Source organism: Nostoc sp. JL31, from assembly GCF_017114965.1.
Classification (GTDB): domain Bacteria; phylum Cyanobacteriota; class Cyanobacteriia; order Cyanobacteriales; family Nostocaceae; genus Nostoc; species Nostoc punctiforme_A.
Genome location: NZ_JABXKO010000033.1, coordinates 1 through 57671 on the forward strand (window position 1 = coordinate 1; position 57671 = coordinate 57671).

Consider the following 57671-nt stretch of genomic DNA (forward strand, 5'->3'; position numbering starts at 1 on the left):
AACTGTTTCAGGCTCAACTGTTTCAGGCTCAACTGTTTCAGGCTCAACTGTTTCACCAGGATTCCCGGTTCCATCCATACTTCCGCCCAGGAGGGGCTTTGCTTCTAGGATAAAAATATTTCCGCTAGGGAGTCTGCTGTCGCGAATCATGAAGGCGGCGGCTGCCAAAGAGCCGATACCACCACCTAACAGATAAGCATTAGATTCCTTAACCATGTCAATTAACTCCCTGACAAGTTTGCTTTAATCGTGTCTTACTTCTTTTGTCAGCCTAAATCTAAAGTTCTTGACGTGTTGGACGGATAAGGATTTCATTCACATCAACATCACTGGGCTGTTCAATAGTGTATGCGATCGCACGGGCAATGGCATCTGCATCAATAGCGATCGCTTGTCGATTTACACTTGTTTTCTAGAGTAATGTCTCCGACAGACTACGCCTACGCCAGCTTTCGGCTAATGATATACCAAAATAAATGCGTGAATTACTCAAATAAGTAAGCAAACTGGGGTTTGAGAAAGTAAAAGCTCCTTTTACTTGCGGAAAACACTAAAATGAGAAAGCAAACTCAGGTTTGAGAAAGCAAAAGCTTCTTTTGAGTAAGTCAAAGCTCATTTTGCTTGCGGAAAACACCAAAATGAGAAAGCAAACTGGGGTTTGAATAAGTAAAAGCTTATTTTGCTTGCGGAAAACACCGAAATGAGAAAGCAAACTGGGGTTTGAATAAGTAAAAGCTGCTTTTGAGAAAGTAAAAGCTCATTTTGAGTAAGTTGAATGACATTTTTACTTAGTTCAATATGAATTTTAGTTTAGGCGATACCTTTCCTTCGGAACGCTACGCGAACAGTAAGCTTCTCTTCGAGAGGCTTCGCGAACGCTAACGCCCTTTTCAGTTTTATCACGGTAAGTTTTGCACAAAACTAGCTTATTCTGGATTTGGGGGGAGGCGATCGCAAAAATATGCTAAATTTTCACGCACAGTAACAGTATTAGGATGATTTGCGCCTAACCGTCGCTGAAAAATATCTAATGCTTGCATGTACAACGGTTCGGCTTTGCTGTATCTGCCTTGGGAGTCGTACAGTAACGCTAGGTTGTTGAGGCTAGAGGCGACATCTGGATGTTCTTCTCCTAGCAGTTGACGCCCGAGTTCCAATGCTTGGATGTAAAGGGGTTCGGCTTCGTTATATTTTTCTTGATAGTAGTAGAGTACTGCTAGATTGTTGAGGCTAGTGGCGACATCTGGATGTTCTTCTCCTAGCAGCTTGCGCCTGAGCGCCAAAGCTTGGATGTAAAGGGGTTCGGCTTCGTTATATTTTTCTTGGGACTTGTAGAGTGCCGCTAGGTTGTCCTGGTTAGTGGCGACATCTGGATGTCCATCTCCGAGCAGTTGACGCCAGAGTGCCAAAGCTTGGATGTAAAGGGGTTCGGCTTCATTATATTTTTCTTGAGAGTAGTAGAGTAACGCTAGGTTGTTGAGGCTTTGTGCGAAATCTGGATGTTCATCTCCGAGCAGCTTGCGCGAGAGTGCTAAAGCTTGGATGTAAAGGGGTTCAGCTTCGCTGTATCTACCTTGGGAACGATAGAGTGACGCTAGATTGTTAAGGCTAGTGGCAACAGATGGATGTTCATCTCCAAGCAGCTTGCGCCAGAGTGCCAAAGCTTTGATGTAAAGGGGTTCGGCTTCGCTGTATCTGCCTTGGGAACAATAGAGTAACGCTAGGTTATTAAAACTTTGTGCGACATCTGGATGTTCATTTCCGAGCAGCTTGTGCCTGAGTGCTAAAGCTTGAATGTAAAGGGGTTCGGCTTCGCTGTATCTGCCTTGGGAACAATAGAGTAACGCTAGGTTATTAAAACTTTGTGCGACATCTGGATGTTCATTTCCGAGCAGCTTGTGCCTGAGTGCTAAAGCTTGAATGTAAAGGGGTTCGGCTTCGCTGTATCTGCCTTGGGAACAATAGAGTAACGCTAGGTTGTTGAGGCTAGTGGCAACAGATGGATGTTCATTTCCGAGCAGCTTGCGCCTGAGTGCTAAAGCTTGGATGCAAAGGGGTTCGGCTTCGCTGTATTTGCCTTGGGAGTAGTAGAGTAACGCTAGGTTATTAAAAATTTGTGCGACATCTGGATGGTAATCTCCGAACAGTTGACGCCAGAGTGCCAATGCTTGGATATAAAGGGGTTCGGCTTCGCTGTATCTGCCTTGAGAGTAGTAGAGATACGCTAGGTTGTTAAGGCTAGAGGCGACAGACGGATGTTCATCTCCGAGCAGCTTGTGCCAGAGTGCCAATGCTTGGATGTAAAGGGGTTCGGCTTCGCTGTATCTGCCTTGAGAGTAGTAGAGATACGCTAGGTTGTTAAGGCTAGAGGCGACAGACGGATGTTCATCTCCCAAGTGTTTTTTAGCGACTTCTAGACATTGTTTAAACCAGGGTAAAGCCTGGTTATATAAACCTTGAGCATTATAAAATGTAGCGTTGCCGTAGAAAGGCCAAAGTAAATCATCATCACTAACGTATTGAATAAGATGATTCGCTACTTCAGCTATATGAGGAATGGCGAGAGAAACGGCGGTGATTTGCTCAAGGGTGGACGAGTAAGGAATCTCCTTAGCGACTGCTACCATTACCCGGCAAAGCGATCGCTTTAATTCCTCTGCCTGTTCTAAATCTGTAAGCTTATATTGAAAAAACTCCCTTAGCAGTGGATGTAGTTGATAAATTCCCTCACCTTTGCGCTGAAGTAAATGCAGTTTCAGCAAGGTATCATCTCTAATTTCCTCTAACTCTTCCTCTGGTAGACACTGTTCCACCAACTTCCAAGATATAGGTGCGGCGGCAAATAAACTCAGCAAACAGCCAAGCTGCTTATCGCTGTCTTCTAATTCTTGCCAACTCAACTCAAAGGCTGCCAATACACCTCGTTGTGCTGTCATATCGGCTTCTGGTTTAACAAGGGCCAGTTGTTCTAGTCGCTTTTTCTCCAACCGCCGCAACATTTCTGTTAAAGATAAATCCTGTTTTCGCGCCAAATATCGCCCGACTAATTCCAAACCCAAAGGTAAATATCCCAACCACTCACACAACTGATATGCAACAGCCAATTCTTGCTCAATTCGCTCTGGTGTTTCTTTAAAAAATGACTTTAATAACTCCAGCGCTGCTTTTGGTTGCAAGACATCTAGAGATAATACCTTTATAGATGCCCCGAAGTGTTGACGCGTGGTAATCAATACTTTAAACCGAGAAGATGGCGCAGGTAAGTAAGGCTTAACTTGTTGATATTCTCCAACATCGTCTAATACTAGCAGCACATTACCCTCGCGCCAAAGCCGAAAGCAGTATTGCACTTGGGCGAGTAAATCAAAATCTTCTGGTGGGTTTAAGTCAAGTTGCATTCTGGCAAACTGTACAATTTGAATTCCCACATCTTGAGCCTTTGCCAGCAACCAGCAAATTCCACCTTTGTAAATTTCACGGTGAGCCATTGCATATTGTAAGGCCAGTTCTGTTTTACCCAGTCCACCCATGCCAGCGATCGCCGCAATTACCACCTGATTATTTTTTTGCAACATCTCATGCAGGTTTTGCAATTCAGTTTCACGTTCAACAAACTTCACCACGCCACTCAGGGGTAAATTTTGCGGTGTTTCAGTAGAGGGATTTAACTTTACCTGTTCCCCAACAGGCGGGTACAGTCAGAAGTTATTAGTACCAGTGAAAGTATTTCCCTGAAAGACGTTTTTAATAGAGTCAGCCAACTTTGTAGAATTAATAATACCTGCTGGTTGCGAGTTTAGGTCATTTGCTAACGCCTGGACTTTCGGCGCTTGGGGATCAGCATTTGCGGCTGCTTCCATTTCTCGCACAGATTGAGCAATTTCACTATCTGCATCTGCTGCTGCTTTTAACTCCAGCACTGCTTTGCCATAATCTAACGGCTGCTGTGTTGCATCCGCTAGCAAAGGTAACTTATTTTTATTATGTAGCTGTTCGATTAACTCACGACTTTTGTCTAATGCAGCTTCCCCAAGCTTTTCGCCAGTTTTTTCTAGAGCTTTAGTTAAAACTATAGTAGCGATCGCAGTTGCAACTGCTGTTAATGTTACAGGTTCCATAATTTAGTAATAAAATACGACATCCCGCGGGGAAATGCAAATGCAGTTCTGTCTATTTCGGAAATATATCACACATATTTAGCTAATAAGCACTGTAACAAACCCCTACCGCAGCCCTATTCCTTACAATGGAATGGGGTTTTATTCACTTTCCTTCTTGAGGGAATCTCAAAGTCAACATACCAACTGATGCATAATACCCAATTGTTACCACGCATTAATGCCACAGCCAAAAGAGAAAATGGTAAACAATATTATGTAGATGCCAAGGGAAATCGTTTACCCAGCGTTACTACAATACTTAATGCCACCAAATCACAAGCAGATAGAGACAGATTATTAAACTGGAAAGCGCGTGTTGGTACAGAAGAAGCTACCCGCATTACTACATCTGCTAGCCGTCGGGGAACCCAAACACACAAACAAATTGAGCGCTACCTTCTTGGACAAAACCCTGTTTGTCCCGAAGCGAGTCGCCCTTATTGGGAGAGTATCAAGCCAGTTTTAGAAAAAATCGACACAGTTAGACTTGTGGAAGGCTCAGTTTTTCATCATGATTTGAGTTATTCTGGCAAAGTTGATTGTATTGCCAGCTATCAAGGTATTCCCTGTATTTGCGAGTGGAAAACAGCAGACAAACCCAAAGGTTCAATTGAGCATTTATATGAACATCCACTACAACTTACGGCATACATAGGAGCAGCTAACGAATATTATCAAGATTACGGTATTCAGCTAAAGCACGCTCTGTTAGTAATAGCGATTCCAGAAATGCCAGCAGAGGTATTTTGGTTTGAATCAGCAGTTATCAAAGATTATTGGGAGCAGTGGGAAAAAAGAGTCGCCCAGTTTTGGGAACGCAGAAGTGTTTGGGGTTAGTCAGTAGGATTGCATAATTAACGAAATTGGAACCCTACTTCCATTCAATACGGTTCAGTTAAGGCTAAAATCGTTTGTCAAAGTCAATTTTTTTAACGAACCGCCAAGGACGCCAAGGACGCAAAGAGAAGGAAGAAATGCTTAACCCAAGCGTATTGCACTTCCATTCTTCTCCCCGAAAGGTCGAGAGACTTTGATTCTTGCTCCCCAACGCTAGTAGGGAACGGGTTGGGGGTTAGGTTTGAGATAAAGTCGCACACGGCGTTAACCTTGTAATGGCAAGAAAGTAATTAACCCAGAAAATCTTGCAAAATCGCCTATGTTGTGAGTGAGTAATTGAGGAATACCATAAATTAGCATTTTGGCGACGATATTTGCATCATGAACTTGCTTACCACCGCTAGGAATTTCCTCCATGAGTGTTAGTAACCTTTCTGTCACTAGCAAATTATCTTCAAGCAAGCGAAAATAACTAGCAAAATACCGTACATCTGTCACTAAAGATGTAATAGGAATATTCCCGGTTAAGTCGCCTCCTCTTGTCATTGCTGCCAAATATTCTCTTAAAGTTTGGCGACTAATCCATAAATCAATACCTTGTTCCGCAAGTGCTTGCAGTCGTTCTGTCGCTTGTACATGAAATGGCGACAAGGCTAGATTTGGATAAACTAAAATATTCGTATCGATGAATACAGAGTTATTAGTCGTTTGCATAAAGGTCTTCTCTGCGGAAAGTTAAACTTTCCGAGACTAATCCTACAGGATAGGCGGAAAATTTGAGAGGCGCTTTCTTTTCTTTCTTCTCCGTTTCCTCAGTCAAAAGCTTTTCATCAATTACTATTACCACCTGATGTTCACCTTCTGGAATATCCAATGGTAACTGCGCTGTAATTTTACCATCTTTTGTAACTGTAGTAATTGTTTCTATAGTTTTCATAGTATTTCTATTAGATTAATACATCACTACTTGGTAAAAGCGATATTCAGACACATTTGCATACACTAAGATGTTCGTGTCTAGAAAAACAGGATCACCGCCCCCAATCACCATACATATCCTCGCGTCTTAAAGAAAGATTCTCAGGCCAATAACCATAATTATCTACAGGGAAGTTTAGAGGAGGACGCTTTTGTTTGCTCTCTGGTTTCTCTACCACAGGCTTTTCATCAATTACTATCACCACCTGATGCTCACCCTCTGGAATATCCAATGGTAATTGGGCTGTAATCTTACCATCTTTTGTAACTGTGGCAATTGTTTCTATACTTTTCATCTTATTCCTCCTTAATCAATCCATTACAGCTAACACAGCTTTCGGCAATAACTTATCTTTAAACCAAACAATTCTGGCGGGGACATCATTTAATTTTACTCCCGCTTTTTCTAAATTAAGTCGCTCGGAAATTGCTAAAATTAAGTCATCACGTCCAGCCCGTCGCACCTGAGAAAACTTTTTTTGTAAATATTCTGGTCGCCAATAACCAACAATTTCTAATAAAAAGGTACGCCCATCAGCATGAACTAAGCGAAAATCGGGAATCATCACACTACCAGGAATCGGTATCAAATCAACTTCTCGCTCTAATGCCCAACCACTTTTCAACGCATCCCATTTATCTGCAAAGGATGCTTCTAGCATACTATCGTAGGGCTTTCCTGGTGGATAATGGGATACCAAACCACATTCAGAATTGAGAGTAAAACGTCCAGTTTTCCAAGTATTTGTATAAGCATCACGGGTTTGGAGAATCGACGAAAGACTCCATTTAGTAACGTGAAGTAAAGCCGGAATAAGTTTAGCGATCGCTAACCCATATCGCGTACTAGGATTAAATAAACTCGTCGGCCCATCAATGGTAATTGTAAACCCGTGGTCAGCATCACCTTCAATATAAGCCATCAATTGAAACAACTTTAAATAGCGAAATAACAGCTTATATTCACCCGGAACATTCCGATGAGCATTTAACACTAGTTGACTGGCCTTATAAAACACACCCTGCACCTGAGATAAGTTATATCGATTTAATAAATCTGGCGCTGTTGGTGCATCAAAAACAGTCAAAATCTTATTTTCAGATAAATCAGCGTATAATCCATTCCGAACCTGTTCTAATAAAACTTCTCGCTCAAGTTCTTGAGTTAATTCATCAGCAATTTTACCCAGAGTAACTTGTGTAGATTCTCGACTAGAAACAGACTTTGCAGCCAGAGAAAATACCCGTTCTCTTAACATCTGTGGTTCCAAAGGACTAACCACCTCAAAAGTGCAAAAACTACTTTTGAGAATATAAGCTAACCCCCGCTTCACCCGATAATCTGTAGAATCTCCTTCAAAATCAGTCAGTTGTCGCTCAAGCACACCTTGAGTCTTCCCCACTGCTGATTGAAAATAATTAATTAACTCAATCGCCAACTCCGAAGTTTTTTGATCAATCTTCAGTCTCTTCGGAATAATCTCCTCCCCGTTTTGGCGATGCATCAGTAAGTCTGTCGGTAACATCTGCTGAATTTTGGATTTTAGATTTTGGACTTCCGGTTGAATAATTAATTTCTAACTGTTCCGCCGCCTTCAAACTCCTTTCCTTCCCACTCCCATACACAACCTGTAACTTCCCTTTCCTCTCCTCTTCCTCTCTGCGTCCTCCGCGTCTTGGCGGTTCGTCTTTCCTCTCCCCTCTCCGCCTAGCCGAAGTCCCCTCCTCACTCGTATCCTCCGCCACCACCTCATATAAAATCGCCTGCTTATTCTCAATATTCCCCTTCCGTAAAATCCTCCCCAAGCGCTGAGTATACTCCCTAGCCGAACCCGTCCCCGATAAAATAATTGCAACAGTTGCCGCCGGCACATCAACCCCTTCATTCAACACATGAGAAGCAACCAAAGTATTATATTTACCCTCTCGAAACTTTGTTAATATCTCATGCCGTTCTTTCACAGGAGTTTGATGAGTAATTGCCGGAATTAGCAACTCTTGAGAAATGCGATAAACCGTTGTATTATCAGCAGTAAAAATCAAAATTCTCGCCGGATAATGTTCTGCCAATAAATCAATCAAAATTCGCAACTTTCCATCAGTACCCAAAGCGATATCTTTCGCTTCTCGATGCGCTAACATAGCCCTACGTCCAGATTGCGATCGCGCGCTCATTTGCACGAACATTTGCCAACCTTGCAAACTCCCCAAAGAAATTTTCGATTGTTTCAAAAAGTCATTGCGAGTTTGAATTAATTGGTTGTATCTTTCCCGTTCAAGTTGCGATAACTTTACCTTAATTTGGACAATTTCATGCTCTGCTAACGCCTTCCCCGCCAAATCTTCAGCGCGTTTGCGATATACTTCTTGACCAATGAGGATATTTAAATCAGCGTGTTTACCATCGGTGCGTTCCGGTGTCGCAGAGAGTCCCAGACGATAAGGTGCGATCGCATATTCGGCAATTACCCGATTAAAATCTGTGGGTAAATGATGACATTCATCAAAAACAATCAACGCATATTGATTTCCCAACGTTTCGGCGTGAATTGCGGCACTATCATAAGTTGCAACTAAAATTGCCGTTCTATCCCGCGAACCACCTCCCAGCAATCCCACTTCAGCATCGGGGAAAGCCGCGACTAAATGTGCATACCACTGATGCATTAAATCCAAAGTTGGGACTACAATCAGCGTCGTCCGTGGCGTTGATTGCATCGCCATTTGAGCTAAATAAGTCTTTCCCGCCGCCGTGGGAAGCACAACAACTCCTTGTCTACCCGCCTGTTTCCAAGCCGCTAACGCCTCAGTTTGATGGGGATAGGGTTCCATTTCCAAAGTGGGAACCAAATCTACAGGATAAAATTGCTTGGCCTCATCGATAAAATTCACATCTTCCGCTTGTAGTGCTTCTACTAGCGATCGATATCTAATTGCGGGAATGCGGAATTTTTCAACTCTATCATCCCACGTAGCATAATCCATCCAACCTTTGCCGCGTGGTGGTGGATGCAAAATTAATGTGCCACGATCAAAATTTAATGTAGGGGTACGAGCCATGAGTATTGGGCATTGGGCATTGGGCATTGGGCATGGGGGATTGGGCATTGGTAATTTTTCCATTCGCCATGCCCCATTCCCTAGTCTATTGATTACTAATAACGCAAAAAGTGCATGATTCATCAAACTAATTCCGACAAAACCCAATTAGATGCGCTCATTAGTCACTGAATGTCCCATCGGCAAACCAACAATAACCTGTCCGAATCCTACAAAGAATAGCGACAGAGCTTTTTGCTGAAACGGTTGCAATTGCAGGTGTAGATTATATTAATAGCTGGCTTAACTTTAATTGCTTTTTTTCTTTGGGTAAATTCACATCTAGAAGATAAGAATATACGCATTCAAAATTTTGATTGTAGTAGAATTATTTACTCTTATTTGTTGGGGCTTATGCAAAACTCCTATCAAGGATTATATTTTTTTTGGACTTGCATAATCCGACTACTGAGTTCTGAATTCGTCTTAATAAATCTCTACTGTTTGATAGAGACTCAAAAATAAAACATATATAATTAGAGCGGTAATTATCAGAGTCTTGAACTTTTTTAAATCTAAGATTTACTACTTTAGATAGATTAGCAGCAAGTAACTTCTTGGGTATGTATTTTTCCGATGCATAATTAAGTGTTGAGCGATTGCTACGACGGGCTGTGACGCTCGATGACTCGCTAACGCCCTTGGCGTCTCCCTTGGGAGAAGACTCGCTAAGGCTTCACATTTTCTGGCTAATTTTGGGAATAATCCTTTAGCTAGCTGCATAAAAGGAGAAGCCACATTGAGAGGAACACGTTCCCTTCTAGCACCTTATGCTGTGGCACTATTGGCTGTTGGTAGCGTATTGCTATTAACACTATTGCTACAGCCACTACTGAAACCAAGTATTTTCCTGCTGTTTTTTGCTGCCGTGGCGGTTAGTGCCTGGTATGGCGGCATGGAAGCAGGGTTACTGGCTACTGCTTTGTCTACTTTAGCCGTCAGCTACTTTTTCTTAGAACCAGTATTTTCGCTCTTGGTTGCCAGTCTAGACAATATACTGCGTTTAGGCTTGTTTGTGCTGGTGACAACAATTATTAACTTGCTGAACTTAGAATTACGCACTGCCAAACAACATCTTCAAATGAGTTTGCAGAAACTACAGTTGAGCGAGACAAAATTTAGAAGGTTGGTAGAGTCCAACATTATTGGGGTAGTTGTAGCCAAAATGGACGGGGCGATGCCTACGGCGGGCTACGCCTACGCAGAGGCTAATGATGCTTTTTTAGGAATGGTAGATTATTCGCAGGAGGATTTGCTAGCAGGGCGAGTCAGATGGCGCGAGATGATCCCACCAGAATATATTGAAACTAACAACAGTGCGATTGCAGAACTCACAACTAAAGGCGTGTGTCAGTCTTTTGAGAACGAATACATCCGCAAAGATGGTAGTCGCGTTCCCATCCTGTTAGGTTCTGCTTTGTTAGAAAATAACCAAAATGATATTATTTCTTTTGTGATTGATTTAAGCAAACGCAAACAAGTAGAACTCGCCCTTGCCAAAAGCGAAGAACGCTACCGCACTTTTTTAGAGCAGAGTTCAGAAGGTATTTGGTGCATCGAACTAGAAGTACCAATTTCAGCAGATTGTCCAGAAGATGAACAAATTCAACATTTTTACCAATATGTTTACCTGGCAGAATGCAACAATGTTATGGCACAGATGTATGGCTGTTATCGTGCCGAAGAAATTATCGGTGTCAGATTAGGAGACTTTCTTGTTGCCTCCGATCCACATAATATTGCATACCTGCGTAACTTTATACGTTCTAACTACCGACTAATAGATGCCGAGTCCCATGAAATAGATAAGCAAGGTAATTCCAAATATTTTTTGAATAATCTGGTGGGAATTGTCGAAAATGGGCTTTTAGTTAGAGCGTGGGGAACTCAACGCGACATCACAGAACACAAGCAAGCAGAAGCAGCACTCCGTCAACGAGAAGATGAACTGCGTCTAATTACCAATGCTGTGCCCGCCAAGATTTCTTATGTTGATAGTCAGCAGCGTTATCGCTTTAATAATAAAGAATATGAAGACTGGTTTGGGCTTCCTACTTCCGAAATTTATGGTAAACACATTAGAGAAATTGTCGGAGAATCTGTTTATCAGTCAATTCTTCCTTATATAAAAGCGGTACTTTCAGGAGAAAAAGTAACTTACGAAACCCAAGTACCCGATAAAGATGGCACAAACCATTACCTAAATATTACTTACGTTCCCCAGTTCAGTCACCAGGGAAAAGTTGAAGGATTTGTTGCCCTAATCACAGATATTACACTTCATAAGTTAGCAGAAGCATCTCTCAAACAAAGCGAGAAACGTTTAAAGACACTCACGGAAAAAGTCCGTGTGATTCCTTGGGAGGTAAATGCCACTACTGGGAATTTTACTTATGTAGGGCCACAAACTGTTGAGATTCTTGGCTATCCATTGTCAGACTGGTACACCGATAATTTCTGGGCAAAAAATATGCATCCAGAAGATCGGGAGTGGGCTATTCAGTATTGCCAAGAATCTTCTCTATCACTAAATAATTATGAATTTGAATACAGAATGTTGGCTGCTGATGGCAGAGTTGTTTGGCTGTATGACATTGTAAATGTGGTGCGGGATGAAAATGGGCCACAGCTACTGCATGGATTCATGATTGATATTAGCGATCGCAAGCAAGCAGAGCAAGAACGCGAAGAACTGCTTAAACGCGAACAAGCAGCACGCGCCGATGCCGAAACTGCAAACCGCATGAAGGATGAGTTTCTCGCCACACTCTCCCACGAACTCCGTACACCGCTCAACGCTATACTAGGCTGGACACAGCTACTTAGAACGCGCAAATTCGATCAAGCTACTACTGGTCGCGCACTAGAGACAATTGAACGTAATACTAGATCCCTGACACAACTAATTGAAGATGTTCTTGATGTGTCACGTATTATTAGAGGCACACTTCATTTAAGTACGGATCGGGTAGAAATTGTACCACTTGTAGAAGCGGCAATCGATACTGTGTACCCAGCAGCCCAGGCTAAAGAGATTAGTATTAAGTGTAGATTCGACCCAAAAGTAGAGGTAGTTGTGGGCGATGCCAACCGTTTGCAACAGGTTGTGTGGAATTTGCTCTCCAATGCCGTCAAGTTTACACCCAAGGGCGGCAGAGTTGATGTGCAATTAGAGTGCATTGAATCTTGCGTGCAAATTCGGGTGAGTGATACGGGAGCAGGAATTGCTGCGGAATTTCTACCCCATGTATTTGAACGTTTTCGTCAAGCTGACAGTTCCAGCACGCGATCGCATGGAGGATTAGGATTAGGGTTAGCGATCGTCCGCCACTTGGTAGAATTACACGGTGGCACAGTCTCGGCCGAAAGTCCAGGAATTGGACAGGGGGCGACATTCGTTGTCAGTCTGCCAATGAAAGCTATTTAGGGGGCAGAGGGGCAGAGGGGCAGGGGGGATTCGACCCCGATGATTTTGAGCTACTGAACTTCTGTACTCTGCGGGAAGCTGACACAACAGTGAACAGTGAGGCTCTCATCTCATCTTCAGATTATTCGTCGGCGGTGACGATCGCGATCGCAAAGCCGTCGTATCCTTTGCTACCTACGGTCTGGATTGCTGTGGCACTGACGCGTGGCTCAGAAGCAAGCAGTTCGTTGAAGCGGCGCACTCCCTGAACGCTAGGATCGTTGCTGGCAGTATCAATCACTGCTCCGTTACGCACAACATTATCAGCGACGATTAGGCTACCGCGACGGGAAAGCTGGAGCGCCCACGCGAAGTATTCGGGATTGCTTGGCTTGTCAGCATCAATGAAGATCAGGTCAAATGGGCCGTGACCCTCGGCGGCAATCTGTGGCAGTGTAGAAAGCGCCTGTCCAAGCCGGAGATCAACAATATCGGACAAACCAGCGTGGGCGATATTGGTACGAGCAATTTCGGCGTGCTTTGGGTTTGCCTCCAGCGTGATTAGACGGCCATCGCTGGGTAACGCCCGCGCTAGCCAGATTGTGCTGTAGCCGCCCAGTGTGCCAATTTCCAGGATGCTTCGCGCTCCTTGGATTTGCGCCAACAGCAACAGCAGCTTGCCCTGATTCGGCGAAACATTGTGCGGCGGTAATCCGGCGGCGGCGCTAGTCTGGAGCGCTCTATCCAGTGCGGGGTCTGGCGGCACTAGCAGATCGGTAAAGTAACGATCGACCGCAGTCCATTGTTCTTGAGTCATAGATTCTCGCTTTTTACCCCATCTATAAAAAATACTCAAGATTAGGTGTCGGAAATTGCTTCATTGGAGAGGATTGTAATGATTTCATCCAAGGGGCGATCGCGATTAGACTCTTCTGGTGTTTCTTTACCCAAGGAGGTGTCTTTCACCAAACGGTAAACGTCTGCTGCTCCGTCAAAAATGCGCTCAGTTAGACCCAACTCTTTAAAGGTTTCTGCAATCTCTTCCATTTCTCCTACCCAACGATGGGCTTTCGGTGTCATCGCTGGAATGGAACGGGTTAAAATGCTAGCAAGTTCTTTTTGACTACTAGACACTTCATCCCATAATTCTTTATCCAAACCTAAACGATGGGCTGCAATTAGTAATTCTGTGCCGATTGCTGTAAGTCCTTTTGTCAGGGCTGCGTAAGACATTTTCAACCCGGAAGCCTGACCAATTTCCTCACCAATCACCCGCACATCTAAGCCATAATCTCGCAGTTGTAGGAGTTGATTTGCTTGTTTTCCGGAAGTGTAAATGCGGGTGCGATTGGGAACTCGCGGCGGTGGGCCAATAATTGATGCATCTATAAATGTTCCCCCAACTGATTCAATGAGTTGACCGATATTTATAACTTTTTGCGGTGCGATCGCATTACAGTCAACGTAGAGAATGGATTTACCCACATTGCCTATCGCCTCAGCTACTTGCTTCGCTGCTTGGGTAGCCGCTGCGGGGACTAGAACTGACAGCACCACATCAGATTCAATTACTAGTTGTGTGAGGGAACCCACATCTTGGATGTTGGCTGCGGCTGCTAATTGCCGAGTTCGTTCGCTGCGATCGTCTAGGGCGGCAATAGTTTTCAATCCATGTTGATTGAGAACAGCTGCGATCGCTTGTCCCATATCACCCGGACTTAAAATACCAATAGTTTGGATAGGCATGGAAAGTCTTATATTTACTTTGTGGCTGACAAGTTAATTCAGGTAATTGAGTCGTCAACAAAATACTTTAACCTGATAGAGCTACCGTACTATATCAAACCACGGATAAGCTTAACAAGCAAGTTATTAGGACTTACGCAGACTCTACGAATTCTTCTGTACGAGATAATTACTCTTAGTGGGAGTTTGACCAATTTGCAATACACAAACTGCGGCAATCAGACAGAGAACGCCTGATAAAATAAATGCTTGTAAATAACTACCCGTCCAAGTTCTCAACACTCCGGCTCCGAATGCTGCTGTGGCTGCACCAAGCTGGTGTCCTGCGACAATCCAACCGAACATCACGCCGACATTTTCTTTACCGAAGATGTTGGCAACAAGACGGACTGTCGGTGGTACGGTAGCAATCCAATCAAGTCCATAGAAGACGGCGAAAATGGAAAGTCCATAGAAGGAAAAGTTAAAACTGAAGGGCAAGAAAATCAAAGATAAACCCCGCAGCCCGTAGTACCAGCACAATAAGTAACGATTGTTCCAACGGTCAGATAGCCAACCGGACATAGTAGTTCCAAAAAAATCGAATAGTCCCATGATTGCCAAAAGCCCAGCAGCCTTGACTTCCGGGATACCGTGGTCAATACAAGCAGGAATTAGATGAGTTCCAATTAACCCATTTGTGCTTGCGCCACAGATAAAAAAGCTACCAAATAACAGCCAGAAGTCTCGATTACGCATTCCTAGCCAGAGGGCGTTAAGAGTGGAGGCGATGGAATTGACTTTGGGCTGTAACACTTCCACAGTTTCGCTGTTGTCGCCAAAGGCTCGCAAACCGACATCCGCCGGACGATCGCGCATAAAGGCTGCGATCGCTGGAATAATTAGGAGTGCTGCACCAGTAAGAGCCAGAGCCGCAGTTCGCCACCCAAAGCGATCGGCCATTGAGGCTAGTATCGGCAGAAACACTAGTTGTCCCGTGGCTGTACTAGCGGTTAAGATGCCCAGAACTAGACCCCGCTTTTCCAAAAACCAGCGATTGACGACAATAGCACCCAAAACCAGGGCGATAACTCCGCTACCACTACCGACAACTACACCCCACAGCAAGACTAGTTGCCAGGAAGCAGACATTAAAGTGGTTAAACCGACACCCAGCGCAATGATGGCAAATGAGAATACCATCATCCGACGAATGCCGATTCGCTCCATAACTGTGGCAGCAAAAGGGCCAATCAATCCGTAGAGTACTAAGTTAATGGAGATTGCCAAAGATATAGTTGCTCTACTCCAGCCAAACTCTTGTTCGAGAGGCACTATAAAAACTCCAGGAGCAGAGCGGATTCCGGCTGCCACCAGCAAGGCTAGGAATGTTAAACCAGCTACGATCCAGCCATAGTGGAACGAACGACGTGCTAGGAAGGAGGGTAAGGACATGGTGTGGAGGGGAGCGGGGGAGCAGGGGAGCGGGGAGCAGGGGGGCAGGGGAGAAGTTGCAGTAGGTTTTTCCCCTCTGCCTCTTCTAATGCGTCATTCCCAATTTAGGGAAAGCTACCCTGCATAAGGATTACCGATTCTGTCTACAGAGACGTTGGAGGAAAATGGCAAACGACCGGGATTTAAGCGTGGTTCAGCTGCATAGCCAACAGGAACTAAAACAGCGATCGCTAAATCTGGATTATCTCCTGCACCAATCACTTGTTTTACCTGATTCTCAATCCAACCGTTCATAAAACAAGTGGATAATCCCAGACTTTCTGCTGCTAACACCAAATGGGTAGCAGCAATGATGGCATCTTTGATGGCATATTCGCGTCGCTTCTCGCCCAGCGATGCTTGAAATTGCGGAACGGCGGTTTTAAAGTAGTTTACCGTACCTTCATTCCATGCCCCAGTTTCGATTCCCTGCTCTAGAATTGGGGCCAAGTTTTGTTCGCCTGCGTTAGGGTCGGCAGCAAAAACAAAGGTTACAGGTGCTTGAACAATTTGCTGTTGATTAAAAGATGCCGCTGACAATGCTGCCTTTTGCGCTTCATCTTGCACAAGAATAATTTGCCAGTCCTGGATATTATAGCTGCTGGGTGCAGCCACGGTTAACTCTACTAGTTGCTTAAGCAGTTCTGGGGTGATGGGGTCTGTTTTAAAAGTTTTGATAGAACGACGTTGAGCGATCGCACTGGGTACATCTAAAGGTTGGGTTTGGATGATAGAACTCATGAGATTCTCCTGATAGTTGGATTATGACCAAATAATTCGTAATTAGCATACAAGCGAATTTATTTATTCATGAAACAAAAACAAAAATTATTCGCAAGGGACAATTACGAATTACAAATTACGAATTACGCATTAGCTACTGCTTCACTAGCAGGCGACCAAAATGGATAGTCTGTATATCCTTTTTCATCGCCGCCATAAAAGCTTGCTTGATTTGGTTCATTTAGTGGTGCATTCAAAGCCAAGCGTCGGGGTAAATCGGGATTTGATATAAATAATGTGCCAAAGGCAACTAAATCTGCGCCTTTATTTGCCAGCACTGCATCGCCTTTTTCACGAGTATAACCACCATTGACGATGAGAGTACCTGTAAAGTGATCGCGTATATGACTAGTGGCTACTATTGTCCCGCCATGTCTAATATCTGCCTCTGTTGCCTCATAAATATGCAGATATGCCAAATTAAACTGGTTCAACGCTTGAGCGGCATAACCGAATGTCTCCAGAGGATTAGAGTCACCTATATCGTTAAAAGTCCCACTGGGAGAAAAACGTACCCCAACTCGGTTAGAATCCCACACACTAGTTACCGCCTCTGTCACCTCCAACAGGAATCGGGCACGATTCTCAATAGAACCTCCATATTTGTCTGTACGTTGATTCGTACCATCCCGGAGAAACTGATCTATTAAATAACCATTAGCCGCGTGAATTTCCACGCCATCAAACCCAGCGGCTAGGGCATTTGCCGCTCCCTGACGGTACTGTTCGACGATCTGCGGTATTTCCGATGTTTCTAAAGCACGGGGAGTAACGAAAGGTTTTGGCCCTTCAAAAGTTGAGGCATCACCTTTAGGAGCAATGGCAGAAGGTGCTACAGGTAAAACTCCATTCGGTTGTAGATCGGGGTGAGAAATCCTGCCTACGTGCCATAGTTGCAGAAAAATTCTGCCGCCGTGCTGATGTACGGCATCTGTTACTAACTTCCATCCCTCCACCTGTTCTGGTGAATGAATTCCTGGTGTCGCGGGATAGCCTTGTCCTTCAGGAGTTACCTGTGTTGCTTCAGAAATAATCAGTCCGGCGGAAGCACGTTGGACGTAGTAAGTAGCATTCAGTTGGTGTGGTACGTTTCCCTCACCTGCCCGGTTTCGGGTTAAGGGTGCCATCACTATCCGGTTAGGTAGTTCCAGATTTCCTAATTGGTAAGGAGAGAATAAGTTGATCTCAGTAGTCATGTCGCTTCGCTCCAATTCAAAATTCAAAATTCAAAATTCAAAATTTGGAACCCCACATGTGCAAGTTCGGGAGAATAAGGAAAGAGTTTTCCCCATACCCAATTTTGCGTGCAGCGCATTACAGCTATTTCAAGTAAATAGACTATGCGGTTGTGGTTCAAATACTAAACAATCGACCGAATAACGCCACCATCTACCCGCAAAGCTGCACCATTTGTTGCTGATGCTACGGGGCTAGAAAGGTAAACTACGATCGCTGCTACTTCTTCATTAGTTGCAAAGCGTTTGATTAGGGAACTTGGACGCACATTTTGAAAAAACTCCGCTTCAACTCGATCGGGACTAATACCACGTTCCTGTGCCAGGTTGGTGATAAACTCTTCAACTCCTTCTGAACGAGTTGGCCCTGGGAGGACGGAGTTTACTGTAACTCCAGTTCCCACAGTCATTTCTGCTAGACCTCTGGCAATAGCTAGCTGCGCCGTCTTAGTTGTGCCGTAGTGAATCATTTCCACTGGGATCTGAATAGCAGATTCGCTGGAGATAAAAATTATCCGCCCCCAGTTTTGCTCTAGCTGCTTTTGCAGATATTGCCGACTCAAACGGACTCCACTGAGGACGTTAACCTCAAATATCTTTAACCAGTCTTCATCAGTAATATCAAAGAAGGTTTTTGGCTCATAAATACCCACATTGTTTATGAGTATATCAACGTGAGGAACCTCTTGAATGAGTTTCTCTACCCCCGATGCAGTGGCTGTGTCAGCAACAACACCAGAAACTTTTGCGTCGGGTGTAGAATGCTTAATTTTAGCGATCGCTTGAGCTACTCTTTCTTCAGACCGACCGTTGACAATCACTGATGCACCCTCTTGAGCTAGCCCAAGAGCGATCGCCAAACCAATACCTGCGGTTGAGCCACTGACCAGGGCGGATTTACCATGCAATTTCAAGTCCATTTCGCTCTTTCCCCATTAGTTGAAACAGAATTCAGAATTCAGGAGCAAAGCCGGAGACGCTCCGCCTCCGGTCAGAAGTTAGGAGTCAGGAGTCTTATGTATTTGGACTCCTGGCTCCCTCTAGAGAAGACTGCAAACTAAATACATCTCACAATAGTACCTAGATTAAAGATGCTGTGCTAAGGTCTTATTCAAGGTAGTTTTTGGAACCGCCCCTACGACAGTATCGACCTGGCGACCTCCTTTAAAAACCATCAATGTCGGAATGCTGCGAATTCCATAGTGGCTAGCGACAGTAGGATTTTGATCTGTGTTCAACTTCACAAATTTCACCTGTCCTTCGTATTCAGCAGCAACTTCATCGACGACTGGGCCAACCATCCGGCAAGGGCCGCACCACGGTGCCCAAAAGTCCACTAATACCGGAATTTCACTTTCCAAGACTTCTTGCTTAAATGTGGCTTCTGTGACGTTTGTAATGGATGACATAAATTGCCTTCCTACTTAATTCTATAATTCGATAATATCGAATAATAAAAATATATGCCACCTGATGAGATAATGCAACTATGAGATTCCTTTATCATCCAGATAGAAAAAATATTTCTTTACCGGGCGTGTTGTATGCATTGGGCGACCCCGTGCGACTAGAGATTGTGCGGCTGTTGGCGACTGAGGGGGAACAATGCTGTGCGAGGTTTGATTTTGCGATCGCTAAGTCTACGATGTCCAACCACTTTAAGATTTTGCGGGAGTCGGGGATAGTCTTTACACGCAAAGAAGGGACACACCATATTAACATCCTGCGGCGTGAAGATTTAGAGGTGCTGTTTCCAGGGTTATTGGATGTGGTATTGAAAGCCGCTCAACCATTGCCTGTTGAACCCGCCAGTGCTAAACAAACAGCTGCTTCAAGGATTTAGGGGCATTGGGCATAACCTGTTTAAGAATCTGCTCGTTTTTCAATTTGTGTTTCTAAATCAGCAAAGACATCATGTTGTTCTCGAAAAGTTCTTGGAGTGTGAGATAAACCTAAATCTGTAGAGAGCAAATCAATACCATCGATAATTTTAGGTATCTGAGATCGATCGACTTGCAGACCGAGAAAGCATTTTTCCCTGTAATCTGGTCTTTCCTGAAAGAGTGTGATCGCTCTTTTCAAAGGGCGCATAACTTGATAAGCTTTTTCAGCCTTCTCAATTGATACTTGAGGGATTGGCGATCGCAGCCTGAGAACTGCTAGATCGATTAAATCTCTTGCCTCAACGCTGTCATCGGCGTAACGGTCAGAATTTGACAGCAGCTTAGAAGTAAAACAGTCATTCAAGCTTAAGCAGGGAGCGAGTGACCACTTTAGATATCTTGGTGGGTCTAGTTGAAAACGAGTTTCGGCAATAATTTCCGTTTTAATCGGCACATCGTCTACAAAAACGAGCATCCGAATTCCATATTGGTCAGTTGTGCTACGTCCAACTTGGATTTTACTTAAATCTCGAAATAATGCTTCATGCCCACCCTCAAATACCACTTCCCGTAGGTATTTGTAGCCTTCTGTACCAACAGAAGCGATAAAATCAACGTCCTTACTCCAACGATATTCTTCAAACTCAAATGCAAGAAGGGTTCCGCCACCGAAGTAAGCAGAACCCTTCTTAAGTATGTCCGAATCTAAGGATTCAAGAACTGTGAGAATTTGATTATGGTGTTCTAACCTGAAGGTCATAAACAAACTTGCAACCAGGATTTATAGCGTCTGGCAAGTTCCTGAAGAAAATTGAGTTCTTCGCCTTCAAGATTGTTAAATAAATTGTGATACTGCCAGCCACGCTCATAGCGACTCAGCATTTGTTCTGAAGTAAACCGATACACATCGGCAGTCTGCCAACAAATCGACTCCAGAAAAGGCAGCTTTTTGGGGACAGTAACAGGATTAATTGTTGGTGTTGCCGTTGTCATAGTTCTTTTAATCAACCACTTTAGGCTTACTTTTACTTTAGATTAGCACTACCGAATTTTCTAATCTCTAATTTTATTCTAGCTATAAATTATCCGAACTGGGATAAACTCTTCCTTTCCAAGCGCCGCCGCGCCCTTGCCAGTGACGTAGTGCTGAGTCTAGAGTCATTAAAGTATAGAGAAAAGCGATCGCAGGTAAACTAAATGCTAACCAAGGAGAACATTTATAAAAGCGGATCGTCGGGTAATAAGCCAAGGACATTAACAACCATCCTAATAAACCTGTAAGTGCGATCGCCCAATTGCTCCAAACTGCACCCAGAATCACACATATAGGAGGAGCTAAATAAATCAGAGGCATTCCCACCAAAGTTCCTAATAGTAGTAATGGCGAATAATTCAGTTGGGTATAGGCAGTACGAGCAACCATATCCCAAATCGTCGCCAGCGAGTCATAAGGGCGCAAACTCCGAGTCAAGCTACTCAATCCTAGCCAGATACGACCTTGACTAAGCATTGGGTTATTCTCCCTGTCCCCTTGTCCCCCACTCTTCTTAACAGCTTTAGCAAGGGCGCAATCGTCAATTAAAGCTTGGCGAATGACTTGAATACCCCCGATTCGCTCTAAAGCTTCACGGGCGATCAGGATTGATCCTCCAGCTGCGGCGGCTGTGGGATTGTTGGGATTATTCACCCAGCGAAAAGGATAGAGTTTTTGGAAGAAAAAGACGAAAGCTGGAATCAAAAGTTTTTCCCAAAAGCTTTCACACCTGAGCCGCACCATTACCGAAACCATATCTAAATCTTCCTGCACAGCTTTAGCAACCAGCCGACGGAGATTACCAGGATCGTGTTCGATATCTGCGTCAGTTAGCAAAAAATAATCGGGTGCAAATTTACTAGCGCTCTTTATACCCTGTTCAACTGCCCAAAGTTTACCCGACCAACCGGGGGGCAGTGAAACGCCAGAGATAATATGCAATTGCTGAGGTTTACCTAAAGCGTGTGCAACCCCTTCGGCAAAATTTGCTGTCCGGTCTGTGCTGCGATCGTCTACTAAAAATACGTTGAAAGAACCGGGATAATCTTGGAGTAAGAGCGATCGCAAACTAGTTGGTATTAACTCAGCTTCGTTACGGGCTGGAACCACGGCACAAACTACAGGTAACGATTCTAGCTGAGTTTCTGTAACCTCTAATTGCTGGTCTGTCCGCCAAAACTGTCCCCAAAAACACAGTAATCCTAACCAAATTGTCAAGGATAAGAGCATCAATCCTAATACAATTACATCCATGACCTATTGCAAATTTTCAGTGACTCAGACACAATACTATGTCTACTGAATAGAGGAAAAAAATTTTTCACTGTAGTGCCGCGTTCATAACTAGGTTGGGTGTTGAGGTTAAATAGGATTTGATGCAAACACAAGACAGGGTAAAAGTCAATCAAGTCGCAGATGCGATCGCAGCTAGCCAAGAATATCTGCTTTCAATTCAAAATCCGGCAGGTTATTGGTGGGCAGAGTTAGAATCGAATGTCACCATCACTGCTGAAGTCGTCCTCCTCCATAAAATTTGGGGAACAGACCAAACAAGAGCTTTACACAAAGTTGAAGCATATTTGCGTCAAGAGCAACGACAGCATGGTGGTTGGGAACTTTTCTACGGTGATGGCGGAGAACTCAGCACCTCGGTGGAAGCTTACATGGCGCTGAGGCTGCTAGGTGTACCAGCAAACGATCCGGCGATGATTCGGGCGCAAGCTTTTATTCTTCAACGCGGTGGTATCAGCAAAACTCGGATTTTTACCAAGTTACACTTAGCTTTGATTGGCTGCTACAACTGGCGCGGTATTCCCTCGCTGCCACCTTGGATAATGCTGTTGCCAAAAGCTTTCCCTGTCAATATCTACGAGATGTCTAGTTGGGCGCGTTCCAGCACAGTGCCGTTGCTGATTGTATGCGATCGCAAACCTGTTTTTCTCACTGACTCAGCTATCAACCTAGATGAACTATACGCTGAAGGTGTTGATCAAGTCCAATGGGAATTACCCCAAACTGGCGATTGGACAGATTTATTCCTTACCCTCGATCGGGGGTTTAAGTTGGCAGAAAGCCTTAATTTAGTACCCTTCCGCCAAGAAGGCATCAAAGCCGCCGAAAAATGGATTTTAGAGCGCCAAGAAGCTACAGGTGACTGGGGCGGCATTATTCCGGCAATGCTGAATTCAATGCTAGCTTTGCGCTGTCTAGATTATGACCGAAACGATCCCATTGTGGAACGAGGTTTGCAAGCAATTGATAACTTTGCCATTGAAACCGAGGATAGCTATCGGGTACAGCCTTGTGTTTCACCCGTCTGGGATACGGCTTGGGCAATGCGTGCTTTAGTAGAATCTGGCTTTGCACCAGATCATCCGGCTGTCGTCAAGGCTGGAGAATGGTTGCTGCAAAAACAAATTTTAGATTACGGAGATTGGGCTGTAAAAAATCGCCAGGGAAAACCAGGAGCTTGGGCGTTTGAGTTTGAGAATCGCTTTTATCCCGATGTAGACGACTCGGCTGTGGTGGTGATGGCACTACATTTGGCGAAACTCCCGAATGAAAAAATCAAACAGGCTGCGATCGCTCGTGCCTTAAACTGGATTGCATCTATGCAATGTAAACCAGGTGGGTGGGCTGCTTTTGATTTGGACAACGATCAAGATTGGCTTAACTCAATTCCCTATGGCGACTTGAAAGCCATGATCGATCCAAACACCGCAGATGTTACCGCTAGAGTCCTAGAAATGCTGGGTGCTTGTGATTTGTCAATTGATAGTGATAATTTGGAGCGATCGCTAACTTATCTTTTGAGCGAACAAGAAACTGAAGGCTGTTGGTTTGGTCGTTGGGGTGTAAATTATATCTACGGTACTAGTGGCGTTTTATCAGCCTTGGCGTTAATAGATCCTCAAAGGCATAAACTCAGTATAGAACGAGGAGCGGCTTGGTTAGTTGGATGCCAAAACCCAGATGGTGGTTGGGGCGAGACTTGCCGCAGCTACGACGATCCCAGTCTCAAAGGAAAAGGAAATAGTACTGCATCTCAAACTGCTTGGGCTTTAATTGGCCTCTTGGCAGCAGGTGAAGCAACTGGTAAATTAGCTCTTGAGGTGATTGAGCGGGGAATTGACTATCTGGTGGCAACTCAAAAGCCCGATGGTACTTGGTTTGAGGCAGACTTTACAGGTACTGGATTCCCTTGCCATTTTTATCTTAAGTATCATTTATATCAACAATACTTTCCTTTAATTGCACTAGGTCGCTATCAAGCAGTGATTAAAGGAGGTTAATAATCGTTTTTAGTAAGGTAGCACACCTATGCTACCTTATGGTGATTTTCAATTTCTACGAAAACAGCTATTACATAAGCGATCGCATCAACTATATATACTCAAGTAAAGAAAGTTTATTCTCTTAATATCTAACACCCAAAATCAACGTATTTCTATTCTCTAGCAATGACAATATCGTTAGATTTAATAACTGCATAAGCTTCTTTTCCCTCAGATAATTCCAACTCTTCTGCGGAAGCTCTGGTGATAATCGAAGTTAATTCTACTTTATGAATAATCTCCAAAGTAACCTCACTATTAACTGCTCCATAAACAACTCGTTTAACCACACCTTTAAGAATATTGCGAGAACTAACTTTTAATGATTTCTTCTGAATACTACTTTCTATGTCAGGCTTTTGAGTGTAATAGATATCTTCCTGTTTTTCTTGCTGAGTTGCTGGTGATATTGGTGTTGAGGACTGCTGAGTGAGACTACGCACAAGTTCCCGCAGAATCTCAGTCTTAGTACGTTGAGACTGTTCGCAGAACTCCTCTAGAATCTTCCGCTCGTCCTCTGAAGTTTGAAATGTAACCCATCCTTGTTCTTTTCTTGGCATAATAATATTATTATCAATTTTGGTTATCTTGGTAAAATTTTACCAAGTGTCAATTCGATACGTCGTTTTAGTAATAACATTTTTTGTCGGTATTTTCGGCATTTTTATCGCAAGTTAATCAACTATTCTCATATAGTTAACTACATATATATTTATTTTTTTCTAGATGCGAAATATTTTGTTACTTGAAATCGTCTAAATCATCACTAAAATAATACCAACTAAGATGGTATAACATTGGTCTATGGTATTTGTTGGGATAGCTACGCTTACGCAAGGATAATCTAACAGAAAATTCCACTGGCGTAGGCGTAGCCCGTCGCAGACATCGCGTGAGTGCCGTAGGATTATTTAACGTGAGTTCACAGCCGGGGGATGAAACACTTAAAATCGCGTTCTCAAGACCTGCGGAGTTTATTTGAGAACAATATCACTATTGAATACGTGGCAGAACCCCTGAAAGCTATGCCAGCTGATGCGGAGGCGAAAGAAGTGCTGCATTGGATGCAAGCACAAAATTTTGATGTTATCGGTGTTGAGACTGGAGATATTATTAGCGGTTATGTAGAACGCTCTAGTTTGATCCCAGGCAAAAAAGGTAAATGTAGCGACTATCAACGGGTGTTTCATCCCAAAGAACTAATTGCCATTTCCACCCCACTGATAAAGTTGCTACCTATTTTGCAACAAACTCCGCGATTGTTTGTTTTGGATTGCAATCAGGTAAGTGGTATTGTTACCTGTGGTGATTTGCAGAAAGCACCCGTGCGAATGCTACTGTTTGGCTTAGTAACCCTGCTAGAAATGAATTTGCTGCGGCTGGTGCGGATTTACTATCCTCAAGATTCTTGGCAAAAAGTCCTTAAACCTGAGCGTTTAGAAGTTGCTCAACGACTATGGCGAGAGAGTCAGGAAAGAAACGAAGCCACCGATTTGTTAGATTATCTGCAATTCTGTGATAAGCGAGAGTTGATTTTAAATCAACCAGAACTTCTCCAGCAACTAGGACTAAAATCAAAACGGTTTGGCGAACGTTTCCTCAAGTCTGCTGAACAGTTGCGAAACCGATTAGCTCACGCCCAAAATTTAGTTAGTGGTTCCTCTTGGACAGAATTGATTTCTCTAGCAGAAGCGATGGAAAAGCTGTTAATTCATTGTGAGGAAGTTGAGTAAACTAGTCAGCTTTATTTAACACTATTGAACCAGCCGATCAAATCCGCTGCTGTCGAGAAATTTAATAGCGCCTCACTTACCTCGACTTTATCCATTTTTGTCGTAACGTGAACGCTTATGCTGAAACCTTTGTGAGACAGTAGTTTTACTTTTTTCACTTTATCGATAATCTATGACGTGAAAAAAGTATTTGCCAAAAGACCAGGGTTTTTGCCGTATCAATAAAACCGAGTTATTAATTTTCGATAAAGTCGAGCTTACAGGATGTTTGAAAAATTCTCTTGTTGATATCAAAAGTTTTAGCTCCCTCTCAATCCCCTTGAAAAAAAGAGACTTTGATTCTGGTTCGCCCATTTTTAAGGTAGGTTAGGGGGGATCTAAAAGTGGCTAAAGTCACAACGAAACACTTTTCAAATAACCTCTTAAATCCTCTAATTGAGTCAGAGACAATACTTCAATCTGTAATATCTAAAACGGCCTTCTCTACGAGACGCTACGCGAACGCCTACGCAATTTTGGAGCAACTGTTGCAAGCTTATTTTTGAGTGAACTTATAACTTTTTTCTATTAACTGTACGTTAGCAAGCACCGCTCTTATTTGACACAACTTTTAAAGTTTTCAAGATTAGACTAATATCATAAACGATAGACCACTTACGTTGGTAGTCTAAGTCCATGTGAACAATATCTTCAAAGTCTTTAATACTGGAGCGACCATGAGCCTGCCATTCACCAGTCATACCCGGCTTGACATTCAACCGTTCCCAGTGGTGCTTTGAGTAGTGTATCACTTCATTAGGAGTGGGAGGGCGGGTGCCGACTAAACTCATTTCCCCCAGCAGCACGTTCCAAAACTGAGGGAGTTCATCTAAGCTAGTGCGGCGGAGAAACCTTCCTACACTGGTAATGCGGGGATCATTCTCATTTTTGAATATTTGATCGCTTTCAGCTTCATTCTTAACTAGATGCTTAAGTTGGTCAGCTCCGGCTGACATCGAACGGAATTTCCAAATTCGGAAGTGACGCCCATTCAAACCACAGCGAATTTGACTGTAAAAGATAGAACCTTCGCTATCTAACTTAATGGCGCTCGCAACAGGAATTGCTACGACTATTGTAATCGATAGCCCGATAACAGCACCCAAGATATCAATCATTCGCTTGGCTTTACTAATTACAGAGGGATGAGTTGGAAGTTTAGATTTAGGAACAGTATGGGTATCATCTAGAACTTGCATATAAAAACGATCAGAAGTAGAGGTACACAGTAATTACAGTTTCAGTAAGTAAGTTTATAAACTCAATCGTCTGCACATTTGTTTATTTCGGTAACTTGTAAAAGCTGGAATGAGATTTTCTAATAGGTTAAGCAAGTAAATATGTAACCAACCAATTTGTTTTTTAAGATATTTGCAGTGACGGTAGCGGTCAATACTTCATGGTTAAGCATTGAACATGGTTACGACGGCATCATAAGTCTCATCAATTTCAAATACTTAATTCATCTGAGTCACTTCAAAGATAATCCGATAATACAAGACATTGTAGTTGCTGGTAAGTCAGCAATGCCTGCAACAAAACTGAAATTTCTAATTTGTCAGGCTTTTATGTTACTTAGACTCTTTTTTATATGTAAGTACCATAAAAGATTTGATAGCACTTGAAACTTTATTCACAAGTTTGAGTAAATAATTAGCTAATTGCACGTATACTTTCGTACACAAATAGCACTATAAAATACTATCTGATGGCTAATTAAGTTATTTTTTATGCAGTATCCTAATGAAGAATAAAATTATCCAGTTAACTATCCGCTTGGCTGTAGCGTACAGATAGTCTAAATTTCATAATATAGTGAGTAAGCTACAATAAAACCAATGTATGTTTAATTTGGTAAAAACTCTGAAATGACCAATTTATATACTATTCGCTGAATTTACATCTTTTTACATAGCTTGATTTTTTAACGCTGCTTACTAATTACACTAGATAAAAAACAAAAAAATCAGGAATTTTACAACTACGGAAATAAGATAATAAACAATTATTGTCATGCAAAATTAATCTTGAATACATGATATGCTAAGTCAAAATATTTCAAGTGCCGAGTGAGAGATTTTGTTTATCTCATCATCACTATAGTCAGGTAATAATGGCAGTCTGTGGACTTGTCAGATTGCGGCTTAATTGCTCATGCTTTTTATCTGCTAATACTTGAGTTTGTCTGGAAAAAAATAGATTTTTTTCTATCTTTATGCTCCTAACTGATGATTTAGCCCGACTTATTCGCCCAAAGCCTTATTGTTAAGTACATTAAGCGTTTACGATCAGCTACGCTGGGCGGTTACGCCATCGCACTTTCTTTATAATCGCTAAAACCAATGTATGGTAAGCATTTCGTATTTACGGATAAGTCTAAGTATATAAATTATATGAAAAGACACCGAATTATGATTATTGGTAGCAATGTCACTACCGTGCAGCGCGTCAGCGGTCATTGCCTAAAACAAAATGCAGAAGTTTTTCCATATTACAGTATTCCCACACTTGAAGAAATCGCTTTGTTTGCACCTGATGTATTGGTGCTATGTCTGCCCATACCTGGTAAATTCCATCACCAACTACTTCAACCTTGCATTTTGTGGTCAGAACAACTCATGAATAGCAACTCACCACTGGCTACCACTTTTACAGAATTATCTGCCTGTTTAAATAAATTCCTCTAAGCTTAAATCAACCCTTGGCGTACAGCTAAAGCTGCTGCTTGAACACGATCGTCAACGCTAAGTTTGTTAAGAACCATACGTACATAAGACTTGACTGTTCCAAGTGAGAGGTAAAGTTGGTTTGCAATCTGCTGGTTTGAGCGCCCTTGTGCAATCAGTTTCAGAATCTCGCGTTCACGATTACTGAGAATAGGCTGCGCTATTACCTGAGATACAGGAACATCGGGAGCGACAGCGGTTGACCTAAGCATCCGAGCGACTTTTTGAGCTATTAGAGGATCTAAATAAGCACCACCTTGAAGTATTAATTGAATGACAGCGATAAGTTGTTCCCATTCAATGGTTTTAAGGCAGTAACCATCAGCACCAGCTGCAAGCATCCCCATGACCTGGATATCGTCGTCGAAGGCACTTAAGGCTAGAACACAAGTTGTCAAGCAGCTACTTTTTATCTGCTGGGTGGCTGTAATCCCATCCATAACTGGTAGATCGATATCCATTAAGATTACATCTGGTTGGAGTTGGCTAGCTAATTCAACAGCCTGTTCACCGTCCAATGCCTCTCCAACTATACTAAAACCAGGTTCTAGGCTAAATTGCCCTTTCATTCCTCGGCGGATTAAAGCGTGATCGTCAACTAATAGAACCCGCACAATTTTCTCTTCGTCAATATTAGTAATCATTCTTGCTACATCTGGTTATATTCTGTTCATCGTTGCAATCAAGGTTATTTATGGCACTTGGGAGAGTAAACCAGAAAGTACTTCCCTCTCCAAGAGAACTTTCGACACCAATGTTTCCTCCGTGAGCCTCAATAATTTGACGACATAAGTACAAACCAAGCCCACTTCTTCCACGATGCCCTCGTCCTTGAATAAAACGGTGGAACAGCTTTTCCTGAGCTTGGGGTGTAATTCCTGAACCGTAATCACGCACCGAAATCTTCACTTGGCCTTCTTCATAAGGCGTTATCTCAAGAAGAATTTCCCCTTTGGGCTTACTTACCCGTACAGCGTTATCAAGTAAGTTTTGTAAAACCCGTTGAATTTCTAATTCATCACCGTAGACAGTTGGCAGCAATTGAGAAATTTTACAAACGAAGCCTAACTCACGTGTAGATGTTGCTTTTACCTGACCAATTACTTTAATTAAAATCTTTTCCCAATTCAGGCGATCGTAGGCTAAACAAGCGCTGCGTGCTTCATAACGAGAGATATCTAAGAGGAGTTCAACAAGCTTAAGCAGCTCCTCATTAGCTTCATGGTACTCTTCAAACACTTCCTTCCAGGTGTCATTTACTGAACCAAAAGCTCCTCTGCTCATACACTCTAAAGTGTTACGAGTGGCAAGTAAAGGAATACGTAGGTCATGGGAAAGTGCAGATATCATGTCTTCAAGCTGTTGGTTACGCCCCTCAATGCTTTCTTGACGGTGACGAGTCTTATCAGCGATCGCGTTAAGAACTCCAGCTAGTTGCCCGATCTCATCTATAGAAGAATGGCAGAGTTGCACTTCCATTTGTCCCGCTTGCCAAAGTTCACAAACTTGTGTCAATTTGTTTAATGGAAGCTTGACTCGCCTATACAACAACTGAAAATTTAAAACCGCTCCTAACAAAATAACTAATGTGCTGAAAATGTTTATCGCAGTATTAATATCATTCAAGTGCCGTACACGATTTTTGCGAACCCTCAAAAGCATCTCTTGGCCCTGAATCAGGTTCTCAATCTCGTTGCGCAAGGAATCAAATAAAGTGCTTTTTGCCAGAGCAGATTTGCTGACAGAACCAGAAAGCGCTTTTTGCTTCAATTCCCTTTGCCACTGGTTATAGATATATCTAATTTTATCGAGTTGCTTTATTTGAGCAGGGTTGTCTTGTACGAGATTGTACAGATGATTGAAGTTAGGCTTTTTATCACCATAATCTATAGAATTGGTTTGTCCTCGACTGGAATTTTCTAAAAAACCTTTTTCTTCATTATCTATCACAGCATTGAGTAGATTTTCTCCTTCTTGCTCTACCAATAAAGCATGGGTTACCTGGTCACATGCTTCATGATTTAGGTGTGCTATGAAAAGGTTGAAGACTTGCTGTCCAAATAAAAACAACACTAGTACCGAAATACTAGTATGGAGAGGAGTTAAAAAATTACCTTTTCTAGATGAATGAATTAGGAAAGGTATCAAGTTAATAGCTATCACTATCTAATATCTCCACCACCTTAATTACAGTTACCTAGCATACTAATTAAAATTCCAGACTCTCGAACTGCAACCGCTTCCCTGCTTGCTATCAAAGTTGTTATTTAAAAGTGTTAATTGTTCATATATTACATATAAAATCCTTCATTTTTTATAATTTTAGTATTAACAACTCAAAGTATTAAGTAAGTCGGCGTTAAAAAAGAAACATATGCAACTAACTGTAAAGTCAGCAAAGAGCTTATAAATGAATCGTTCCAGGGTTTTTACAAAACTCAACATATCTTGGTTTTATCGTGCCGACTTACCTAAATAACGGAGTAAATATACTTACATCTTTACGAAACTTAACATAATATACACAAATTAAAAGTCTTTTAGATAAAATTTCCTAGTTAACCCACTGTCAAATTTATTATTAGAGATTATTTATGAAGTTAAATCTAAAATAAACATATTTTTATGAATTGTCTTAGTATGTTTAGCTACCGTTAGTCCCCATAAAGACTAGTTCGAATTGCTGCCACCTAGCCTCCATCACATTAGGCTCATTGCTGATAGGCTGGTGTAAAAAGGCGATGTCTATCCATGTTTTTGCTCTGCTGAAAGAGCGAAAAAGTCCTTCGCCCATGCCAACGATTTCTCCATACAAATACAGTACAGGAATTTTACTTCCCGTCTGCGATCTACCAACAGTCTGATGTAGCAGTACAAACAGGTTTAAGGGGTGTAAATATGACGAAAATAGCCAGGGCAACTCTAGCAATACAAATTGTTTTCCCAAACAGCGTCCAGAAACGGCGCTCGCTCATCCCGATCGATAAAGTCCAAGATATGAATAGCACTAAGAAAAGATACAGCCCTTGCTCTGACTGGTTCCCTGCCTAGAGCCAGGGAACCCATTCTGGGAGGGCTGCCGCCTCCAGTAGCTTGACAAGAGGCAGAAGCCCACTTTAAATACATTCCCAGCCTCCAGGCTGGGAACAAGACGACACAAGCCTTTGGGCTTTTCTTAGCGCCATTCGTCCAAGCAAGATATAAAGTGTATTTGTATCTTTACACAAAATGTTACAAAAAATAATATTATATTTAAATCGCTCAGTATTTAAGCCAAAGCCTTTTATTTAGCGAGCAAAGCCAATAAAACTAATGTAGCTTTATCGCTTAAATTTTTAGAAAGTACATATTCATACGGAAAAGTGCAAAATATAACTATAATTATCAAAATAAAATCTTTACAACTGTCTATTATTAAATTGCTTGAAATCATTTATACATCTTTTCTCGATTTCAGTATCTAGCTTTTGAATAAGGTGACAGGCAAGGTAAACCAGAATGTAGTACCCTCACCGACAGTACTTTCCACGTTGATAGTGCCTTTGTGAGCTTCCACAATTTGAAGGCATAAGTAGAGACCTAACTTATCTATGTGATTCCGTCCACGTCCTTGAATAAAGCTGTTAAAAAGGTTTTTATTGTCTAAAGGTGTAATTCCCAAGCCATTGTATCGCACTGATATTTTTACTTTCTCAACTCCAAATAATGCTACCTCAAGGGTAATTTCTTGGTCTGGATTATTGACTTTTACAGCATTATCAAGTAATGTCTGCACAACTTGTTGAATCTCAAGAGCATCACCATACACAATCGGCAGAAAAGAAGCAATTTTATATCTAATTGGATACTTTTGTTTCCGAGTCGCATTGCTGCGGATAATGGTTTCGGCAAAAATGTTTTTCCAGTTAATAATTTCGGACTTCGAGCTTTTAGAAACTTCGGTTTTGTAGCGAGATACATTTAACAGAGCTTCGACAAACTTCAAGAGGTCTTCGTTAGCTTGGCGGCAATCTTCTAGCACATCTCTCCAAGTGTCGCTCACAGAACCAAAAGCTCCACCTAGCATCGCATACAGAGTGCCACGAGTAGCTAGCAAAGGAGTACGTAGATCGTGGGAAAGGGCAGAAATTAGGTATTCAATCTTTTTGTTTTCATCACTAGTTATACGTTCTAGTTTATATAAATTACGCTTTAACTCCATTTGAGTCATGACTTGGCGACTCAACGCTTGCAATGCTTCCAGTTGTTCTGAGTTCATCTGTCGTGGTACATGGTCTATCACACAGAGTGTTCCTAAAGCATATCCTTCCGGTGTTATTAGCGGCGCACCAGCATAAAACCGAATATAAGGGTCGGAAGTTACTAATGGGTTGGTAGCAAAACGCTGATCGAGTAGTGTATCTGAAATAATCAAGGTGTCATGGGGCTGCAAAATCGCGTGGGCACAGAATGCCAGATCGCGGGAGGTTGATTCACTGTCTAATCCGACTTTCGATTTGAACCACTGACGGGACTCATCAATTAAGCTGATTAAAGCTATGGGAGTACGACAAATTTGTGCCGCTAAACGGGTGAGATCATCGAAGGCAGTTTCACAAATAGTGTCTAAAATCTGATATTGGCGCAGGGCTTGGAGCCTGAGGGTTTCATTCTCAGTTAATATAATTTCATTCATTAGAAGAGTCTGAAGCATGATCTGCGTATAGAATAAAGATAAATCCTAAGATTTACTTTTGTCATCTTTCTATCGCAATAAATCTACTATTCTTAGCATATTGCCAAGGATTTATGCTGTAGGAAGTAAATATTAGAAATCACATACAACTAGGTGGATAGCTGAGTGGATAATTTTATTTCACCCTAGAGGATGCTGTTTGCATTGATGCAATCTTAACCACTGTTTGTGATAAACCCTCAGCACTCAGGTTTAATAGGGTTTTATCTTGTTCACGAGTCAGAAATACCCTTAAATGAGTGTCCATATCTCAGTTAGCTCGGTAGATGCATTCTCCCTATTTATTTATCTTTGCATGGTTTGGTTTTTTGGTGCTGACTTACTTAGTATAAAACTGAGAGTGTACTTGGGCGATCGCAAAAGCCTACCTAGACTTTGTAATTCTGCAACTAGTTCCCAACTTTAGAGGATTTTTAATGGCCAATTATATAGAAATCTCTGGATACTTTGGCAAATCAGTAGGAAAGCGACAAGCCTTGACAACTTTACTCATTTCTAGCTCTAGCTACTAATCTAGCTTTCTGGGTCTTAGCCTTAACAGTTCTTCAGTTATTAATTTACCAGGAGCGGCGTCAAACGCCAATGTTAAGCTTAATGTCACAAGTTGTATTAGCTCCAACTGATGATACCAAGCATTTACCCTTAGTAAGCCAAGCATTGTTACACAGGTAAGTCATAATACCCAAGCGGATAACTTGGTGGATAACTATATATTTGACTAGGACAGTATCTATAGATAGTGTTGCTCTTTGAGCTTTCAAGGGATGCTATAGGGGTAAAGATACTTAACTACTTAGTAAAACGCTCAGTATATTTTGGACGTAAAAATACAAGCTTAATTAGCCAAGATTTTTACATAGTAAAAGTTACAAAAACCGTGGGGAGATATACGGGGATTCATAGAAGTCATGCATAAACCTGTTTTGACTATTTTTTACCAGTTTAATCCTTGGCACTCTACCATTGGAGGAATACAGACACTCATAAATACATTTATTAAATACGCTCCCCGTGAATTTGAGGTGCGACTAGTAGGGACAGGAAGCGATCGCACTCAAACAATCGGTAAGTGGCAAGAAGCAGAATTAGCAGGTAGAGAAATTCGTTTTTTTCCGCTTTTTACCCTGGAAAATGATAACTTCCGAAGTCTGGTACCAACCACGGTTAAGTATGCAGCTGCGCTTGTCGGTCATCGCTTGGAATCAGACTTTATGCACTTTCATCGGCTAGAACCAAGTTTAGCAGCCTTGAAATGGCGAGGAGAGAAAACCCTTTTTATTCACAACGATATTCATACGCAGATCAAAGCCGTAGGTGATAAAAATGCGATTTTATGGCGGAAATTTCCCGCAGCATATTTTGCATTAGAAAGCTTACTAGTTCGGCAGTTTAGCCAGATTTTTTCATGTAATACTGATTCAGCACAATTGTATAAACAGCGGTATCCTCTAATCCAAGACCGTGTTGCATATATCAAAAATTCATTTGATAACGAGATTTTCTACCCCTTGAGTGAGGAACAGCGAGAAGCACAGAGACGGGATCTGGCAAAAAGGTTGAGTTTGAACGCAGAAACACGCTTTATTCTGTTTGCTGGGCGGCTACATCCTCAAAAAGATCCGATTTTGCTAGTACGTGCGATCGCAGCTTTAAATGAACCGCATACTCACTTACTGATAGCTGGGGATGGAGAATTGGCAGCAGATATACGTACAGAAATTGCTCAGTTAGGATTGTCTAGTCGGGTAACGATGCTGGGGGCAGTTCCCATAGAGGAACTGGCGCGGTTGCATCGTATCAGTAATATCTTTGTCCTTAGCAGTGCCTACGAAGGTCTACCTTTAGTAGTTCTAGAGGCACTTGCCAGTGGAACACCAGTAGTTACCACTAGGTGTGGTGAAACTCCAAAGTTACTAGCGACTGACAATGGAGTTATTTGTGAAGTGCGATCGCTAGAGTGTTTAGCAGATGCTTTGCAACAAGTAATTCTACATCCAGAAAATTATCCAAGTGCGTCCTGCGTGCGCGCTGCACAGCCTTATGCTGCTCGTACTGTTGTGAGGGATGTTTACAGCGACATGTTCACTCGCTGGGAAAAGCGAAATTTCTCAGTTGTTAGCTAATTATCAACTTGCGGTTAAATCCAATACAAAGATGCTGTTGTTGAAGAGAACCAGTAATACTGAATTTAGCTCTACAACACAAGCATACGCACATATTCATTATCGCTTTGTACATTTTTTTTGAGCATAACTTTTGACTATGAAAATTGCCGTGATTGGTGCAAAAGGTCTACCTCCCAAGCAGGGCGGAATTGAGCATTATTGTGCAGAAGTTTATCCCCGTATGGTTGCACAGGGACACTCTGTAGATTTATTCGCCCGTTCTTCCTATACTCATAGTTCTTGGCTTGAAAGTTATGACTTTCAGGGCGTTCGAGTTATATCTGTGCCCAGTGTAGATTTTAGAGGGATAGATGCTTTTGTCACCTCCGCACTGGCAGCGATCGCGTCTATTGCAAAAGACTATGATATTGTTCACTTCCATGCTTTAGGACCCTCTTTGTTTACTTTTTTACCTAGAATTGTTAACTCTGCAAAGATTGTCGTTACCTGTCATGGGTTAGACTGGCAACGTGCAAAGTGGGGCAATTTTTCTACCCGTTTAATTCAAATGGGAGAGAAGAGCGCAGTCCGTGACGCCGATAGAATAATTGCTGTATCAGAAGCATTGCAAACTTATTTTTGGAAAACATACGGTAGAGAAACAGTCTACATTCCCAATGCTCCTGCCAGCTACGGTGAATCAGACCCCCATTTTTCCTACGGCAAGCAATTAGGTTTACAGCAGGGACGCTATATTTTGTTTTTGGGTAGACTAGTACCAGAGAAGCGTCCTGATTTGCTCGTTGATGCCTTCTCATCTCTCAAATCATCTGGATGGAAACTTGTTTTAGTTGGAGGCGTTAGTGATACTAAATCTTTTGCCTCAAACCTATTAGAAAAAGTTGCTAATAATCGAGATATTATCTTTGCCGATGAACTCCGAGGATCTCGTCTTTGGGAGATTGTCCGAGGCGCAGGGTTATTTGTTTTGCCTTCAGATTTGGAAGGACTACCCCTGTCCATGTTAGAAGCTATGCAAGAAGGTATACCAATACTAGCGAGCGACATCCCACCTCACCAGCAATTGATTAATCAGGAACGGGGAATCCTTTTTGAAGCAGGAAATTTAGCATCTTGCATTAATTCTTTAGACTGGGCAATTCATCACCCCCAACAATTAGCAGCAATGGCTCGGAATTCACAAAAATATGTGCAGATGAATTATAACTGGGGATGGATTAGTGCTGAACATCTAAAACTGTATTCTACACTTTTGAAATTACCCGAGCAAGTAAGAATTATGGACTTGAGCAACAGTGGAGTTATTGGGTCTACTAGTCAAAAATAGGCACTGTTTGTCTAATTCCAGGAAAGAAAGGAGCAACTAGTTCATCAATAATTAAAAACTACAGTTGATATATTTATATAAAATATCATACATATCAGTTATTATGGCCGAGTGTAAAGCTTTCTCTAAGTATGCTTTAGTTATGTCCATACTAAGTTGACAAAGGCATTTGTGATGGAAAAAAGCATCTCATCCTTACTAGCAATCTCAAAGAGGCGAAGTTTACCTGCCTTGGCTACTTTTATTGCCACGCTCGGCACTTCAGTTGCCTACCTTGCGGTTGCTCCGCATTGGTATGAAACTTCAGCACGACTGATGCTTGATGAGAAACGGGTGAGCCTTTCCGAATTAGGTCGCGACTTGACACAAGTACCTTCAGGTACAGCTGGTGGCCCTAGCCCACTGGCTGACCAAGCAGAGTTTGTTAAGTCACAACCTGTTTTAGAAAAAGCAATAGTACAAGTCAAAAATGATTTACCTCAAAACCAACTCACAGTTTCAGAAATCAGGAGAGGGTTAAAGGTGAAAATTGTTCCTGCTACTAATATTCTAGAACTAACCTATCAAGGTAGAGACCCAAATTTCGCAGCTGAACTAGTGAATGCTATCTCCCAGACGATGGTTGAGGAAAATGCTAAAGCCATCAGTTCAGAAGCTACCAAAGTACGTGTATTTTTACAAAAAGAAGTACCATTAGCTCGCCAAATACTACAAAGAGCGGAAATTGCCGAAAACAGATATAGGCAAAAAAGTGGCATTATTTCTATTGATGACCAAACGAAAAGTTTGGTACTCAGTTTAGCCAATCTAGAAGACCAGGAACGCACTCTAGTTGCCCAACTGCAAGAGGCAAAGTCTCGTGACATATCCCTGCGGCAAATTACTGATGCTAAAACCATAAACAATGCTTATGCATCTGTACGCAGTGGTCAAGATGAACAGGTCAAGAATTTACGCACCAAGTTAGCAGATTTAGAGACACAAATCATCCAAACTCGTTTACGCTTTACAGAAAACAATCCTACTCTCATCAAGCTGATTGAGCAACGAGATGCTATTCGTGCTTTGTACACTCAAGAATTGGCTCGTGTGTCACCTGGGAATGCAACTATTCCCCCTAGTAAGGTCGCATCCGATTCACTTAGTCAAGAACTCAGATCCAAGCTGATAGTTAATGAGATTGAGCGCTTGGCAATTGAAAATAAGCTCAAATCTGTCCAATCTCTCCAAGCTAATCTCCAGACTCGCCTTGCACAACTACCAATTAAAGAGCTACCACTGAGCGCTCTTGCCCGTCAACGCCAACAGGCTGCGACCTCCTTAAATATGCTACAAAGCAAACTGGAAGAAGCACGTATTGCTGAAGCCCAAAAGGTTAGCAATATCCGAATTATAGAGGAAGCGCAACCGCCAACATCGCCTACTTCACCGAAAAAAGCAGCTGTGCTGGTGATTGCCACTTTCTTTGGGGCTATTTTAGCCATTGGGGTTGTGCTGTTGCTGGAACTCATGGATAACAGGCTACATGATGGCTCAGAAGTAGAAGAATTGCTCAAGCTACCAGTGCTTGGAGTCTTGCCGCGTTTGCCTGTGACGATGCTTAATCTTGAACCATCTGAACAATTCTTGGATGATGTTGCTTTGGTTGAGCCTTACCGTATGCTTTTGAAAACGTTAGAGTTTCGTAGTACTCATAAACCAAGGGTCATTGTTGTTAGCAGCAGCATCTCCGGAGAGGGGAAATCAGTGGTAGTTTCCCACTTAGCTGCCGTCTCAGCCATGTTATCTCGGCGGACATTAATTATTGATGCAGATTTGCATATACCTGTGCAGCACAGACTGTTTCATTTAGCTGCCAATCCTGGGATTACTGAGGTAATTAGCGGCAATAAAACCTTATTAGAAGCCGTACAGCGAACAGATATTAAAAACCTGTCGATATTGACTTGTGGGGAACTGCATACGCGTCCATCACAATTGTTAGAGTCAGCTGCTATCGAGTCTCTCATAGCAGAAGCCGCAACCAAATATGATTTAGTTATTATTGATACTGCTGCAATCAGCGATTTTGCTGATGCAGCTACACTAACGCAGCAAAGTGATGGAGTCATAATAGTTACACGCCCAAGTTTTACTCACAAGGGGGTATTACAAAAGTCTGTCTCAGAATTAACAGAAAATCGTATATCTATTCTAGGAGTAGTTGTCAATGGCATAAAAAATCAGACTAGAAAGTCTTACCACTATCCCCGACAAGATTACCAAGCTCAATTTAGACCCAAGAAGCATCTTACTTATCTCGAAAGTCCTCTGAATCATTCTGCAAGAAATCAGATATCTATGTCATCAAAGGGCTTAAAAAATGGTCAGTAATCACCACAAAAACCGCTTCTCTTATCTAGCGCTCTGGGTAGGAGTGTTAGGTGTTGGAATTGGTATTGTTGTAGGGTTACTCGCAGGCGTTCAACCCCTTTTACTAGCTGTCGCTTTGGTTGCAGTGGCAACGGTAGTCTCATTTTTTACGAGCTTTGAGCAAACTGTACTGGGTTTGTTGATCCTACGTAGCTCTCTTGATCCTTTCTCAGTTCAGCAAATACCAGCGGCGTTTGCCCTCGGACTTGACGCCCTGACTATATTATATGTAGTTGTGCTGTTGCTAACAGGACGGACTGTACAAACTGATAAGTTTTGGTGGTTCTTTGCAGGTTGGGTAGCCCTACAAAGCATGTGGATCATACTCATGCCATTGGGAGCACTGGCTTTAGATGGTTCATATTTACCATACGGTCTCCGCGAGTGGGTGCGACTGTTTTCATGGGTAATGGTTTATTTACTGGTGATGCAGCTCAAGGGCAGAATCCCTCCAAAAACGATTATTTCCATGCTGTTCCTCGCGCTGATCTTACCGACTACGATAGGTTTGATGCAGATGTTCGTGCCTTCACTTGTTCCTTCTTTCCTGTCGGGTGGTGGTGGGGAAATGGGACATCTGCCATCCGAAGGAGAATCTCGTGTCAGGGGAACTCTCGGTCTTGCCAATACCTTCGGAACCTTTCTATTGCTGTTTATTGGCCTGACTTGGTGGAAGCTAAACCAGTCACAGCAACGTTGGCCTTGGCTGCTTTTACTAGGGTTACTTGCATTTCTCTTCGTGGGAACAAAATCCCTGTTTACCTTGGTGATGCTGGCCGTCTTTATTCTGGTTTTGATTGCACCTAAATTAAACATTATTAATCTGTTAGGTGGATTGCTGTTGTTTGCGATAGTCATTGGGCTGTTCACCAGTTCAGATTTTGGACAAGAGCGCCTTGGCTCAATCTCTCAAACACCGCTACTGAATCCAGACATAGACAGATGGCGAGCAATTCTCTTATCACAAGGAGACAACAATAGTTTTAACTGGCGAATTGCTCAGTGGACTTTTCTACTACAGGCTTGGGAGAATTATCCCATCTTTGGTACGGGTATAGCGACATGTTCCTTCTTAACTGTCTTGCATAACATGGCTCATAACGATTATGTGCGAGCTTTAACAGAACAAGGGGTTGTAGGTCTTTGCCTGTTCCTCATCTTTCTAGGCACTCAGGTTATACGTCTTGTCCAATTACTCCGAAGTACCCGCCGTGGAAGCGCTCAAAACGATCTGATATTGGTTATGCTTGCCATTTTGCTAGCCGTTTCTGTAGGAATGATTACTGAGAATATTTGGAGTCACACAACTCTGTTTTTCTATTGGTGGACTTTATTTGCGATCGCAGGCTGGAACTGGTCTGAGCTAAAAGATCCTGAAAAATCTGCGTCTGTCAATAACTCTTTACTCGATTTTTCCTAATGTTCATGTTTTTCTAAAATAATAAACGGTAAAATTTTTAACTATGCCAAAAGTTTCTATTGTGATTCCTGCCTATAATTCTCTAAAATTTCTTCCGGAAACGATGGAAAGTGTTTTTAAGCAAACCTTTAAAGATTTTGAAGTTCTCGTTGTCAATGATGGGAGTTCTGATGATACTGAGCATTGGGTTTCTCAAATAGCAGATCCGCGAGTCAAACTGATTACTCAAGAAAATCAAGGATTATCTGGAGCCAGAAATACAGGTATTGCTCATGCGAGTGGAGAGTATATTGCCTTCCTAGATGCTGATGACCTTTGGGAACCAACAAAGTTAGAAAAACAAGTGCTTTGTCTAGAAGAAAATTCTGAAATTGGTTTGGTATACACTTGGGTATCATTAATCGATGAGAACGGTAATTTTACAGGAAGAGTGTTCAAAAACTATGCCGAAAACGATGTTTGGCATAAGCTTATTGAACACAATATAGTTGAGAGCGGAAGTGTAGCTATGGTTCGTCGCCAATGCTTTGATACTTGTGGCCTATTTGATCGGAATTTACGCTCATTTGTAGAAGATTGGGATATGTGGCTGAGGATAGCATCTCGTTATCCTTTTAAAGTAATGAAAGAACCTCTAGTTTATTATCGACAACACTCAACTAGCGCCTCTAAAAATTGGGAAGCGATGGCACGAAGTTTTGAGATCGTTATCGAAAAAGCTTTCTCTGCTGCACCACCCGAGTTGCAGTATTTGAAAAACCGAAGCTATGGTTTTGCTAATCTCTGTTTAGCTTGGAAACCTTTACAAAGCCGCGCTCAAGATTGGAAAATTGCAGCTAGTTTTCGTGCAAAAGCTTTGTCTCACTACCCTTGGATTTGCTTTTCACAAGAATTTGTGCGGTTGAGTATTGCGATTATTCTAATGCGGCTATTTGGGACTGATGGTTACCAAATATTTTTATCCTATGCTTATACATTGCGTCAGCGCATAGTAGCGATGGCACGTTGAACCATCATCTTAGCAGTAATTATTGATAGTCAGAATATGCCCAAAATTTCTGTGATTATTCCCGCTTACAATGCCGAAATAACTATAGCAGAAACAATCCAATCTGTTCAGCAACAAACTTTCACAGATTTTGAATTAATTGTAATTAATGACGGCTCAAAAGATAGGACTGTAGAATTAGTTAATAGTATCAAAGATGAGCGCTTGCAGATTTTTTCTTATGAAAATGGTGGGCTGCCAGTAGCTCGTAATCGCGGTATCTCTCATGCCACAGGCGAATTTATTGCCTTTCTTGATGCTGATGATCTGTGGACAGCCGATAAGCTGGAACTACAACTGATGGCCTTGGAACAGAGTCCAAAAGCAGGAGTTGCTTATAGCTGGACTTGTTTTATGGATGTGGATGAACAAGGAAAACCTTTATTCTTTCTGCCATCACCTAAATATTCTTTTGCAGGTAATGTTTATGAAAAGTTGTTAGTTAGCGATTTTATTCATAATGGCTCAAATACTCTGATACGTAGGCAAGCGCTGGAATCGACTGGAGGTTTTGATCCTGCTTGCCCTGGTTGTGCAGACTGGGACTACTGGCTGCGGCTATCAACTCGTTGGTATTTTGTTGTGATACCTAAGCACCAAATACTTTATCGTCGAACACCTGGAGCCATGTCATCTAACATTGAAAAGATGAAGGAAGATGCCCTCATCGCAATGAAAAAGGCATATCAAGCAGCTCCTCCAGAACTTCAATACCTCAAAAAGTATACAATAGTGAGTTTCCATATATATTTTGCTGGTCTGTATTTGCAACATCGTAGTCATAGCAGTGGCGTTAGCCAAGCTCTGCAACACATATGGTCAGCAATTCGCCTCAACCCTAAAGTTTTACTAGATAAAACAACTCAAAAATTAGTCATCAAGCTCCTTTTGAAACTAATTCTCCCAACTAAAGTTGCTAATTACTTCTTGCAGTTGATGAAAAAGCCTCTGACTCTAAGCGATCCGAGGTTAGAAGCATGAACAAGTACTCTGGTTTACAGCTGACTGTGCAACACGATAGGGAATCATTTTCTTTGAGTCAATCCTCTGAGCCAACGATCGCCTTACTGCACTGTTATGATTTAATCGATGATTTTTTAGATAGTATCAACATTTCTTTCGAGACTTTCTGTAAGGAGTTTGTCGGTAGCTGGATGTTTGGCTACATCAATGCTCTCAAACAAGTTGGTGTCCGGACGGTACTATTTTGCATTTCTGCTCGTGTCGAGCAACCATCGCGTTTTACTCATGTGCCGACTGGTGCTTCGATTTGCGTGCTGCCTCCTTCTGGAATTTATCATACCTATCGTGCTGTACGACGTAATTCACTGAATGTTTATGGAGCTAGAGAGGCACAATCTTTTAAAGACATTCAGGATAACAGTACAATCCGCCGTTCCCTGCTTACACCCGTTAAGGATTTGGCCAAGAGTCTGGGAACCTATCTCTCTACACCTCTAGGTTTGTTAGCTCGTGAACTGCGGCGTGAGAACTGTCAGGCAATTTTATGTCAAGAGTATGAGTATGCCCGCTTCGACAGTTGCGTGCTACTGGGAAAAATGATGCGTCTACCAGTATTTGCGACTTTCCAGGGAGGCGATCGCACCCAAAGCTTTCTGGAAGCTCTTCCTCGACAGTTGGCGTTTCGTGCTTGCACAGGTGCGATCGTGGCAACGCAAACTGAGATTGGGCGAATTCAATCTCGTTATGAGATAAAGTCTAGTAAAATAGCCCATATTTTCAATCCTGTAGACATAGTAGCTTGGCAAGCGAGCGATCGCACTGAGGCACGAGCCGTACTTGGTATTCCCCTCGATGCCAAAGTGATTGCGTGGCATGGACGAGTTGAGATAAAGCGTAAAGGATTAGATATTTTATTGAATGCTTGGCAGCAAATCTGTGGTGAACGTCCCGATCAAGACTTGCGTCTGCTACTAGTGGGAACGGGCAGCGATGCCGAGCAATTTCGCCAGCGCATTGCCACCATGCAGTTAAAGGGCGTGTCATGGCTCAACGAATTTGTGAGCGATCGCAATGTTATTCAGCAATACCTATCAGCAGCTAACGTTTATACTTTACCTTCCAGACAAGAAGGCTTTCCCGTAGCACCGATTGAAGCAATGGCCTGTGGACTGCCTGTCGTAGCTGCTGATGCTCCTGGTGTATCCGACATTCTTGACGGGGGCGAAGTTTCCGGTGGAATAGTTGTGCCACGGGAAGATTCGACAGCACTGGCGCTAGCCCTTGGTCGGATTTTGGATGATGAAGCTTGGGGGCGTGAGTTGGGCAAGCGTGCTAGATGTCGAGTAGAGAGTTGCTTTTCGCCTGAGACTGTTGGTAAGCAACTGCGTGATGTTCTGCTGACTTAGAGCTTGCAGAACAAAGATGTAATTGTAATTTAGCCGTATTCTGATGCTAATAAATAAGCTCAAACAGATATCATCCGATCACTTTATTCGCAATGTTGGCTGGCTGGCAGGAGCAGAGTTAGTAAATCGTATCTTCCGCTTAGGAACAACAGTTACTCTAGCTCGTATATTCAGCCCCCAAGACTACGGGCTGATGGCAATCATTTATACCATTTTTGACTTTGCAACCGTTCTCACTCTCAGAGGTGGAATTGGAGCAAAGATTGTTCAAGCTGATGAACAAGATGTCAAGACTCTATGCGATACATCCTATTGGTTGAACTGGATACTTTGTGGGTCAATTTTTATTATTCAGTGTTTTGCTGCCTTTCCAATTGCTCAATTTTACGGAAATAATCAGTTAATTCTTCCTATCTGTACCCAGGCTTTAGTCTACTTAATGTTTCCTATTTTTATGGTTCATTTGGCAATGATTGAACGAGAAAATCGGCTAAAAACAATAGCATTATGCAATGCTACACAGTCAATACTCAGCAATATCATTATTGTAATTCTAGTAATTTTAGGTTTGAGGGTATGGGCAATAGTTTGGTCTATGGTTCTGACAACTCCAGTCTGGATTTTCATCAGCTGGATAAATCATTCTTGGCGACCTCCAAAATCATTGAAGTTAGAGCGATGGCAGGAGATTCTCAATTTTGGCAAAAATCTACTCGGTGCTGAGTTTTTGGGTAAACTAAGGGGAAACTTAGATTACTTAATTATCGGCAGATTTCTGGGTGTCGATGCATTAGGAATATACTATTTTGCCTTCAATGCTGGATTAGGAATAACTATGAATGTTATCAATACATTTATGGTGGCTTTATTTCCCCATATTTGTGCTTTTCGTGCAGATTACATCCAGTTAAAAAAAAGCTATTTTAGCAGTCTGAAAAAAGTTTCATTAGTTGTAATACCTTTGATTCTTTTACAATCTCTTTTGGCTCCAGTTTATGTTCCAATCATATTTGGTCAAAAGTGGATAACAGCAGTCCCAATTTTAATCATGGTCTGTCTTTCGGTTTTACCTCGAACCTATAACTGGGCTTCTTCTATATTACTAAATGCTGTAAATAAAACTCATATTACGCTTTATCTAGACTTAATCTTTACCACAATATTTGCAGTTTCCATACTCATAGCAGTTAATTGGGGAATATTTTGGGTAGCCGCAGCAGTTTTGATTTCTCATTTACTAATATTACCTGCTTTTACGATCTGGACTCACCGATATGTATTTAATAAATACGGAACTTCTGCTACTTTTATGGAGAATTAATAGTTAAATACCAATTTAATAGACTGCGTAATCGGAAATTACGAGAGCCATATCCAAGTCTTTTTATTAACTTTCTCTTGTCTAATTCATGCAACAAAGCTATGGCGAACAATATTTTGGTTACTGGCACAGCGGGTTTTATCGGTCGCTATGTTGTGCGGCATTTTTCAGAATTAGGTTGGTCGGTGATTGGTATTGATAGTTCTCAGTCTGAGAACGCACCCCTGGCGAGTTTGGCAGCTTACTATACAGTAAAATTGCCCGATCCACTGTTGAGTGAGATTATGCAAAAGCACCGCCCTGATGTGTGTATTCACTGTGCGGGTCGTGCTGCACCAAGCTTATCCATGTCGGAACCAACGCCTGATTTCTATGCTAATACTGTTGTCACTTATGAAGTTTTGAATGCTCTCCGTTTAGCCGTGCCGGGTTGTCGGTTCATTTACCTTTCCAGTGCAGCAGTTTATGGGAATCCGGGGTTACTTCCAATCAGCGAAACTCAAATTCCAGCGCCGCTTTCTCCCTATGGCTTTCACAAGTTACAAGGTGAGATGCTATGCAAGGAATTTTCACAGATATATGGGTTGCCAACTGCTAGTGTGAGAATATTTTCAGCCTATGGCCCAGGGCTGCGTCGTCAGGTGTTATGGGATATTTGCCAGAAAATAATAAGTGCAAGAACATTGGTTCTTCAGGGTACAGGATATGAAAGCCGTGACTTTGTTCATGCTCTAGACATTGCTAAGGCCTTTAGAGTGATTGCTTGTGATGCGCCGATGCAAGGTGAGGTTTATAACCTAGCTAGCGGGCAAGAGGTAACAATTAGAGAACTTGTCACCTTAATTTCAAACTCTCTAGAGTCTAATTGCATACCTCAGTTTGATGGCGTAGTTCCCTCTGGAACACCATTGAATTGGAAGGCAGATATCTCAAAGCTAGAAGAATTGGGATTTACCACTTCTGTTGCATTGGAACGTGGTGTTAAAACGTTTGCAAATTGGTGTCTTGCAGAGTTAGTTGGTGTATGAAAGAGATTACTTATTTCCCCATAACTACAAATCCATAGATATAGCAGTTGACAGGCCAGTTAGGACATTGAGGATTCATGTAAGTCTTAATAGTTAAGCATTCTCTCTCTGAATTCTGACTTTGGCTATAGATTATTTCTGAACTAGGAACCTAGATTTTATGAACCAGGCAAGAAAGAAAATACTATTTCATCTACCAGTACCACTTACGCCTTTACATTATGGCTCTCAGCGCAGGGTGTTAGGTATACTGAAATATTTCAATAATCGAAAAGATTCTATTACTGTAGATGTTGTTGCAGCCAATCAGTTTAGAGACACATGGGTTAATCCAAGATGGAGCGCAGAACAAACACAAGAAGCTTTAAAATTTGTAGATAATGTATTCGTATACGAAGGCAGATACAATTTGTACGATCAGTTATCGAGTCGCAGCAAGTCTTTGTACTATAACAAATTACTACGTGAAGAAATACCTGTTGATTCAGATTACTATGCTCCTCCAGGCTATGTAAAATTTGTTAATAATCTAGTTACTCAGAACGCATATGATTTTATATGGATCAATACCTTAAATTTTGCTCATTTGGCAGCAGATATTAAATCACCTTCAACTACTCATACGATAATTGATACTCATGATATTTGCTGTAGACTACGTGCGATGATGAAAGACCATAATCCTTTTGATGGTTTGAAATTTGATTATGAATCGAATTTTCTGAAAGAAGTAATTTTACTGAACAAATTTAATACTATTATCTCTGACTCTAATTATGAATTCTCTGTTCTTGCGACACACTTGCCATCCCACAAACTGCAATCAATTCCCCATCCAGTTGATAGCCTGATATATAATTCAGAGCAGGTTTCATATCAAGATAGAACTTTCAAATATGACTTATTATTTGTTGGTCATTATAATCCACCTAATGAAGATGGAATTAAATTCTTTCTAGATTCTATTTTTCCACATGTTGTACACGCTAAACCAAACACTCAGCTAGCAATAGCAGGTAATATTTGTGAGCATATTCAAGTTGATGCACACTACAATAAAAATATTAAACTATTAGGATATGTTCCAGATCTTTCGGAACTTCATTTGCAGTCTAAGTTATTCATTTGCCCTTTGCTAACTGGAGCTGGAACAAAAGTCAAGCTTATAGAAGCAATGTCTTACTCATTACCTATTGTAACTACCCAGGTGTGTGCTTCTGCTCTATTTTTGCAGGATGGTATTAATGCTTTAATTAATGACAATCCAGTCCAATTTGCAAATCATATTCTAAGTTTACTAACAGATTTTCACTTCGCTACTAAACTTTCGCAGGAAGTAAAAACTACCTTTGAGCAGGAATACTCAAGGCCAGCGATTTATTTAAAGCTTGATAAAATGTTTGGCATTAAGAATTTTTTATAGTTTAAAAGCAAGACCTCATTTAATGATTTTAAGCACGGAAAGATTCTGAACAGAATGGAATTCGCTGAACTCATTTTTTCAGATTAACGCCTATCTCTCAAATTTAAATTCTACTCTTGAGTCTATGCCTAAAATACTCAAAAATAATGAAATAGTTAGTCAGGAATTGTCACTTACGGACGCTAAACCGCAGCCAACAATTGCCTTACTTCCCTGTTGTGACCTATTCGAGGACTTTTTCGACACGATCGGAATGTCGCTTGAGACATATTGCAATGAGTTGACTGGCGGCTGGCAGTTTAACTACATCGAGTCTCTTCAACTAGTTGGTGTGCGAACAGTTATCTTCTTCTTCTCAGCCCGTGTTTCTGAAACAACGCGCTTCTTGCACGTACCAACTGGCGCTACGATTTGTGTATTGCCTCCTTCGACGATTTATAGAGCCTACCGTACTGTTCGACGACAAGCAGGCAACATCTGGAAGAGGTGGAAAGGCAAGTCAAGTGAGGTCAACGCTGCTGGAAGTATTCAGGTTAATAGCGCTCCGAGTACCCGCCCTTCCCTGCTTCAAGTCCTAAAGGATGGAGTTATGAGCTTAGGCTCTTACCTATCTACACCATTAGGGTTACTCATTCGTGAATTACGGCATCAGGGCTGTGATACTATTTTATGTCAGGATTATGAATACGCCCGTTTCGACGTTTGCGTGCTTTTGGGAAAATTCATGCACTTGCCAGTGTTTGCCACCTTCCAGGGAGGTGACAAGCTACCCAGTCTATTTGAGTACCCTTTTCGTTGGTTGTCGTTGCGAGCTAGTTCAGGCTTAATTATTGCTTCGCAAATTGAAAGGCAGCGGGTACTAGCCTTTTATGGAGTTCCACCGACTAAACTAGTACCTATTTTCAACCCGATGGACGTGACGACATGGCGTGCTAGGGATCGTGACAAAGCACGAGCAGAACTAGGTATCCCAAGCGATGCTCAGCTAGTGGCGTATCATGGGCGCATCCAAATATGGCAGAAGGGACTGGATATCCTCCTAGAGGCTTGGGATCAGATATGCCGCGAACGTCCTGGTAAAGACTTGCGATTGCTACTGGTGGGGACGGGTAGCGATGCGGATGAATTGCATCGGCGCATTGCCGCCATGCAGCTCAAGGGTGTGGTATGGATAGATGAATATGTACGCGATCGCAGCGCTATTCAGCGATACCTTTCATCTGCCGATGTTTATACTTTGCCGTCCCGAAAAGAAGGCTTTCCAGTAGCACCCATCGAGGCAATGGCTTGTAATCTGCCTGTAGTGGCAGCAGATGTTGCAGGTATATCTGACATTCTCCAAAACGGTGAGGCATCAGGTGGGCTAATCGTACCTCGTGAGAACGCAAAAGCCCTGGCATTAGCGCTTGGGTGTGTTTTAGACGATGAAGCTTGGGGGCGCGAGTTGGGCAAACGTGCTCGGCTTCGAGCAGAAGAGTGCTTTTCATTTGAGGTTATTGGCAAGCAACTCCGTGACACGCTCTTAAACTAGAAGACGCTGAACCGGGAATATTCTGGATGGGTATAGTGGTTCTTAATTTCTCATCAGGTAGTTAGTGATAACCAATTTTACAGTTTGTGTGCAATTTATTGAAAAGCCAATTTATGCCAACCATATCTGTTATTATTCCTGCATATAATGCTGAACATACAATTTTTGAAACTATCAAATCCGTTCAAGAACAAACATTTGCGGATTTTGAAATAATTATCATAAATGATGGCTCGACAGACAATACTCTTGCCCTAGTTCAGAGTGTTCAAGATCAGCGTCTCAAAGTTTTTTCTTATGAAAATGGTGGACTTTCAGTCGCTCGTAATCGCGGTTTTTCTCATGCTATTGGGAAATTTATTGCATTTCTTGATGCTGATGATTTGTGGACTCCAGATAAGTTAGAGCTACAGCTAGCAGCCCTGAAACACCATCCAGATGCAGGAGTTGCTTATAGCTGGACTTATTTTATGGATGAGCAAGGAAAATCTTCAATTCCTGGTGTTTCCATATTCTTTGAGGGTGATGTCCAGCCTAATTTATTAGTTAATAACTTTCTGGCTAGCGGTTCCAACCCATTAATTCGCCGACAAGCAATTGAAACTGTGGGAGGCTTTGATCCTGTCTGTGCAGGTTGTGCCGACTGGGATTATTGGCTGCGGTTATCGGTTTCTTGGAATTTTGTTGTAGTCCCAAAACATCAAATTTTTTATCGTCAATCTTCAAATTCAATGTCATTTACCAAAGTCAAACATATGGAGGACGATGGTCTTCTGGTCATTAAAAAAACATTTCAAACACTTCCAGCAGAGCTTAAACATCTAAAAAAGCAAAGTTTAGCCTGGATCTATCAATATGTTACACAACAATATTTAAAGCAAAATAGTAATAGTATCGATACGGTCAATCAGGCTAGTCAAAAGCTATGGACAGCAATCCGCCTGTATCCGCAAATTATATTACAAGATTACGCTCAAAGTCTTATTAGGTGGTTGATCAAGAAGTGGATAATAACACTGCTACAACAGGTACGACTTGCAAAGAGTAAAATGCTACTGTTGAGTAGCAAGGAGTAGTGATATGCGTGTCAAAAAAATAGCCTTCTTGCTCTGCCTTATTTCTTGAAAGCAGTAGCACTTGCGGTGAACCCACTGCCAATTTAGTAGAAGCAAGTTTAGAAGCTAAATTTGCAACAGAAGCTTCAGTATATTCTCAGCGAGACGCTATACGTAGCTTGCTTAAGCAAAGGGGTACAAGGAATTCGCTCATTTAAAATTGAAGACCCCACAGATAAATCTGGGGGCTTGAATCTTGAATAATGTTGGTTTGCATTTTTGATTCTCCATAAATAAATTAAGTCGTGGCTCAATCCTTTTTTTTTGGTCGGATTTTTCTCTTGCCAATGTAAAATAGCGATTGAGGAAAGCGCTGAGTACGAAGCCTTTCAGTAGTACAAGAGTATTACATAATTATGCAGATATCTGATTTGCGTAATTACTATTCTAAATTGCCATTTAAAAAATGCCGTGTTATCAAAGTGACTGCAAGCTTACGAAACTTAGGGATTTAACCTTGAAAAAAACAGTATTTGTGCTTATGTTTGGTTTTTACAACTCTAAAGTCTTACTTTTTTTACTATGTATATTTACTGTAATAATTACTAGCGGTTTTCCCTACAAAGTAGATTCACTGCCGCCCAAACCAATTAACTCTATTGAAACCATCGTTTATGATATGCAACCACCTCATGAGGGCATACCCCGTGGGATTCCTTTGCACTGGAGTTGGGCTACCGAGCCACGTTTAGGTAATACTGATCCAGGTACTTTTACAGCCATGACAGCATGGGGACAATTATATGAAGCGTCTGAAGGTAATCCTGCAACTAACACCCGTGTGCAAATAAAAAATATTAAGGCTTACTATCTCAGTAAGAAAGATAAAAAGTGGCATATTCTCCAAAGTTCTGTGAGAGTTGAAGGTTCTGCCTATAGGGAAAATTTCGTAGGGGACATCAATAAACCAGCCAATATTAGATATGAGCCTGACGGAAGTATCTCTGTCAAAGCAGGTAATGGTTACAACTTCCACTTTTGGCCACCTGGTCGGGCATCTATTAATCCCATTGATGTAATGGGGATGTTTACCACAGTTGAAGCTCGACTTGTGGTAGATGATTTTAACAAACCTGACGATCGCTTTAAGGCTCGCTACGTTCTTAGTGAAGGGGGAGATTACTGGTTCAATTTAAATGCACGGTGGAAGAACTGGGCTACTAATAAAGACTTTGGTATTGGTAAATTTAAGTACGTTACAACCAAATGGCAAGCTTTCAATGTGATTACTCTGCCAAAAGACCAAATTCGTCGCAACCCACCACCAATCTGAATTTTCACGGGATATTTTTCTCTAATCCCAAAAGACATTTTCTACGTTGACTCAACTTGGGTTTAGCAAAAAATATCATTGAAACAGCTTGGCATTTTATTCCACATCGGGATACTGTTCTAAAAGATAGTAGCAAACGTTATCAATGGACATTGAGTTTAAGGCTATATAAAGTAATAACAATCACAGATGGCTACAAGCTCAATGAGCTTTAACGCGGCTTTTGGATCGAATCACTCACTTGAGTACCTGTATAATTTGGAATCCAACCTTCTGCGTTGGCGCAGCCCGCCGCAGGCATCGCAAAATAGCGTACTCCTTTGAAATTTAACGATGCAGTTGGGCTGCACCAATGCTCAACGCCGGCGGGGATATAAAGATAGTCTTGTGCCTGAACTAAAAGCTGTACTTGGCTGCCATCATGTCTCACGAAGCCATAAATCATTTCTCCTGACAACACATAGAGGGGTTCAGCCGCAGGATGAGTATGGTAACGGCCGTAGGTTGCGATCAGGTGGTGAAGATTGAAAGAACCTGGATGCACATTTAGTAAATCACACCAGAGAGCGCCATTTTCTTGCTGAAGAAATTCAAAGACGCTGTTATGGAGTTCTACACAATAACGTTTCTCGGACTCAGTTAAAACGTCCTGGTCTAGCAGATTAGGGAAGAGTAGCGATGTTCCTGGGTCGTAGTGTTTGAGTTGAATGCCAAGAGGCGCAAGTTCACGAGCTATTTCGCCTAAATCGCTCTCAATCGTACCGTCGTCAAGTAGTAGGTTAGCCATGACAAAAAGACTAATTAACTGTTAAGAAAAGTATACTCAATTTTGAGATGAAAAGCCACTATTCCCGATTGATAAACCGGGGTTTAGTTGACTATTGACATTCTGCGATCGCAATTTTCATTTGAATGCGTAAGGGTAACAGCTGTGCGCCCTTACACCACGCAATAGCAAACCGCTATAGTTAACTCCTCAATACCCATTAAAAGAATAAATTTATCGCCAGAATGATGCTTATTGGCACCACTAGCATCTAAGCTAGTACGGGTGAACTATATCCAGCATGGAATGTCTGACTTAATTCTGTTTTGGCATCGGCGCGATTTACGCATTTCTGATAATACGGGACTGGCTGCGGCAAAACAGCGGAGTCCGAAGGTGGTGGGCGTGTTTTGCCTAGATCCGAATATTCTGGAACGGGATGATGTTGCTCCTGTGAAAGTAACTTATATGATTGGCTGTTTGCAGAAACTCCAAGAGCGATATGCTCAAGTTGGTAGCCAGTTGTTAATACTCCACGCCGATCCTGTACAAGCAATACCAGCTTTAGCAGAGGCAATAAATGCCAAAGCTGTTTTTTGGAATTGGGATGTAGAGCCTTATTCACAAGAACGCGATCGCACTGTTATAAATGCCCTCAAAGAAAAAGGTATTGAGTTTCTTAACCAAAACTGGGATCAAATCCTCAACTCCCCAGAGGAGTTACGCACTGGTAGTAACAGTCCTTACACGGTTTACACCCCCTTCTGGAAAAATTGGATTACTAAACCGAAGGCTCAACCAGTAGAAACACTGCAAAATGTTGAGGGATTAACGGAAGCCGAACAGGAAATTGCCAAACTTGCAGGAGCCTTGGCACTACCTTCAGCAAAAGATTTAGGATTTATTTGGGATGAACAATTAATTATTTCACCAGGAGAAGCGGCGGCACAAGAACGATTAGAAGAATTTACTAATAAAGCCATTACTGAATACCAAGAACAGCGCAATTTCCCCGCAGTGGACGGAACATCACAACTGAGTGCAGCTTTAAAATTTGGCGTAATTGGCATTCGCACCGTTTGGCAAGCCACCATAGAAGCACTGGAAAATAGCCGCAGTGAGGAAACAGCAGTTAATATCCGCACATGGCAACAGGAATTAGCTTGGCGGGAGTTTTATCAACACGCAATGTATAACTTCCCAGAATTAGCTGATGGTGCTTTTCGCGACACCTTTAAGAACTTTCCTTGGGAAACTAACGAAGAACACTTCCAAGCTTGGTGTGAGGGGAGAACAGGCTACCCCATTGTGGATGCAGCAATGCGCCAAATGAATGAAAGCGGCTGGATGCATAACCGCTGCCGGATGATTGTTGCCAGTTTCCTCACTAAAGACTTGCTAATTAATCCCCAATTGGGAGAAAAATACTTTATGCAGAAGTTGATTGATGGTGATTTATCTGCTAATAATGGCGGTTGGCAATGGAGTGCTTCTAGCGGTATGGACCCCAAACCTGTGCGAATTTTCAACCCAGCCAGCCAAACACAAAAATTCGATCCAGATGGGGAATATATTCGGCAATGGGTGTCAGAATTGCGGTCTGTAGATACAGAATATTTAGTTACTGGTAAAATTCCACCTTTAGAGCGTCATGCTGTTGGCTATCCCGATCCAATTGTGGATCATAAAATACAACAACAGCAGTTTAAACAGCGTTATCAACAGCAAAAAATCCTTAGTAGTGGCCAGTAAAATTGCTAATTTTTTAATGTTTATTTATACTATGTTTGGCTAATCAAGCTTCCTTCAAAAATGTTTGTAGTCAGGACTTAAATCCTGATTTTGTTTGTATAGTGCTTCGGACAAAGGACTAAAGTCTTTACTACAAACGTATAGGCATTTTGACAAACATCATATTACGTCTTTACAGGTAAATGAGAAATTGTCCATAAGATGAGCAGGAAGATTAAGTAAATTGTGCCAACTAATCCAAACTCAATCAGAGGAATATAGGTTACTTCGTAAATTCTGCCCAAGCCGCGTTCAGTCAATCCATAAACGGCAAGTACACTCACTAAAAAGGCTCCGTAGATAGTGCGTTTAGTCAAGATACCCACAGGTAAACCGTGGAGTTGAGTAAGCACCAGAATGCCAAGAAAACCAAAGAGAAATGTGGGCCACTTGCTTTGTCCTAGCATCAATGAAACAATAACACTATGTAAAAAAACTGAAATTTCTAAAGTGAATGTCCACCAACGGTTTATATGGGTGCGGTTAAAAATCAACGAAGATTGGAGCAGAAGCAAGAACATATAAAGAAAACCGATTAAGTGCCCCAAAGTTGCTTCCATTGGATGGTACCAAAAGGTGTAGATAGCGGCGAAAGAGAAAAAATAGCCGTGGTACAGTTTGATAATTTGCAAAAACTGTTGATGAAATGGAACAGAATTGCCAAAAAACAAACCGCGTCGAGGTGTTTCTAAAATCAGTACAAACACTAGGAGAAGTACAACTGCACCTTGAGAAGCCCAAATTGAAGTATCTTGAGCTAGAGCATCATACCAAATATATGTTTGCAGAAAGTGTAAAGCAATGAATACACCATTAATGGCAAGCATGAGGTAATTTATCGGATGCAACGCTGATTTGTATTTAAACTGTGATCGCTGCGCCCACAAGATACACGCCCAGATGCTAAACTGATGCCCAAGATACATACCCCAAGCCGTCGCTCGACTCCAAAATGTTGGTTGGGGAAGCTTCCAGTAGTACCAGTTTAATCCTTGGTCAGGAAGTTTGATGATGCTTGCAGGAATGCTCCCACCGATCCAAATTGCATAGGTGAGGAGGATGCTTACAAAGATGCCTAAAAATAATGCTCGGCGACCTGTCATAATAATTCGTAATTCGTAATTCGTAATTCGTAATTCGTAATTCGTAATTTTTAATTTTTAATTCTTAATTCAGACCTAGATTTTCAAGCGACACGTTCTGTTTTTGGTTCAGATGCGCTTTTAGTTACTCGCAAACTAAGAGTCAAAGCTACTACCATTACTAAAGTTCCACTCAAAAAAGGTGCAGAACTCCCAAATTTCATAAAACTAACCCCTGCCCACGTTGGCCCAGCGATGCGTGCTAATGCAGAGCAAGAACTGGCAATTCCTAATATTTGTCCTTGTTCTTCTGGGGGTGTCATCTGGGAAATCAAGCTGTTCAATATTGGTTGGCTGACACTAATTCCCCATGCCACAAGTGTGGCGGCGACTAATAATAAAATTAAGCTTTGTGAGAATCCAATTAACAGTAATCCTAAACCTAGTCCTAATATTCCTAAGATAAGTAACTTGATTTCACCCAATTGTTTTTTGAGAAATCCGATTAATCCTCCTTGAATGATTGTGCTGACAATCCCCATGAAAGCAAAAAGATAACTAGCTTGCTGAGGACCCCAATTTAATTGCTGCTTAGACCATAAAGCCAACGTAGAGTCCATAGCTGCAACAGCAAAGGTGACTAAAAAGTAAATGCCAACAAGCACACAAAACTGTGGACGCTGTGACAGCTGTAGCAAGTTTAGCCAACGCTGACGGTGGCGATAAACTTGGATTTTGGCTTTAGTCTCAGAATTTAGAGATTCTGGAAGTAATATCAAAGCACAAAGAAATGCTAATAAAGATAATCCGGCTGCAAACAACGACGGTAGATGAAAGTTAGCGTTGTTCGGATCTGACCCGATTAGAAGACCTCCAATCGCTGGGCCGAGAATGAAGCCAAGACCAAAAGCTGCTCCGATTACACCCATGCCACGAGCTCGATTACTTGGCGTGGTAATATCTGCTATGTACGCCTGAGCAGTGGCAATATTCCCTGACATAATCCCGGCAAGACTACGAGCAATAAACAAAATCCATAGGGAGTTGGCAAAACCTAAGCCTGCGTATGCAATTACCGAACCGAATAAAGTCAGTAATAAAATCGGACGGCGACCGTAGCGATCGCTAAATCTGCCCCATAATGGTGCAAATAAGAACTGCATTAAAGAATAAATAGCTACAAGTAAAGTCGCTTCATTAGGTTTTGCACCAAATTGTTCAGCATACAAAGGTAGTATCGGCAGAATAATTCCGAAGCCGAGCAAGTCTATTAATACAGTCAAAAATAAGACGAATATAGCCCTGTTATTATTTTTACTCTCCATCTGTACAATTCCATTCTATAAAAAAGATGTCTAACTTGGATTAGTTTTAAGGACATCAGGGAACGCTTCATTGTCAAGAGCTATTGATTACAAACAGTAATCAGTACAAACAAAATGTTTGAATTTCAGTATGGTTGAGCAAAATAGCATGGAACAAACCCATGATAAAAATCAAGCCAATAATACTACTAATGAAAGCAACTATAATTTCGTGCTTCCGTATGGCTTTTTGGATCTTAGCGTCTATGATGTTTTCTAATTCTTTGTATAACATTGACTTGAATTTGGTTAAAGACAAGAATTATCTGGAACTTACGTTACGTACTGACATAAGTTTGAGTATGTCCGAAATCTCTAACTTATTAAATGAAAGCTATTTCGATGCTGTGGGAGTATCAAGTATGTTTGCGTCGTTTCAAAACAGCACTTGAAACTCCAAAAGCTAATATCGCTAAGGTATAAGTTGGTTCGGGAACTGCAAGAATGCTTACCTGATTAATAGCCAAGCCATATTGTGGAGCAGAACTGCTAAAAACAAGTCGTGAGATGTTTGGAGTATCACTACGAATCCCCAAGAATACTGCCGAATTATCTAATGCTAAGGACGAAAAATTTGGAACGGAGAAAGTACCCAATAGGTTATTGGCGTTATCAAAAGCGGCGATCGAATTTTCAATTTTCAATTTACCAGTGTCTACAGCTATCTGAGTTCCAGCGCCAAAAACTGGCTGGGCAAAACTAATCGAAAAAGGCTCGCCGTTCCCCTTAGTTCCAGGATCGGGAGTACCAGGAGGAAGAGGGATAAAACCTGTTGGATCTATACCTCCGAAGAGAATAAAATCACCTAGACCAAAGTTACTCCGAATGCCAGGTGAAGGTAAAGTTTGAAAGACAAATGGTGGAGTAATTTGAGGTTTATTAGTTGGAGTTATATTTATATCCAAGCCTAAACCACGTTGCGATGTCGCTGAAAAAGAGTTAGGTAGAAAAGCAGAAAAATCAGGGGCAGAGGGATTAAAGACTTTACCTAAACTTTCCCAATTAACTTGATCATTGCCTCCTAAAGCAGCGCGCTCAGTTACTAAAAATGTAGCGGCTTTAACTGGTAATGGG

The 57671-nt window shown here is 42.0% G+C and carries 49 protein-coding genes and 1 pseudogene (1 of these 50 running past the window's edge); 20 read left to right on the forward strand and 30 right to left on the reverse strand.

Going from position 1 to position 57671, the window contains the following annotated elements; all coding sequences use genetic code 11:
* From HWQ43_RS05935 to HWQ43_RS05950, 4 genes and pseudogenes are all read right to left on the reverse strand, one after another.
* A partial coding sequence (locus HWQ43_RS05935) for an oleate hydratase (protein ID WP_292731211.1) occupies positions 1-216 on the reverse strand: 216 nt, incomplete at its 3' end.
* 61 nt (positions 217-277) lie between these two features.
* Positions 278-397: pseudogene (locus tag HWQ43_RS33720) on the reverse strand (oxidoreductase); the annotation flags it as partial.
* Positions 398-926: 529 nt separating this feature from the next.
* The gene (locus tag HWQ43_RS05945; RefSeq protein WP_292731215.1) at positions 927-3623 is read right to left on the reverse strand and encodes a tetratricopeptide repeat protein; all 2697 of its coding nucleotides are present in this window, start codon (positions 3621-3623) and stop codon (positions 927-929) included.
* Between the two features lie 75 nt (positions 3624-3698).
* Positions 3699-4118 carry a hypothetical protein gene (locus HWQ43_RS05950; RefSeq protein WP_292731217.1) on the reverse strand — a complete coding sequence of 140 codons (420 nt, stop codon included), beginning with the start codon at positions 4116-4118 and terminating at the stop codon, positions 3699-3701.
* A 189-nt stretch (positions 4119-4307) separates the two neighbouring features.
* Between HWQ43_RS05950 and HWQ43_RS05955 the strand changes: the two genes are divergently transcribed.
* A complete protein-coding gene (locus tag HWQ43_RS05955; protein ID WP_292731219.1) occupies positions 4308-4997 on the forward strand; it encodes a PD-(D/E)XK nuclease family protein in 690 nt (229 codons plus the stop codon).
* 264 nt (positions 4998-5261) lie between these two features.
* On the opposite strand, the gene HWQ43_RS05960 is transcribed toward HWQ43_RS05955, so the two are convergent.
* The 5 genes from HWQ43_RS05960 to HWQ43_RS05980 all read right to left on the reverse strand — a co-directional run bounded on the left by HWQ43_RS05960 (position 5262) and on the right by HWQ43_RS05980 (position 9035).
* Positions 5262-5711 carry a type II toxin-antitoxin system VapC family toxin gene (locus HWQ43_RS05960; protein ID WP_292731221.1) on the reverse strand — a complete coding sequence of 150 codons (450 nt, stop codon included), beginning with the start codon at positions 5709-5711 and terminating at the stop codon, positions 5262-5264.
* Complete coding sequence (locus HWQ43_RS05965; RefSeq protein ID WP_292731223.1) at positions 5698-5934, reverse strand: hypothetical protein; 237 nt, start codon at positions 5932-5934, stop codon at positions 5698-5700. The genes HWQ43_RS05960 and HWQ43_RS05965 overlap by 14 nt, the downstream gene beginning before the upstream one ends.
* 94 nt (positions 5935-6028) lie before the next feature.
* Positions 6029-6271: a hypothetical protein gene (locus tag HWQ43_RS05970; protein ID WP_292731225.1), complete on the reverse strand. Its 243-nt coding sequence runs from the start codon at positions 6269-6271 to the stop codon at positions 6029-6031.
* Between the two features lie 15 nt (positions 6272-6286).
* Positions 6287-7501: a DUF790 family protein gene (locus tag HWQ43_RS05975; protein WP_292731227.1), complete on the reverse strand. Its 1215-nt coding sequence runs from the start codon at positions 7499-7501 to the stop codon at positions 6287-6289.
* Positions 7431-9035 (reverse strand): DEAD/DEAH box helicase family protein, encoded by a 1605-nt coding sequence (locus HWQ43_RS05980; protein ID WP_292731349.1) that lies wholly within the window; start codon positions 9033-9035, stop codon positions 7431-7433. Before HWQ43_RS05980 ends, HWQ43_RS05975 begins: the two co-directional genes overlap by 71 nt.
* Before the next feature lie 778 nt (positions 9036-9813).
* On the opposite strand from HWQ43_RS05980, the gene HWQ43_RS05985 reads away from it, so the two are divergent.
* Entirely contained in the window at positions 9814-12501 is a 2688-nt protein-coding gene (locus HWQ43_RS05985; protein WP_292731229.1) for a PAS domain S-box protein, read from the forward strand.
* Between the two features lie 121 nt (positions 12502-12622).
* Here the strand turns inward: HWQ43_RS05985 and HWQ43_RS05990 are convergent, their stop codons facing one another.
* The 7 genes from HWQ43_RS05990 to trxA all read right to left on the reverse strand — a co-directional run bounded on the left by HWQ43_RS05990 (position 12623) and on the right by trxA (position 19126).
* Positions 12623-13336 carry an O-methyltransferase gene (locus HWQ43_RS05990; protein ID WP_292731231.1) on the reverse strand — a complete coding sequence of 238 codons (714 nt, stop codon included), beginning with the start codon at positions 13334-13336 and terminating at the stop codon, positions 12623-12625.
* 2 nt (positions 13337-13338) lie between these two features.
* Positions 13339-14226 carry an NAD(P)-dependent oxidoreductase gene (locus tag HWQ43_RS05995; protein ID WP_292731233.1) on the reverse strand — a complete coding sequence of 296 codons (888 nt, stop codon included), beginning with the start codon at positions 14224-14226 and terminating at the stop codon, positions 13339-13341.
* Positions 14227-14370: 144 nt separating this feature from the next.
* Positions 14371-15660, reverse strand: coding sequence for an MFS transporter (locus HWQ43_RS06000; protein WP_292731235.1), 1290 nt, complete (start codon positions 15658-15660; stop codon positions 14371-14373).
* A gap of 114 nt (positions 15661-15774) precedes the next feature.
* Positions 15775-16440, reverse strand: a complete 666-nt coding sequence (locus tag HWQ43_RS06005; RefSeq protein WP_292731237.1) for a nitroreductase family protein — start codon at positions 16438-16440, stop codon at positions 15775-15777.
* A gap of 125 nt (positions 16441-16565) precedes the next feature.
* On the reverse strand, positions 16566-17678 hold the full coding sequence (locus HWQ43_RS06010; protein ID WP_292731239.1) for an alkene reductase: 1113 nt from the start codon (positions 17676-17678) through the stop codon (positions 16566-16568).
* 164 nt (positions 17679-17842) lie between these two features.
* On the reverse strand, positions 17843-18637 hold the full coding sequence (locus HWQ43_RS06015; protein WP_292731241.1) for an SDR family NAD(P)-dependent oxidoreductase: 795 nt from the start codon (positions 18635-18637) through the stop codon (positions 17843-17845).
* Between the two features lie 165 nt (positions 18638-18802).
* On the reverse strand, positions 18803-19126 hold the full coding sequence (gene trxA / locus HWQ43_RS06020; RefSeq protein WP_012412473.1) for a thioredoxin: 324 nt from the start codon (positions 19124-19126) through the stop codon (positions 18803-18805).
* Positions 19127-19206: 80 nt separating this feature from the next.
* Between trxA and HWQ43_RS06025 the strand changes: the two genes are divergently transcribed.
* The gene (locus HWQ43_RS06025) at positions 19207-19560 is read left to right on the forward strand and encodes a helix-turn-helix transcriptional regulator (protein ID WP_292731244.1); all 354 of its coding nucleotides are present in this window, start codon (positions 19207-19209) and stop codon (positions 19558-19560) included.
* Between the two features lie 20 nt (positions 19561-19580).
* Here the strand turns inward: HWQ43_RS06025 and HWQ43_RS06030 are convergent, their stop codons facing one another.
* From HWQ43_RS06030 to HWQ43_RS06040, 3 genes are all read right to left on the reverse strand, one after another.
* The gene (locus tag HWQ43_RS06030) at positions 19581-20360 is read right to left on the reverse strand and encodes a nucleotidyl transferase AbiEii/AbiGii toxin family protein (protein ID WP_292731246.1); all 780 of its coding nucleotides are present in this window, start codon (positions 20358-20360) and stop codon (positions 19581-19583) included.
* Positions 20357-20593: a hypothetical protein gene (locus tag HWQ43_RS06035; protein WP_292731248.1), complete on the reverse strand. Its 237-nt coding sequence runs from the start codon at positions 20591-20593 to the stop codon at positions 20357-20359. The genes HWQ43_RS06030 and HWQ43_RS06035 overlap by 4 nt, the downstream gene beginning before the upstream one ends.
* Positions 20594-20675: 82 nt before the next feature.
* Positions 20676-21887 (reverse strand): glycosyltransferase, encoded by a 1212-nt coding sequence (locus HWQ43_RS06040; protein WP_292731250.1) that lies wholly within the window; start codon positions 21885-21887, stop codon positions 20676-20678.
* A 122-nt stretch (positions 21888-22009) separates the two neighbouring features.
* On the opposite strand from HWQ43_RS06040, the gene shc reads away from it, so the two are divergent.
* The gene (shc, locus tag HWQ43_RS06045) at positions 22010-23926 is read left to right on the forward strand and encodes a squalene--hopene cyclase (RefSeq protein WP_292731252.1); all 1917 of its coding nucleotides are present in this window, start codon (positions 22010-22012) and stop codon (positions 23924-23926) included.
* A gap of 155 nt (positions 23927-24081) precedes the next feature.
* Here the strand turns inward: shc and HWQ43_RS06050 are convergent, their stop codons facing one another.
* A complete protein-coding gene (locus tag HWQ43_RS06050; protein ID WP_292731254.1) occupies positions 24082-24528 on the reverse strand; it encodes a molybdopterin-binding protein in 447 nt (148 codons plus the stop codon).
* Between the two features lie 375 nt (positions 24529-24903).
* Between HWQ43_RS06050 and HWQ43_RS06055 the strand changes: the two genes are divergently transcribed.
* Complete coding sequence (locus HWQ43_RS06055; RefSeq protein ID WP_292731256.1) at positions 24904-25701, forward strand: hypothetical protein; 798 nt, start codon at positions 24904-24906, stop codon at positions 25699-25701.
* Positions 25702-26279: 578 nt separating this feature from the next.
* Here HWQ43_RS06055 and HWQ43_RS06060 read toward each other — a convergent pair.
* A complete protein-coding gene (locus tag HWQ43_RS06060; protein ID WP_292731258.1) occupies positions 26280-26939 on the reverse strand; it encodes a sugar transferase in 660 nt (219 codons plus the stop codon).
* A 1194-nt stretch (positions 26940-28133) separates the two neighbouring features.
* Between HWQ43_RS06060 and HWQ43_RS06065 the strand changes: the two genes are divergently transcribed.
* A complete protein-coding gene (locus HWQ43_RS06065) occupies positions 28134-28427 on the forward strand; it encodes a hypothetical protein (RefSeq protein ID WP_292731260.1) in 294 nt (97 codons plus the stop codon).
* A 2-nt stretch (positions 28428-28429) separates the two neighbouring features.
* Here the strand turns inward: HWQ43_RS06065 and HWQ43_RS06070 are convergent, their stop codons facing one another.
* From HWQ43_RS06070 to HWQ43_RS06090, 5 genes are all read right to left on the reverse strand, one after another.
* The gene (locus HWQ43_RS06070; RefSeq protein WP_292731262.1) at positions 28430-29110 is read right to left on the reverse strand and encodes a response regulator transcription factor; all 681 of its coding nucleotides are present in this window, start codon (positions 29108-29110) and stop codon (positions 28430-28432) included.
* Positions 29100-30539 (reverse strand): ATP-binding protein, encoded by a 1440-nt coding sequence (locus tag HWQ43_RS06075; RefSeq protein ID WP_292731264.1) that lies wholly within the window; start codon positions 30537-30539, stop codon positions 29100-29102. The genes HWQ43_RS06070 and HWQ43_RS06075 overlap by 11 nt, the downstream gene beginning before the upstream one ends.
* Positions 30540-31110: 571 nt before the next feature.
* Entirely contained in the window at positions 31111-31395 is a 285-nt protein-coding gene (locus HWQ43_RS06080) for a hypothetical protein (protein ID WP_292731266.1), read from the reverse strand.
* Positions 31389-31592 (reverse strand): hypothetical protein, encoded by a 204-nt coding sequence (locus tag HWQ43_RS06085; protein WP_292731268.1) that lies wholly within the window; start codon positions 31590-31592, stop codon positions 31389-31391. The genes HWQ43_RS06080 and HWQ43_RS06085 overlap by 7 nt, the downstream gene beginning before the upstream one ends.
* A 334-nt stretch (positions 31593-31926) precedes the next feature.
* Complete coding sequence (locus HWQ43_RS06090; protein WP_292731270.1) at positions 31927-33141, reverse strand: GAF domain-containing sensor histidine kinase; 1215 nt, start codon at positions 33139-33141, stop codon at positions 31927-31929.
* A 968-nt stretch (positions 33142-34109) separates the two neighbouring features.
* Between HWQ43_RS06090 and HWQ43_RS06095 the strand changes: the two genes are divergently transcribed.
* From HWQ43_RS06095 to HWQ43_RS06155, 13 genes are all read left to right on the forward strand, one after another.
* Complete coding sequence (locus HWQ43_RS06095) at positions 34110-35324, forward strand: glycosyltransferase (protein ID WP_292731272.1); 1215 nt, start codon at positions 34110-34112, stop codon at positions 35322-35324.
* Between the two features lie 139 nt (positions 35325-35463).
* The gene (locus HWQ43_RS06100; protein ID WP_292731274.1) at positions 35464-36654 is read left to right on the forward strand and encodes a glycosyltransferase family 4 protein; all 1191 of its coding nucleotides are present in this window, start codon (positions 35464-35466) and stop codon (positions 36652-36654) included.
* A gap of 174 nt (positions 36655-36828) precedes the next feature.
* Positions 36829-39027: a polysaccharide biosynthesis tyrosine autokinase gene (locus tag HWQ43_RS06105; RefSeq protein WP_292731276.1), complete on the forward strand. Its 2199-nt coding sequence runs from the start codon at positions 36829-36831 to the stop codon at positions 39025-39027.
* Positions 39017-40486 (forward strand): O-antigen ligase family protein, encoded by a 1470-nt coding sequence (locus tag HWQ43_RS06110; RefSeq protein ID WP_292731278.1) that lies wholly within the window; start codon positions 39017-39019, stop codon positions 40484-40486. The genes HWQ43_RS06105 and HWQ43_RS06110 overlap by 11 nt, the downstream gene beginning before the upstream one ends.
* A gap of 43 nt (positions 40487-40529) precedes the next feature.
* Positions 40530-41495: a glycosyltransferase family A protein gene (locus HWQ43_RS06115; RefSeq protein ID WP_292731280.1), complete on the forward strand. Its 966-nt coding sequence runs from the start codon at positions 40530-40532 to the stop codon at positions 41493-41495.
* Between the two features lie 36 nt (positions 41496-41531).
* Entirely contained in the window at positions 41532-42515 is a 984-nt protein-coding gene (locus HWQ43_RS06120) for a glycosyltransferase (RefSeq protein WP_292731282.1), read from the forward strand.
* Positions 42512-43903, forward strand: coding sequence for a glycosyltransferase family 4 protein (locus HWQ43_RS06125; RefSeq protein ID WP_292731284.1), 1392 nt, complete (start codon positions 42512-42514; stop codon positions 43901-43903). Before HWQ43_RS06120 ends, HWQ43_RS06125 begins: the two co-directional genes overlap by 4 nt.
* 43 nt (positions 43904-43946) lie before the next feature.
* On the forward strand, positions 43947-45224 hold the full coding sequence (locus HWQ43_RS06130; RefSeq protein ID WP_292731286.1) for a lipopolysaccharide biosynthesis protein: 1278 nt from the start codon (positions 43947-43949) through the stop codon (positions 45222-45224).
* A 101-nt stretch (positions 45225-45325) separates the two neighbouring features.
* Positions 45326-46252 carry an NAD(P)-dependent oxidoreductase gene (locus HWQ43_RS06135; protein WP_292731288.1) on the forward strand — a complete coding sequence of 309 codons (927 nt, stop codon included), beginning with the start codon at positions 45326-45328 and terminating at the stop codon, positions 46250-46252.
* A gap of 160 nt (positions 46253-46412) precedes the next feature.
* Positions 46413-47675 carry a glycosyltransferase gene (locus HWQ43_RS06140; RefSeq protein WP_292731290.1) on the forward strand — a complete coding sequence of 421 codons (1263 nt, stop codon included), beginning with the start codon at positions 46413-46415 and terminating at the stop codon, positions 47673-47675.
* Positions 47676-47799: 124 nt separating this feature from the next.
* Positions 47800-49206 (forward strand): glycosyltransferase family 4 protein, encoded by a 1407-nt coding sequence (locus HWQ43_RS06145; RefSeq protein ID WP_292731292.1) that lies wholly within the window; start codon positions 47800-47802, stop codon positions 49204-49206.
* Between the two features lie 113 nt (positions 49207-49319).
* Positions 49320-50282 (forward strand): glycosyltransferase, encoded by a 963-nt coding sequence (locus HWQ43_RS06150; RefSeq protein ID WP_292731351.1) that lies wholly within the window; start codon positions 49320-49322, stop codon positions 50280-50282.
* 496 nt (positions 50283-50778) lie between these two features.
* Positions 50779-51594 carry a hypothetical protein gene (locus HWQ43_RS06155; protein WP_292731294.1) on the forward strand — a complete coding sequence of 272 codons (816 nt, stop codon included), beginning with the start codon at positions 50779-50781 and terminating at the stop codon, positions 51592-51594.
* Between the two features lie 211 nt (positions 51595-51805).
* On the opposite strand, the gene HWQ43_RS06160 is transcribed toward HWQ43_RS06155, so the two are convergent.
* The gene (locus tag HWQ43_RS06160) at positions 51806-52381 is read right to left on the reverse strand and encodes a cupin domain-containing protein (protein WP_292731296.1); all 576 of its coding nucleotides are present in this window, start codon (positions 52379-52381) and stop codon (positions 51806-51808) included.
* A 285-nt stretch (positions 52382-52666) separates the two neighbouring features.
* Between HWQ43_RS06160 and HWQ43_RS06165 the strand changes: the two genes are divergently transcribed.
* Positions 52667-54112 carry a deoxyribodipyrimidine photo-lyase, 8-HDF type gene (locus HWQ43_RS06165; RefSeq protein WP_292731298.1) on the forward strand — a complete coding sequence of 482 codons (1446 nt, stop codon included), beginning with the start codon at positions 52667-52669 and terminating at the stop codon, positions 54110-54112.
* Positions 54113-54276: 164 nt separating this feature from the next.
* On the opposite strand, the gene HWQ43_RS06170 is transcribed toward HWQ43_RS06165, so the two are convergent.
* The 3 genes from HWQ43_RS06170 to HWQ43_RS06180 form a co-directional block, all read right to left on the reverse strand.
* On the reverse strand, positions 54277-55254 hold the full coding sequence (locus HWQ43_RS06170; RefSeq protein WP_292731300.1) for a hypothetical protein: 978 nt from the start codon (positions 55252-55254) through the stop codon (positions 54277-54279).
* 83 nt (positions 55255-55337) lie between these two features.
* A complete protein-coding gene (locus HWQ43_RS06175) occupies positions 55338-56558 on the reverse strand; it encodes an MFS transporter (RefSeq protein WP_292731302.1) in 1221 nt (406 codons plus the stop codon).
* 395 nt (positions 56559-56953) lie between these two features.
* Positions 56954-57671 carry the 3' portion of a hypothetical protein gene (locus HWQ43_RS06180; RefSeq protein WP_292731303.1) on the reverse strand. Its footprint extends 77 nt past the window's final position, so the window shows 718 of its 795 coding nt (coding positions 78-795); its start codon lies off the right edge, out of view; its stop codon occupies positions 56954-56956.

What these genes read in the sequence shown, in the direction of transcription:
- HWQ43_RS06170 (WP_292731300.1), bottom strand. Translation starts at nt 55,254, where the DNA reads ATGACAGGTCGCCGAGCATTATTTTTAGGCATCTTTGTAAGCATCCTC.
- HWQ43_RS06175 (WP_292731302.1), bottom strand. Translation starts at nt 56,558, where the DNA reads ATGGAGAGTAAAAATAATAACAGGGCTATATTCGTCTTATTTTTGACT.
- trxA (WP_012412473.1), bottom strand. Translation starts at nt 19,126, where the DNA reads ATGTCATCCATTACAAACGTCACAGAAGCCACATTTAAGCAAGAAGTC.
- HWQ43_RS06145 (WP_292731292.1), top strand. Translation starts at nt 47,800, where the DNA reads ATGCCTAAAATACTCAAAAATAATGAAATAGTTAGTCAGGAATTGTCA.
- HWQ43_RS06070 (WP_292731262.1), bottom strand. Translation starts at nt 29,110, where the DNA reads ATGATTACTAATATTGACGAAGAGAAAATTGTGCGGGTTCTATTAGTT.
- HWQ43_RS06140 (WP_292731290.1), top strand. Translation starts at nt 46,413, where the DNA reads ATGAACCAGGCAAGAAAGAAAATACTATTTCATCTACCAGTACCACTT.
- HWQ43_RS06035 (WP_292731248.1), bottom strand. Translation starts at nt 20,593, where the DNA reads ATGACAACGGCAACACCAACAATTAATCCTGTTACTGTCCCCAAAAAG.
- HWQ43_RS05980 (WP_292731349.1), bottom strand. Translation starts at nt 9,035, where the DNA reads ATGGCTCGTACCCCTACATTAAATTTTGATCGTGGCACATTAATTTTG.
- HWQ43_RS05965 (WP_292731223.1), bottom strand. Translation starts at nt 5,934, where the DNA reads ATGAAAACTATAGAAACAATTACTACAGTTACAAAAGATGGTAAAATT.
- HWQ43_RS06165 (WP_292731298.1), top strand. Translation starts at nt 52,667, where the DNA reads ATGTCTGACTTAATTCTGTTTTGGCATCGGCGCGATTTACGCATTTCT.
- HWQ43_RS06030 (WP_292731246.1), bottom strand. Translation starts at nt 20,360, where the DNA reads ATGACCTTCAGGTTAGAACACCATAATCAAATTCTCACAGTTCTTGAA.
- HWQ43_RS06025 (WP_292731244.1), top strand. Translation starts at nt 19,207, where the DNA reads ATGAGATTCCTTTATCATCCAGATAGAAAAAATATTTCTTTACCGGGC.
- HWQ43_RS06125 (WP_292731284.1), top strand. Translation starts at nt 42,512, where the DNA reads ATGAACAAGTACTCTGGTTTACAGCTGACTGTGCAACACGATAGGGAA.
- HWQ43_RS06135 (WP_292731288.1), top strand. Translation starts at nt 45,326, where the DNA reads ATGGCGAACAATATTTTGGTTACTGGCACAGCGGGTTTTATCGGTCGC.
- HWQ43_RS06060 (WP_292731258.1), bottom strand. Translation starts at nt 26,939, where the DNA reads ATGCAAGTTCTAGATGATACCCATACTGTTCCTAAATCTAAACTTCCA.
- HWQ43_RS06115 (WP_292731280.1), top strand. Translation starts at nt 40,530, where the DNA reads ATGCCAAAAGTTTCTATTGTGATTCCTGCCTATAATTCTCTAAAATTT.
- HWQ43_RS06120 (WP_292731282.1), top strand. Translation starts at nt 41,532, where the DNA reads ATGCCCAAAATTTCTGTGATTATTCCCGCTTACAATGCCGAAATAACT.
- HWQ43_RS05955 (WP_292731219.1), top strand. Translation starts at nt 4,308, where the DNA reads ATGCATAATACCCAATTGTTACCACGCATTAATGCCACAGCCAAAAGA.
- HWQ43_RS06055 (WP_292731256.1), top strand. Translation starts at nt 24,904, where the DNA reads ATGAAACACTTAAAATCGCGTTCTCAAGACCTGCGGAGTTTATTTGAG.
- HWQ43_RS06015 (WP_292731241.1), bottom strand. Translation starts at nt 18,637, where the DNA reads ATGGACTTGAAATTGCATGGTAAATCCGCCCTGGTCAGTGGCTCAACC.
- HWQ43_RS06005 (WP_292731237.1), bottom strand. Translation starts at nt 16,440, where the DNA reads ATGAGTTCTATCATCCAAACCCAACCTTTAGATGTACCCAGTGCGATC.
- HWQ43_RS06160 (WP_292731296.1), bottom strand. Translation starts at nt 52,381, where the DNA reads ATGGCTAACCTACTACTTGACGACGGTACGATTGAGAGCGATTTAGGC.
- HWQ43_RS06050 (WP_292731254.1), bottom strand. Translation starts at nt 24,528, where the DNA reads ATGCCAAGAAAAGAACAAGGATGGGTTACATTTCAAACTTCAGAGGAC.
- HWQ43_RS06105 (WP_292731276.1), top strand. Translation starts at nt 36,829, where the DNA reads ATGGAAAAAAGCATCTCATCCTTACTAGCAATCTCAAAGAGGCGAAGT.
- HWQ43_RS05950 (WP_292731217.1), bottom strand. Translation starts at nt 4,118, where the DNA reads ATGGAACCTGTAACATTAACAGCAGTTGCAACTGCGATCGCTACTATA.
- HWQ43_RS05970 (WP_292731225.1), bottom strand. Translation starts at nt 6,271, where the DNA reads ATGAAAAGTATAGAAACAATTGCCACAGTTACAAAAGATGGTAAGATT.
- HWQ43_RS06110 (WP_292731278.1), top strand. Translation starts at nt 39,017, where the DNA reads ATGGTCAGTAATCACCACAAAAACCGCTTCTCTTATCTAGCGCTCTGG.
- HWQ43_RS06065 (WP_292731260.1), top strand. Translation starts at nt 28,134, where the DNA reads ATGAAAAGACACCGAATTATGATTATTGGTAGCAATGTCACTACCGTG.
- shc (WP_292731252.1), top strand. Translation starts at nt 22,010, where the DNA reads ATGCAAACACAAGACAGGGTAAAAGTCAATCAAGTCGCAGATGCGATC.
- HWQ43_RS06150 (WP_292731351.1), top strand. Translation starts at nt 49,320, where the DNA reads ATGCCAACCATATCTGTTATTATTCCTGCATATAATGCTGAACATACA.
- HWQ43_RS05995 (WP_292731233.1), bottom strand. Translation starts at nt 14,226, where the DNA reads ATGCCTATCCAAACTATTGGTATTTTAAGTCCGGGTGATATGGGACAA.
- HWQ43_RS06010 (WP_292731239.1), bottom strand. Translation starts at nt 17,678, where the DNA reads ATGACTACTGAGATCAACTTATTCTCTCCTTACCAATTAGGAAATCTG.
- HWQ43_RS06000 (WP_292731235.1), bottom strand. Translation starts at nt 15,660, where the DNA reads ATGTCCTTACCCTCCTTCCTAGCACGTCGTTCGTTCCACTATGGCTGG.
- HWQ43_RS06090 (WP_292731270.1), bottom strand. Translation starts at nt 33,141, where the DNA reads ATGAATGAAATTATATTAACTGAGAATGAAACCCTCAGGCTCCAAGCC.
- HWQ43_RS05975 (WP_292731227.1), bottom strand. Translation starts at nt 7,501, where the DNA reads ATGTTACCGACAGACTTACTGATGCATCGCCAAAACGGGGAGGAGATT.
- HWQ43_RS05960 (WP_292731221.1), bottom strand. Translation starts at nt 5,711, where the DNA reads ATGCAAACGACTAATAACTCTGTATTCATCGATACGAATATTTTAGTT.
- HWQ43_RS06040 (WP_292731250.1), bottom strand. Translation starts at nt 21,887, where the DNA reads ATGGATGTAATTGTATTAGGATTGATGCTCTTATCCTTGACAATTTGG.
- HWQ43_RS06085 (WP_292731268.1), bottom strand. Translation starts at nt 31,592, where the DNA reads ATGTATTTAAAGTGGGCTTCTGCCTCTTGTCAAGCTACTGGAGGCGGC.
- HWQ43_RS06130 (WP_292731286.1), top strand. Translation starts at nt 43,947, where the DNA reads ATGCTAATAAATAAGCTCAAACAGATATCATCCGATCACTTTATTCGC.
- HWQ43_RS06100 (WP_292731274.1), top strand. Translation starts at nt 35,464, where the DNA reads ATGAAAATTGCCGTGATTGGTGCAAAAGGTCTACCTCCCAAGCAGGGC.
- HWQ43_RS06095 (WP_292731272.1), top strand. Translation starts at nt 34,110, where the DNA reads ATGCATAAACCTGTTTTGACTATTTTTTACCAGTTTAATCCTTGGCAC.